This is a genomic window from Streptomyces sp. NPDC028907, assembly GCF_055564995.1.
On sequence record NZ_JBVHVE010000003.1, the window covers coordinates 506,201 to 561,329 of the forward strand.

At 72.4% G+C, this 55,129-nt stretch carries 54 protein-coding genes and 4 pseudogenes (1 of these 58 only partly in view); 26 read left to right on the plus strand and 32 right to left on the minus strand.

Going from position 1 to position 55,129, the window contains the following annotated elements:
* Positions 1-16: 16 nt before the first annotated feature.
* The 6 genes from ACZ4UU_RS11395 to ACZ4UU_RS11420 form a co-directional block, all read right to left on the minus strand.
* Entirely contained in the window at positions 17-1,291 is a 1,275-nt protein-coding gene (locus ACZ4UU_RS11395) for a sensor histidine kinase (RefSeq protein ID WP_468038721.1), read from the minus strand.
* 159 nt (positions 1,292-1,450) lie between these two features.
* The gene (locus ACZ4UU_RS11400; protein ID WP_468038723.1) at positions 1,451-3,685 is read right to left on the minus strand and encodes an MMPL family transporter; all 2,235 of its coding nucleotides are present in this window, start codon (positions 3,683-3,685) and stop codon (positions 1,451-1,453) included.
* A gap of 217 nt (positions 3,686-3,902) precedes the next feature.
* The gene (locus ACZ4UU_RS11405; protein WP_468038725.1) at positions 3,903-4,418 is read right to left on the minus strand and encodes a signal peptide protein; all 516 of its coding nucleotides are present in this window, start codon (positions 4,416-4,418) and stop codon (positions 3,903-3,905) included.
* A gap of 113 nt (positions 4,419-4,531) precedes the next feature.
* Entirely contained in the window at positions 4,532-5,845 is a 1,314-nt protein-coding gene (locus tag ACZ4UU_RS11410; protein WP_468038727.1) for a vWA domain-containing protein, read from the minus strand.
* Positions 5,842-7,098 carry an AAA family ATPase gene (locus ACZ4UU_RS11415; RefSeq protein WP_468038729.1) on the minus strand — a complete coding sequence of 419 codons (1,257 nt, stop codon included), beginning with the start codon at positions 7,096-7,098 and terminating at the stop codon, positions 5,842-5,844. The genes ACZ4UU_RS11410 and ACZ4UU_RS11415 overlap by 4 nt, the downstream gene beginning before the upstream one ends.
* Positions 7,099-7,153: 55 nt before the next feature.
* Complete coding sequence (locus ACZ4UU_RS11420; RefSeq protein WP_468038730.1) at positions 7,154-8,578, minus strand: hypothetical protein; 1,425 nt, start codon at positions 8,576-8,578, stop codon at positions 7,154-7,156.
* A gap of 235 nt (positions 8,579-8,813) precedes the next feature.
* Here ACZ4UU_RS11420 and ACZ4UU_RS11425 point away from each other — a divergent pair, with 235 nt between their 5' ends.
* Complete coding sequence (locus ACZ4UU_RS11425; RefSeq protein WP_468038732.1) at positions 8,814-9,779, plus strand: expansin EXLX1 family cellulose-binding protein; 966 nt, start codon at positions 8,814-8,816, stop codon at positions 9,777-9,779.
* 31 nt (positions 9,780-9,810) lie between these two features.
* Here the strand turns inward: ACZ4UU_RS11425 and ACZ4UU_RS11430 are convergent, their stop codons facing one another.
* The 6 genes from ACZ4UU_RS11430 to ACZ4UU_RS11455 form a co-directional block, all read right to left on the minus strand.
* Positions 9,811-10,353 carry a GNAT family N-acetyltransferase gene (locus ACZ4UU_RS11430; protein WP_468038734.1) on the minus strand — a complete coding sequence of 181 codons (543 nt, stop codon included), beginning with the start codon at positions 10,351-10,353 and terminating at the stop codon, positions 9,811-9,813.
* Between the two features lie 63 nt (positions 10,354-10,416).
* Complete coding sequence (locus ACZ4UU_RS11435) at positions 10,417-10,791, minus strand: VOC family protein (protein ID WP_468038736.1); 375 nt, start codon at positions 10,789-10,791, stop codon at positions 10,417-10,419.
* Between the two features lie 125 nt (positions 10,792-10,916).
* Positions 10,917-11,426 carry a hypothetical protein gene (locus tag ACZ4UU_RS11440; RefSeq protein WP_468038738.1) on the minus strand — a complete coding sequence of 170 codons (510 nt, stop codon included), beginning with the start codon at positions 11,424-11,426 and terminating at the stop codon, positions 10,917-10,919.
* Positions 11,410-11,901, minus strand: a complete 492-nt coding sequence (locus ACZ4UU_RS11445; RefSeq protein WP_234766524.1) for an RNA polymerase sigma factor — start codon at positions 11,899-11,901, stop codon at positions 11,410-11,412. Before ACZ4UU_RS11445 ends, ACZ4UU_RS11440 begins: the two co-directional genes overlap by 17 nt.
* Before the next feature lie 45 nt (positions 11,902-11,946).
* On the minus strand, positions 11,947-12,564 hold the full coding sequence (locus ACZ4UU_RS11450; protein ID WP_468038740.1) for a class F sortase: 618 nt from the start codon (positions 12,562-12,564) through the stop codon (positions 11,947-11,949).
* Between the two features lie 56 nt (positions 12,565-12,620).
* Positions 12,621-13,025 carry a sortase-dependent protein gene (locus ACZ4UU_RS11455; protein ID WP_468038742.1) on the minus strand — a complete coding sequence of 135 codons (405 nt, stop codon included), beginning with the start codon at positions 13,023-13,025 and terminating at the stop codon, positions 12,621-12,623.
* Positions 13,026-13,193: 168 nt separating this feature from the next.
* Here ACZ4UU_RS11455 and ACZ4UU_RS11460 point away from each other — a divergent pair, with 168 nt between their 5' ends.
* The 6 genes from ACZ4UU_RS11460 (at position 13,194) to ACZ4UU_RS11485 (ending at position 16,608) form a co-directional block, all read left to right on the plus strand.
* Positions 13,194-13,658 carry a DUF6153 family protein gene (locus tag ACZ4UU_RS11460; RefSeq protein ID WP_468038744.1) on the plus strand — a complete coding sequence of 155 codons (465 nt, stop codon included), beginning with the start codon at positions 13,194-13,196 and terminating at the stop codon, positions 13,656-13,658.
* A gap of 88 nt (positions 13,659-13,746) precedes the next feature.
* Complete coding sequence (locus ACZ4UU_RS11465; RefSeq protein ID WP_468038746.1) at positions 13,747-14,361, plus strand: DUF305 domain-containing protein; 615 nt, start codon at positions 13,747-13,749, stop codon at positions 14,359-14,361.
* Positions 14,362-14,497: 136 nt separating this feature from the next.
* The gene (locus ACZ4UU_RS11470) at positions 14,498-15,310 is read left to right on the plus strand and encodes a class I SAM-dependent methyltransferase (protein ID WP_468038748.1); all 813 of its coding nucleotides are present in this window, start codon (positions 14,498-14,500) and stop codon (positions 15,308-15,310) included.
* A gap of 127 nt (positions 15,311-15,437) precedes the next feature.
* Positions 15,438-15,806, plus strand: a complete 369-nt coding sequence (locus ACZ4UU_RS11475; RefSeq protein WP_468038750.1) for a DUF6479 family protein — start codon at positions 15,438-15,440, stop codon at positions 15,804-15,806.
* Positions 15,807-15,892: 86 nt separating this feature from the next.
* Positions 15,893-16,081, plus strand: a complete 189-nt coding sequence (locus ACZ4UU_RS11480) for a hypothetical protein (RefSeq protein ID WP_468038752.1) — start codon at positions 15,893-15,895, stop codon at positions 16,079-16,081.
* A gap of 65 nt (positions 16,082-16,146) precedes the next feature.
* On the plus strand, positions 16,147-16,608 hold the full coding sequence (locus tag ACZ4UU_RS11485; protein ID WP_468038754.1) for an FxLYD domain-containing protein: 462 nt from the start codon (positions 16,147-16,149) through the stop codon (positions 16,606-16,608).
* A gap of 10 nt (positions 16,609-16,618) precedes the next feature.
* On the opposite strand, the gene ACZ4UU_RS11490 is transcribed toward ACZ4UU_RS11485, so the two are convergent.
* On the minus strand, positions 16,619-17,230 hold the full coding sequence (locus tag ACZ4UU_RS11490; RefSeq protein ID WP_468038756.1) for a DinB family protein: 612 nt from the start codon (positions 17,228-17,230) through the stop codon (positions 16,619-16,621).
* Between the two features lie 64 nt (positions 17,231-17,294).
* Positions 17,295-18,200 (minus strand): GbsR/MarR family transcriptional regulator, encoded by a 906-nt coding sequence (locus ACZ4UU_RS11495; RefSeq protein WP_468038758.1) that lies wholly within the window; start codon positions 18,198-18,200, stop codon positions 17,295-17,297.
* A gap of 205 nt (positions 18,201-18,405) precedes the next feature.
* Here ACZ4UU_RS11495 and ACZ4UU_RS11500 point away from each other — a divergent pair, with 205 nt between their 5' ends.
* Together ACZ4UU_RS11500 and ACZ4UU_RS11505 are read left to right on the plus strand one after the other, a co-directional pair.
* Positions 18,406-18,654: a hypothetical protein gene (locus ACZ4UU_RS11500; protein ID WP_468038760.1), complete on the plus strand. Its 249-nt coding sequence runs from the start codon at positions 18,406-18,408 to the stop codon at positions 18,652-18,654.
* Positions 18,651-20,027: a serine hydrolase gene (locus ACZ4UU_RS11505; protein ID WP_468038762.1), complete on the plus strand. Its 1,377-nt coding sequence runs from the start codon at positions 18,651-18,653 to the stop codon at positions 20,025-20,027. The genes ACZ4UU_RS11500 and ACZ4UU_RS11505 overlap by 4 nt, the downstream gene beginning before the upstream one ends.
* Positions 20,028-20,036: 9 nt before the next feature.
* Here the strand turns inward: ACZ4UU_RS11505 and ACZ4UU_RS11510 are convergent, their stop codons facing one another.
* Together ACZ4UU_RS11510 and ACZ4UU_RS11515 are read right to left on the minus strand one after the other, a co-directional pair.
* Positions 20,037-20,807, minus strand: a complete 771-nt coding sequence (locus ACZ4UU_RS11510; RefSeq protein WP_468038764.1) for a carboxypeptidase regulatory-like domain-containing protein — start codon at positions 20,805-20,807, stop codon at positions 20,037-20,039.
* Between the two features lie 200 nt (positions 20,808-21,007).
* Positions 21,008-22,657: a glycoside hydrolase family 13 protein gene (locus ACZ4UU_RS11515; protein ID WP_468038766.1), complete on the minus strand. Its 1,650-nt coding sequence runs from the start codon at positions 22,655-22,657 to the stop codon at positions 21,008-21,010.
* Between the two features lie 259 nt (positions 22,658-22,916).
* Between ACZ4UU_RS11515 and ACZ4UU_RS11520 the strand changes: the two genes are divergently transcribed.
* Entirely contained in the window at positions 22,917-23,855 is a 939-nt protein-coding gene (locus tag ACZ4UU_RS11520; protein WP_468038768.1) for an LAETG motif-containing sortase-dependent surface protein, read from the plus strand.
* Positions 23,856-23,917: 62 nt separating this feature from the next.
* Here the strand turns inward: ACZ4UU_RS11520 and ACZ4UU_RS11525 are convergent, their stop codons facing one another.
* From ACZ4UU_RS11525 to ACZ4UU_RS11535, 3 genes are all read right to left on the minus strand, one after another.
* Positions 23,918-24,892 (minus strand): nucleoside hydrolase, encoded by a 975-nt coding sequence (locus tag ACZ4UU_RS11525; RefSeq protein ID WP_468038770.1) that lies wholly within the window; start codon positions 24,890-24,892, stop codon positions 23,918-23,920.
* Between the two features lie 113 nt (positions 24,893-25,005).
* Positions 25,006-26,244, minus strand: a complete 1,239-nt coding sequence (thrS, locus tag ACZ4UU_RS11530; protein ID WP_468038772.1) for a threonine--tRNA ligase — start codon at positions 26,242-26,244, stop codon at positions 25,006-25,008.
* 224 nt (positions 26,245-26,468) lie between these two features.
* Entirely contained in the window at positions 26,469-26,924 is a 456-nt protein-coding gene (locus ACZ4UU_RS11535) for an ATP-binding protein (protein ID WP_468038774.1), read from the minus strand.
* 138 nt (positions 26,925-27,062) lie between these two features.
* On the opposite strand from ACZ4UU_RS11535, the gene ACZ4UU_RS11540 reads away from it, so the two are divergent.
* From ACZ4UU_RS11540 to ACZ4UU_RS11565, 6 genes are all read left to right on the plus strand, one after another.
* Positions 27,063-27,884 carry a helix-turn-helix domain-containing protein gene (locus ACZ4UU_RS11540; protein WP_468038776.1) on the plus strand — a complete coding sequence of 274 codons (822 nt, stop codon included), beginning with the start codon at positions 27,063-27,065 and terminating at the stop codon, positions 27,882-27,884.
* Entirely contained in the window at positions 27,881-28,132 is a 252-nt protein-coding gene (locus ACZ4UU_RS11545) for a DUF397 domain-containing protein (RefSeq protein ID WP_468038778.1), read from the plus strand. Before ACZ4UU_RS11540 ends, ACZ4UU_RS11545 begins: the two co-directional genes overlap by 4 nt.
* Positions 28,133-28,433: 301 nt before the next feature.
* A complete protein-coding gene (locus ACZ4UU_RS11550; protein ID WP_468038780.1) occupies positions 28,434-29,450 on the plus strand; it encodes a hypothetical protein in 1,017 nt (338 codons plus the stop codon).
* A gap of 175 nt (positions 29,451-29,625) precedes the next feature.
* On the plus strand, positions 29,626-30,234 hold the full coding sequence (locus ACZ4UU_RS11555; protein ID WP_468038782.1) for a Uma2 family endonuclease: 609 nt from the start codon (positions 29,626-29,628) through the stop codon (positions 30,232-30,234).
* Between the two features lie 134 nt (positions 30,235-30,368).
* The gene (locus ACZ4UU_RS11560; RefSeq protein ID WP_468038784.1) at positions 30,369-31,166 is read left to right on the plus strand and encodes a hypothetical protein; all 798 of its coding nucleotides are present in this window, start codon (positions 30,369-30,371) and stop codon (positions 31,164-31,166) included.
* Positions 31,167-31,297: 131 nt separating this feature from the next.
* Positions 31,298-32,110 carry a MerR family transcriptional regulator gene (locus ACZ4UU_RS11565; protein WP_468039201.1) on the plus strand — a complete coding sequence of 271 codons (813 nt, stop codon included), beginning with the start codon at positions 31,298-31,300 and terminating at the stop codon, positions 32,108-32,110.
* 54 nt (positions 32,111-32,164) lie between these two features.
* On the opposite strand, the gene ACZ4UU_RS11570 is transcribed toward ACZ4UU_RS11565, so the two are convergent.
* From ACZ4UU_RS11570 to ACZ4UU_RS11590, 5 genes are all read right to left on the minus strand, one after another.
* The gene (locus ACZ4UU_RS11570) at positions 32,165-32,440 is read right to left on the minus strand and encodes a ribosomal protein L7/L12 (RefSeq protein ID WP_468038786.1); all 276 of its coding nucleotides are present in this window, start codon (positions 32,438-32,440) and stop codon (positions 32,165-32,167) included.
* Between the two features lie 31 nt (positions 32,441-32,471).
* Positions 32,472-33,215 carry a GAF and ANTAR domain-containing protein gene (locus ACZ4UU_RS11575; protein ID WP_468038788.1) on the minus strand — a complete coding sequence of 248 codons (744 nt, stop codon included), beginning with the start codon at positions 33,213-33,215 and terminating at the stop codon, positions 32,472-32,474.
* Between the two features lie 167 nt (positions 33,216-33,382).
* On the minus strand, positions 33,383-34,156 hold the full coding sequence (locus ACZ4UU_RS11580; protein ID WP_468038789.1) for a TIGR03943 family putative permease subunit: 774 nt from the start codon (positions 34,154-34,156) through the stop codon (positions 33,383-33,385).
* The gene (locus tag ACZ4UU_RS11585; protein WP_468038791.1) at positions 34,153-35,157 is read right to left on the minus strand and encodes a permease; all 1,005 of its coding nucleotides are present in this window, start codon (positions 35,155-35,157) and stop codon (positions 34,153-34,155) included. Before ACZ4UU_RS11585 ends, ACZ4UU_RS11580 begins: the two co-directional genes overlap by 4 nt.
* Before the next feature lie 139 nt (positions 35,158-35,296).
* Positions 35,297-36,697 carry a tetratricopeptide repeat protein gene (locus ACZ4UU_RS11590; protein ID WP_468038793.1) on the minus strand — a complete coding sequence of 467 codons (1,401 nt, stop codon included), beginning with the start codon at positions 36,695-36,697 and terminating at the stop codon, positions 35,297-35,299.
* A gap of 99 nt (positions 36,698-36,796) precedes the next feature.
* Between ACZ4UU_RS11590 and ACZ4UU_RS11595 the strand changes: the two genes are divergently transcribed.
* Entirely contained in the window at positions 36,797-36,967 is a 171-nt protein-coding gene (locus ACZ4UU_RS11595) for a hypothetical protein (RefSeq protein ID WP_468038795.1), read from the plus strand.
* A 71-nt stretch (positions 36,968-37,038) separates the two neighbouring features.
* On the opposite strand, the gene ACZ4UU_RS11600 is transcribed toward ACZ4UU_RS11595, so the two are convergent.
* Positions 37,039-37,641, minus strand: a complete 603-nt coding sequence (locus tag ACZ4UU_RS11600) for a tellurite resistance TerB family protein (RefSeq protein ID WP_468038797.1) — start codon at positions 37,639-37,641, stop codon at positions 37,039-37,041.
* 197 nt (positions 37,642-37,838) lie between these two features.
* The gene (locus ACZ4UU_RS11605; RefSeq protein ID WP_468038799.1) at positions 37,839-41,618 is read right to left on the minus strand and encodes an nSTAND1 domain-containing NTPase; all 3,780 of its coding nucleotides are present in this window, start codon (positions 41,616-41,618) and stop codon (positions 37,839-37,841) included.
* Between the two features lie 316 nt (positions 41,619-41,934).
* On the opposite strand from ACZ4UU_RS11605, the gene ACZ4UU_RS11610 reads away from it, so the two are divergent.
* Complete coding sequence (locus tag ACZ4UU_RS11610; RefSeq protein WP_468038801.1) at positions 41,935-42,759, plus strand: NPP1 family protein; 825 nt, start codon at positions 41,935-41,937, stop codon at positions 42,757-42,759.
* 101 nt (positions 42,760-42,860) lie between these two features.
* Here ACZ4UU_RS11610 and ACZ4UU_RS11615 read toward each other — a convergent pair.
* From ACZ4UU_RS11615 to ACZ4UU_RS11625, 3 genes and pseudogenes are all read right to left on the minus strand, one after another.
* Positions 42,861-43,406, minus strand: a pseudogene (locus ACZ4UU_RS11615) (hypothetical protein); the annotation flags it as partial.
* A gap of 1,005 nt (positions 43,407-44,411) precedes the next feature.
* Positions 44,412-45,089: pseudogene (locus ACZ4UU_RS11620) on the minus strand (hypothetical protein); the annotation flags it as partial.
* 69 nt (positions 45,090-45,158) lie between these two features.
* The gene (locus ACZ4UU_RS11625) at positions 45,159-46,355 is read right to left on the minus strand and encodes a PP2C family protein-serine/threonine phosphatase (RefSeq protein WP_468038803.1); all 1,197 of its coding nucleotides are present in this window, start codon (positions 46,353-46,355) and stop codon (positions 45,159-45,161) included.
* 109 nt (positions 46,356-46,464) lie between these two features.
* Here ACZ4UU_RS11625 and ACZ4UU_RS11630 point away from each other — a divergent pair, with 109 nt between their 5' ends.
* Both ACZ4UU_RS11630 and ACZ4UU_RS11635 read left to right on the plus strand, forming a co-directional pair.
* Positions 46,465-46,929 (plus strand): hypothetical protein, encoded by a 465-nt coding sequence (locus ACZ4UU_RS11630; RefSeq protein ID WP_468038805.1) that lies wholly within the window; start codon positions 46,465-46,467, stop codon positions 46,927-46,929.
* 228 nt (positions 46,930-47,157) lie between these two features.
* Positions 47,158-48,084: a hypothetical protein gene (locus ACZ4UU_RS11635; RefSeq protein WP_468039203.1), complete on the plus strand. Its 927-nt coding sequence runs from the start codon at positions 47,158-47,160 to the stop codon at positions 48,082-48,084.
* Here the strand turns inward: ACZ4UU_RS11635 and ACZ4UU_RS11640 are convergent.
* Positions 47,987-49,321, minus strand: coding sequence for an aminotransferase-like domain-containing protein (locus ACZ4UU_RS11640; protein ID WP_468039205.1), 1,335 nt, complete (start codon positions 49,319-49,321; stop codon positions 47,987-47,989). The genes ACZ4UU_RS11635 and ACZ4UU_RS11640 overlap by 98 nt on opposite strands.
* Positions 49,322-49,436: 115 nt before the next feature.
* On the opposite strand from ACZ4UU_RS11640, the gene ACZ4UU_RS11645 reads away from it, so the two are divergent.
* The 3 genes and pseudogenes from ACZ4UU_RS11645 to ACZ4UU_RS11655 all read left to right on the plus strand — a co-directional run.
* Positions 49,437-50,243, plus strand: coding sequence for an alpha/beta fold hydrolase (locus tag ACZ4UU_RS11645; protein ID WP_468038807.1), 807 nt, complete (start codon positions 49,437-49,439; stop codon positions 50,241-50,243).
* A 151-nt stretch (positions 50,244-50,394) separates the two neighbouring features.
* Positions 50,395-50,802 carry an NUDIX hydrolase gene (locus ACZ4UU_RS11650; protein ID WP_468038809.1) on the plus strand — a complete coding sequence of 136 codons (408 nt, stop codon included), beginning with the start codon at positions 50,395-50,397 and terminating at the stop codon, positions 50,800-50,802.
* A 128-nt stretch (positions 50,803-50,930) separates the two neighbouring features.
* Positions 50,931-51,310 (plus strand): annotated as a pseudogene (locus ACZ4UU_RS11655) (transposase); the annotation flags it as partial.
* 179 nt (positions 51,311-51,489) lie between these two features.
* On the opposite strand, the gene ACZ4UU_RS11660 reads toward ACZ4UU_RS11655, so the two are convergent.
* Together ACZ4UU_RS11660 and ACZ4UU_RS11665 are read right to left on the minus strand one after the other, a co-directional pair.
* Positions 51,490-51,708, minus strand: coding sequence for a helix-turn-helix domain-containing protein (locus tag ACZ4UU_RS11660; protein WP_468038810.1), 219 nt, complete (start codon positions 51,706-51,708; stop codon positions 51,490-51,492).
* Positions 51,708-52,199 carry a DUF2975 domain-containing protein gene (locus tag ACZ4UU_RS11665; RefSeq protein ID WP_468039207.1) on the minus strand — a complete coding sequence of 164 codons (492 nt, stop codon included), beginning with the start codon at positions 52,197-52,199 and terminating at the stop codon, positions 51,708-51,710. The genes ACZ4UU_RS11660 and ACZ4UU_RS11665 overlap by 1 nt, the downstream gene beginning before the upstream one ends.
* A gap of 147 nt (positions 52,200-52,346) precedes the next feature.
* Here ACZ4UU_RS11665 and ACZ4UU_RS11670 point away from each other — a divergent pair, with 147 nt between their 5' ends.
* The 3 genes and pseudogenes from ACZ4UU_RS11670 to ACZ4UU_RS11680 all read left to right on the plus strand — a co-directional run.
* Positions 52,347-52,874 carry a hypothetical protein gene (locus ACZ4UU_RS11670; protein WP_468038811.1) on the plus strand — a complete coding sequence of 176 codons (528 nt, stop codon included), beginning with the start codon at positions 52,347-52,349 and terminating at the stop codon, positions 52,872-52,874.
* A gap of 11 nt (positions 52,875-52,885) precedes the next feature.
* Positions 52,886-53,294, plus strand: a pseudogene (locus ACZ4UU_RS11675) (endonuclease/exonuclease/phosphatase family protein); the annotation flags it as partial.
* Between the two features lie 41 nt (positions 53,295-53,335).
* Positions 53,336-55,129: the 5' portion of an FUSC family protein gene (locus ACZ4UU_RS11680; protein WP_468038812.1), read on the plus strand. Its footprint extends 162 nt past the window's final position; 1,794 of the gene's 1,956 nt are visible here — the first part of the coding sequence; the start codon lies at positions 53,336-53,338; its stop codon lies beyond the right edge, outside the window.

The following is a 55,129-nucleotide window of genomic DNA, read 5'->3' on the forward strand; positions in this document are numbered from 1 at the left end:
GAACCTCGTTGGACGCCTACTCAGAGCCGCCGCCCCCGTCAGCCACGTACGGCTGGAGCGGCAACGCGGTCGTGACCTCGAAGCCGCCCTCCGGGCGGTGCCCCGCGCACAGGTCGCCGCCGATGGAGCGGGCGCGCTCGCGCATGCCCATGACGCCGAAGCCCCGGCTCCGCGCGGTGTCGGGCTCAGCAGGCGCGGGGGCCCCGGCGGACCCGGAGGCCCCGGAGGCGACCGGACCATCGTTGCTGACGGTGATCGTCAGCCGGGACCCGGAGTACTCGAACCGGACGTGCGCGGCCTGGGCGGAGGCGTGCTTGGTCACGTTGGTGAGCGCCTCCTGGACGATGCGGTAGGCGGTCAGGTCGACGCCGGGGGACAGGTGCTGGGGTTCGCCGTCCGTGGTGACCGTGACCTTGAGCCCGGCCGAGGCGCACGCCGAGACCAGTTCGGGCAGCCGGGCCAGCCCCGGTGACGGCTCCAGGGGGGCGGAGTCCGGGTCGCCGTTCTGGCGCAGCAGCCCCAGCGTGGCCTTCAGTTCGCGCAGCGCGGACGACGTGGTGCCGGTGAGGTCGGTGAGGATCGCCTTGGTCTGCTCGGGGCTGGTCAGCGCGAGGTGCGCGGCCGTGCCGGCCTGGGCGTTGGCCAGCGCCATGTGGTGGGCGACGACGTCGTGCAGCTCGCGGGCGATCCGCATCCGCTCCTCGGTGACCCGCAGCCGGGCCTCCTCCTCCCGGGTGCGCTCGGCGTGCTCGGCACGGGCCTGCACCGCGGCCAGGTAGGCGCGGCGCAGCCGGGTCATGTTGCCGGCGGCCAGGGGCAGCAGCAGCCAGAACAGCGGGCCCAGCGTCCTGAGCAGCAGCGAGATGTGGTCCATGGAGTCGGAGAACGCCGCCGCGACGATCACCGCCACCAGGGTGGTGATGCCGTAGGCCCGGGTGGTCCTGCGGTCGGTGAGGGTGGCCAGCCAGTAGAGCGCCGCCATGACGGGGGCCAGCAGCAGGGGGGTCAGGAGATATCCGAGTCCGACCACGGTCGCTGCGCAGAGCCCGGAGACGACGACTGCGACGCGCGGGTGGGTGCGGTGCTTCAGCAGGGAGAGGCAGGACAGGCCCAAAAGGGCGGTGGCGGTCCGGTCCTGGTCCGGCGGTTCGGCGCCGGGCAGGGTGAGCATGCTGCCGAGGGTCGCGCAGCCCATCAGCGCCATGACCAGCACCGCGTCGATGGCGAAGGTGTGGCGGTCCGAGAACTCCTCGATGCGGTCCGCGTAGCGCCGCTCCGGGCTGGTGGTCATGGTGCTCTCCGGTCGGTGGACTCGGTCCATGGTGGACGCCTGCGGTACGAACGGCCGCCGGGACCGCCCGTGTCCTTGGTCACGGGCGGTCCCTGTGGGGGGAGGCGCGCGGGCCGCGCACGCGGCTGCCGGTCCCTGCGAAGGGTCACGCCGGTCGGATCAGGTGCGCGCCACGTCCAGGTCGGCCGCCCTGGCCGGGTCCGCCCCGGCCGCCGTGTCCGCCCACTCCTGCGGCTCGGAGCGTCGGCTGAGCGCCTCCCCCTCCACGTCCACCCGGGGCAGGACCCGGTCCAGCCACTTCGGCAGCCACCAGGCCTTGTCGCCGAGCAGGGCGAGCACGGCCGGCACTATCGCCATCCGTACGACGAAGGCGTCGAGGAGTACGGCGGTGGCGAGCCCGAAGCCGATCATCTTGATCATGGAGTCGCTCTCGCCGATGAACCCGGCGAAGACCGCGATCATGATCAGCGCGGCGGCCACGACGACGCGGGCGCTGTGCCGGAAGCCGGAGGTGACCGCCTGCCGGGCCGACTCTCCGTGGACGTACGCCTCCCGCATCCGGGAGACCAGGAAGACCTCGTAGTCCATGGCGAGTCCGAAGACGATGCCCACCAGGAAGATCGGCATCAGGCTCATGATCGGCCCGGTCTGCTCCACGCCCAGCAGTTCGGCGCCGTGCCCCTGCTGGAACACCACGACCACGGCGCCGAGGGCCGCCAGCACCGACAGCAGGAAGCCGAGGGCCGCCTTCAGGGGGACGAGCAGCGACCGGAAGACCACGAGCAGCAGCACGATCGCCAGCCCGACCACGACGATCAGATACGGCACCAGCGCGGCCTGCACCTTGTCGGAGATGTCGATGTTCAGCGCGGTCGTTCCGGTGACCTCGAAGGTCGCCCCGGTCTCGGCCTCGACGCCGGCCCGCTCGCCCCGGATGGTGGTGACCAGGTCCTTGGTCTTCTCGTCGGTGGGCGCGGTGGACGGCACGACGGAGAACACGGCGGTGTCACCGGTCTCGTTGAAGCGGGCCGGGGAGACGGACACGACGCCCTTCGTGCCGCCGATCTCCTCGGAGATCGCGGTGACGGCGCCCTTGGCGTCGTCGTCGCCCCTGGCGTCCACGACGACGGTGAGCGGCCCGTTGAAGCCCGGCCCGAAGGCCTCGGCCAGCGCGTCGTAGGCCCGCCGCTCGGTGGTGGAGGTCGCCTTGGCCTCGTCGCCTGGCATGCCCAGCTGAAGGTCGGTCATCGGCACGGCGAGCGCCCCGAGGCCGACGACGCCGAGCAGCAGCACGGGCAGGGGGCGCCGCAGCACGAACCGCGCCCAGCGGGTGCCGCCGTTGTCGGCGGCCTCCTCTGCCACCCGGCCGCTCTTGCGGGCCCGCCTGGACAGCACGGCGTTCGGCCAGAAGCCGAGGAAGGCCGGAACGAGCGTCAGCGCGATGAGTACGGCGACGACGACCGCGCCCGCCGCGGCCAGCCCCATCTTGGTGAGCATCGGAATGCCGACGACCGAGAGCCCGGCCAGCGCGATGACGACGGTGAGCCCGGCGAAGACGACCGCGGAACCGGCCGTGCCGACCGCCATCCCGGTCGCCTCCTGCGGCGTACGGCCCTTGGCACGCTCCTCCCGGTAGCGGGAGACGACGAACAGGGCGTAGTCGATGCCGACCGCGAGGCCCAGCATCATGGCGAGCGTGCCGGTCGTGGTGGACAGGCCGAGGGCGGAGGACAGGGCCAGGATGCCGGCCATGCTGACGCCGACGCCGATGATCGCGGTCAGCAGCGGCAGCCCGGCGGCGGCGAGGGACCCGAAGGTGACGAGGAGGACGACTGCGGCGATGGCGACGCCGATGACCTCGGCCGCCCCGCCCGGACCGCCACCGCTCTCCATGGCGCTCCCGCCGGACTCGACGGTCAGCCCGGAGTCACGGGCCTGCGCGAGGGTCTTGGTCAGATGCGTCTTGCTGGCGTCGGTGAGGTCGCTCGCGCCGACCTTGTAGGTGACGGTCGAGTACGCGGTCGTACCGTCCTCGCTGACGGCCCGTGCCTGGAACGGGTCGACGGCCGCGGCGACCTGCGACCCCTGGCCGAGCTCGGCCACGGCCTCCTCGACGGCCTTCTTGTTCTCGGCGGCGGTCACCTTCTCACCGCCCGGCGCGACGAACACGACCCGCGCGGTCGCGCCGTCGGCGCTCGCGCCCGGGAAGCGCTCCTCCATCAGGTCGAACGCCTTCTGCGACTCGATGCCCGGCATCGAGAACTCCTCGTCGGCCGCGCCCGGGGCCTTCAGCGCCCCCAGTCCGACGGCGGCCAGCACGGCCGCCCAGACCAGGGCGACGTACCAGCGTCGCCGGAAGGCCAGACGGCCCACTCGATACAGGAAATCAGCCACGGCAGAGGGTCTCCACATCTGGGACTCGAACGTGTGCCCAGACTCTCGGGAGCGGGTGTGCCGTGTCGTCGTGCGGCTGCCGACAATCGCCGGTACTCAGAACGCAGTACGGGCGGGGCGCGGGGTCCACCCAAGGGACCAGGTGCGGCGGGCGTCGGTCGTACGCCGCCCGCTCGCCGCCTGGTCCCTCGCGCGCCGGTGGCGGCCCGGCCGGGGGTCAGCCGTAGAGGGCGACCCTCGGGTGCACGGTGCCCTCGGCCTCGGGGTCGAGGGCGGTGATCCGGTAGACCTCGGTGAGGGTGTCGCCCGCGTGCAGCGTGCGCTGGGCGGTGACGAGGTCGGTGTACAAGGTGCCGGTCTGGGTGCCGAGTTGCACGGTCTCCCAGCAGCCGGTCGCGCCGCGCCGCTCGACGCGGACGTCGGCCGGCTTCAGGAACGGCCCGCCGTCCGGCGACTCCACGAGGAGCTGCGGCGCGACCGTGCGGTCCGCCGACGAGTCGTTGCGGTAGGTGACGGTGACCTCGTGGCTCGCGTCGTCGGCGACGAGGGCGCTGGTGGGCAGTTCGACGAACTCGGTGGGTATGGCGGGCGTCTGTCCGGGCAGAGCCGTGGACGTCGCCGCGGTGGTCTGCGGGGTGGTGGCCGCCACGGCCGGTCCTGCCGCGGCGACGCCCATGAGTGCCGCCATGAGGGCCAGGGCGGCGACCCTGGGACGGCTGATCTTCAACGACACGTTCGCTGATCCTTCGGATTCGCTCGGGTGACTGGTGTTCCCCCCGCCCATGGCTGCCGCCAGGGACGTGACCAAGGTTACGCAAGCCCTTTCTGCCGCCCGTCGTCGGCGTCCTATCCGATGTCGACCACCCTTGCCCACGCGGGCGGTCGGTCCGGCACGTACTCGGGATCGTCCTCGTCGTACGGCCGGTACGTGTGCTGCCGCGGGAACAGCCCCACCACCGTGCGGCAGGGCGGCCGTTCGCCCGGCCACGGGGTCTGACCGTCCGTCAGGACCACGACGACATCGGGCCGGGGCCGTGCCCGCAGCGCCCTGGCGAAGCCCGCGCGCAGATCCGTACCCCCGCCTCCGACCAGCGGAATCCCCTCCGCCCGGCACACCCGGTGCACGCCCCCGGCCGCCGCGTCGCACGGCACCACGCTGACCAGGTCACGGCGTCCGCCGACGGCCCGGGAGATCGCGGCGACCTCCAGGAGCGCGCTGCCCAGTTCGGCGTCGCTGACCGAGCCGGAGGTGTCGATGACGACACAGACGCGAGGCGGACGGCGGCGCAGGCTCGGCAGGACGGCGCCGGGCACCGAGGCGGCGCGACGCGAGGGGCGGCCGTACGTGTAGTCCTCGCCCGCACCGGGTCCGGAGGCGGCCGACCGCACGGCCGCGCCCAGCAACTCCCGCCAGGGCTGCGGCGGATGGAACGCCTCCTCCGCCCACCGCTGCCATCCCTGCGAGGTGCTGCCCGGGCGCCCGGTGATGCCCTGCGCGACCCGGAAGCGGACCGCGTCGCGTTCCTGCGCGCTGAGCCCGTGCGCGCCGTCCGCCCCCAGGTCCCACTCCCGTTCCAGCCCGTCGGCGCCGCTGCCGCAGTCCAGCCAGGCCAGGTCCTGGGTCCGCGGCCCCAGCCGGAACTGGCGCAGATAGTCCTCCATGAGCTCGCCCTCGGGCAGCAGCAGCGTCGCCGGCTCGACGGCCCCCTCGGGCCGGGCCAGCCCGTCCCCGTACACGTCGTCGTTGATCTCGCAGTCGGCGGCGATGTTCATCCGCAGCCGCTCCCCCGGCCCGCTCAGCCCACGCTCCCGCGCCACCCGGTCGCCGCGCCCGTGATGGTCGCGCAGCAGATGCGACACCTCGTGCACCCACACCCCGGCCAGCTCCTCCACCGGCATCCGCGCCACGAACGCCGGCGACACATAGCACCGCCAATGCCGGTCCACCGCCATCGTCGGCACCCGCCGCGACTCGACGACGTGCAGCGCGAACAGGGCGGTCGCCAGGTAGGGGCGGGCCCGGGCGGCGTGCAGCCGGGCGGCGAAGAGCTTGTCGCGGTTCAGGGGGGCGGGAGTGTCCCGGGCCGCCCCCGACTCCGGAGCCCGGGACGTGTCCCGCAGGGACGTCTCCCGCACCGCCCCCACCTCCTCCCCTCTCATCGCCGCCCCGCCTTCGCCGCCGTGGCCGTCCGGGCCGCCGCCTGGTCCGCCCGCCGGGACAGGGAGACCACACCGGCGAGCCGCTCGATGGACGCCGGTACGTCCCAGTCCTCCTGGCGCAGGGAGGCGAGGGTGGTCGCGGGGACGACTGCCAAGTCCGGCGCCCCGGTCTCCACCGCCCGCACCAGCAGCGCCCACGCCGCGTCCCAACGGGCCCGGTCCGGACGGGCCCGCACCGCCTCCACCACACCGTCCAGCGCGGCCTGCCGCAGATCCCCCCGCTCGGGCAGTTCGGCAGCCGCCGGATCGGCGAGCAGCAGCTCCGGATCCGGCAGGTCCATCCGGTCCACGCTCGCCAGCAGCTCCAGCCCCGGCCCGTCGCCCACCGTGCCGCGCACCAGCAGGGAGAGCACCTCCCGGGAGGCCCCGGCCGCGGTGGCGAACGCGACCAGACACTGCGTCATCTCCCAACTCCGCGGCGAGGGCCACGGCCCGCCCCGCCGCGTCTCACTGCTGGGCAACCGGTGCACCAGCCCGGGGCGCCCCGAGAGCAGCCCGCCGACGGCACGACGAGCGAACTCGACCGCGCCCGCCAGCTTCTCCGGATCGAGGCGCGGCAGCGTCGCCCGGGGCCAGGTCCCGCCGAGTCCCCGTACGACGACCTCGTGGTCGTGCGTCCACTGAAGGTGCACGAACCGGTTGGCCAGCGGCGCGCTCAGCTCCCAGCCGTCGGCCGCCGACGAGCGCGGATTGGCGGCGGCCACGATCCGCACCCCCGGCGGCAGCCGCAACGCGCCGATCCTCCGTTCGAGCACGAGCCGCAGCAGCGCGGCCTGCACGGCCGGCGGCGCGGTCGACAACTCGTCCAGGAACAGCAGCCCCCGCCCGGCCTTCACCAGCCGTACGGCCCAGTCCGGCGGAGCCATGGGCACGCCCTGTTCCGCCGGGTCGTCCCCGACGACGGGCAGCCCGGAGAAGTCGGACGGCTCGTGCACGCTCGCGATCACGGTGGTGAGCGGAAGCTCCAGGGCCGCGGCGAGCTGGGTGAGCGCCGCGGTCTTGCCGATCCCCGGCTCACCCCACAGCAGCACGGGCAGATCGGCGGCCACGGCCAGGGTGAGGGCCTCCAGCTGTTCGTCGGGCCGGGGTTCGGTGGTGGTGTCGCGGAGGAGGGCCAACAGGTCGGCGGCTACGTCGAGTTGGGTGACGGAGGAATGGGACGAGGGGGAGGAGGACAGGGTGCGTGTGGGCATATGGGTCACCTTTGGGGGTTGTGAAGGGAAAGAAGGGGTGGCGCGTGGACGCGAGTCAGGGCCGGGTCGCGTGCCGGGCGTGTGTGCGCTGAAGACGGGGCGGCCGCCCGCGCTCGTCGTACCCGACCCGCGCCGGTCCGGGACCGATCAGTCCCGCCCTGAACAGCCCGTACGTGATGCGCCGCCGCGCGGCCGCCTCCAACTCCTCCAGCAGCGCACCCTCCCGCAGCGTCGCCGCTGGGCCCAGCAGCCCCTCGACGACAGCCAGCGCTCCGGCGATGTCGCCGTGGTCGAGCCGTTCGCGCACGTCGGGCAGGCACTCCGGGTGCCGGTGCGCCTCGTCGATGGCCTGGAGGCAGGGCAGGGGCGTGCCGGTCAGGGCGGTGAGCAGTTCCTCGCGCCGGATCTCGGCGGGGTCGTGGTCCAGGGGAACCAGTACGCCGTCGACCAGACCGATCCGATGCCGGGCACCACGGCAGTCCACGGAACGCGGCCGTCCTGGTGGCCCGGTCGGCCCGGGCGCCGGGGGCGGGGCCAGGTCCCAGTCCGGTACGAGTGCGGAGGCGACCAGCGGGTGGAGCCGGCCGGCGTCGATCACCCCGGCCCGCAGCAACGCCAGGTCGGGCAGGACCCAGGTCGCGGCGTCGGGCAGCACCGGCAGCGCGGACGTACGCCCCTTGGCGGCGGCCGCGACCCGCGGTGCTCCCTCGTCCGCGAGTCCCTCCAGCACCAGTCGGCGCCGACCGCCCAACCGCACGAGCACGGGCCCGGCCGGCCGCCCCTCGGCGCGCAGCAGCATCCGCGCCTCGTCGGCCCACCGGTCGACGGCACAGCGGCGCCCGTCCGACGGCACGTCCCCCAGCAGCCCCGGATCCAGCCCGTCGCCGGCCCGGACCCGCAGCTCACCGGCCCTGCGGGCATCCCACAGGTGCCGGTGCAGATCGAGCCGGAACCTGCGACTGGGACGAGGGTGGGGATGCGGATGCGGGTCGTGGGGGCGTGGCCGCGGGGACGAGCCCCGGGACCGGCCCCCGTCCCACAGGGCGAGGCTGATCCGCTGCCCGGCGTCGGCCCACGCCGGCGCGGTGCGCACCACGAGGTGCACCGCGCGTCCGGAGTCCCGAGCCCCGCCGCCGTACCGGGCGAGAGCGAGGGTCAGCCCCGGCCGCAGCAGGCCGTCGGGGGCGATCCTCGGCATGTGCCAGCGCAGCAGGTCGGGGGCGAGATGGCGTAGGTCGTCCCGGACCCGGGCGGCGAGGTCCCGGCCGTGATCACGCGCTACGGCACGCAGGTTGAGATCGACGTCGACACCGGCGGCGGCGCACGCTCCCGCCCAGTCACCCGCCAGCCGACGGGCGGTGGCGGTCTCGATCATGGGGGCCGGCACGGCGAACTCGCGCACGCGCGGCCAGAAGGAAAGCTCGTAAGGCCCGCGGGAGCGGGCGGGCCGGGAATCCCCGTTCGCGATCCGAGTGCCCATCAGCACTCACCTTGCGCGGACGGGACCCCCAATCTGGCAACAGAATGAGTCGTCATCGCGGGCGAGCGTAACGCCGCGCGCGCCGGGACGCGAGGGATTTTCCGTTCCGGGGGCAGCGACGCCCCGAACCCGGCAGCCTTTCGGCGTCCCCGGCACCTGTCGGCCTCCCCCGGCAACCTTTCGGCCCCCGGCGACCACTGACACACGGACGACTCCCTCCCGTAAGGACTCCCCCGTGGCATCCCCTTCTCACCGCCGGTCCCCCAGCAAGTGGCGCGGCGCCCTCGTCCCCGCGGTGGTCGTGGCGGCCGTCGCCCTCGCCGCGTCGCTCCTCATGGCGCTGCGCCCCGACGGCACGTCCACGGCCGGTCACACCGCGACCGCGACCACCGCCGACAGCCGGTCGGCACCCCCGCGGACCACACCGAGCCCGAGACCGACCCCGAAGCCGAAACCGTCCAAGGCGTCCCCGACCGCCGGCGCCAAGAGGACCACCCCACCGCCCCGCACACCCGCCACCGCGGCGGCGGGCTCGGCGGCCAAGTCCACCACCCCGCAGCGCGCTTCGGGCTCGGCGCCCCTGGCCGGCCGTGTCCGCCCCGGCACCGGCTACGAAGGAGTCGCCACCTTCTACGACATCGGCAACGGCGACGGCGCCTGTCTGTACGGTCCCACCGACGACGTCATGACGGCGGCGATGAACCACACCGACTACGAGACGTCAAAGGCCTGCGGGGCGCATGTCCTGGTCCGCGCGGCGAACGGCGCCTCGGTCACCGTCCGCATCACCAACGAGTGCCCCCTGCCCTGCGCGCCCGGCCAACTCGACCTCAGCCCCCAGGCGTTCGCCAAGCTCGCGGCGCCCTCGGCCGGTCGCATACCGGTCACCTGGAGCCTGCTGAGCCCCGACACGTCCGACAGGATCGCGATCCGCTACAAGACCGGCTCCAGCGTCCACTGGTGCGGCATCCAGGCGCTGGACCACCGCAACCCGCTGGCCCGGCTGGAGGTCCGCGACGCGGGCGGCGCCTGGCGCCAACTGCAGCGCACCGCCTACAACTACTTCCTCTCCGAGCAGGGGAGCGGGTGCGGGGGCGCGATCAGGATCACGGACATCTACGGGGAGACGCTGACGGTGGAGGGGATCGCGATACGCCCGGACGCCGTGCAACCGACACGGGTCCAGTTCGCGGCGCACTGACCGTCAGCGGGTGCCTGGGGCCTGTCCGGCCCTAGCAGTGCTTCCCCTCCCGGTAGTCCCGCGCGAGCAGCCCGAGCAGCACCTCGTCCAGGAACTCGCCCATCACCCAGGCCGAGGAGCGCAGGACGCCCTCGCGGACGAAGCCGTTGCGCTCGGCGGAGCGCAGCATCGCGGTGTTGTCCGCCAGCGTCTCGATCTGGAGCCGCTGGAGGCCGCGCACGACGAACCCGTAGTGGCACAGCACCGCGACGACGTCGGTGCCGTAGCCCTTGCCGCGCGAGGACGGCAGCAGGCCCAGCCCGATGTGCGCGCACCGGTTGTGCAGGTCGATGCCCCAGAGCGTCGCCGTGCCGACCAGGGTGCCGCCGGCCAGTTCCACCACGGAGAAGGGGACGGACGCCTCCTTGGTGTCGTCCACGACGAGCCGCGGATCCTTGAAGCCGGGCGTGATCGGCCGCCACGGTCCGCCTTCGGCGCGCGAGGCGTTGACCACGTCGTCGTAGAGCTCGGCCCGCAGGACCGGTATGTCGTCCTCGTGCCGGGCCCTCAGCCCGACCTTCTCGCCCTTCAGCATGCGGGCTTCCTATCCGACCGGGCCGAGCCGCGGCAAACGAATAGTCGGGGCACCCGGCCGAACTCAGTGGAGGCAGAAGCAGAACGGATGGCCGGCCGGGTCCGCGTAGACCCGCCAGTTGGCCCCCGGACGGATCTGGTCCGTGCGCTCCAGCACGGTCGCGCCGAGGGCGAGCGCCCGCTTCTCCTCCGCGTCGAGGTCGTCCACGTCGAAGTCCAGGTGGAGTTGTTGCGGCCGCTCCTGGCCGGGCCACTCGGGCGGCCGGTAGCCCGCCGCCCGCTGAAAGGCCAGCGGCGTCCCCTCGAACCCGTGCACCTCGACCCATTCGGGCGCCTCGGGGTCCGCGACCACCCGGCCGCCGAGCAGCTCCGCGTAGAACTCGGCGAGCCGCAGCGGATCGGCACAGTCCAGCGCGACCGCCTGCAACTTTCGAATCACTTCCGACACCTCTCGCTCTTCGCCCGCTTCCGCGCCACGGCAGCCGACCTCGATCCGCGGCCCGCCCCCACCGTAGTGGTGTACGGCAGCAGCCCCACAGGAGTTGTCGCCGGAGCACGTCGACGCTACGGCCGGGTCGCGCCCGTCTCGCTCGGCGTGACACCCCTCGTCGGCGTCACCGACGGCGCGGCGGTCGGCACCGCCGGGCTGCTCGGGGTACGGGACGCGGCGGTACCGGGGGTCTGCGTGGGTTCGGAGGTGGTGGCCCGCGGCGGAACGGTCGGTGTGGGCGAGGCGGTTCGGGGCGGTGAGGCGGAGGGACTCGGGACCGCCGACGGGGAGGGGGGCGTCGTACGGTCGGTCACCGGGGGCGGGGCGAGCGGGGGCGCGGGGGTCGGGGGGCCGTCGGACGTGCCCAGGTTGAGCGGCAGGGCCACCAGGAGGGCCACGGCGCAGGTCGCGCCCGCGCCGATCGCCGCACGCGCCAGGCGTCGGCGGGCCGCCCTGCGGCGGATCGTGCCGTAGCTGCCAGGGGGCGGGGCGAGGTAGTCCGAGGAGGGGGCGAGGATCACCGCGAGGGGGTCGTCGGGGGCGAGCTCCGGGTCGTCCGCCCCGTCGTCAAAGCGTGTGGTCAAGGCTTCTCCTCAGGTGGACGCGGAGCAGTTCGCGGGCCGCGTGGAGGTCGGCCTTGACGGTTCCTTCCTTACGTCCGGTCAGCACGGACACCTCCCGGATCGGCATGTCAGCGTAGTAGTGGAGGAGGATCGGGGTACGGAGGCGTTCGGGCAGGGACTGGACCAGCAGGCGTACGGACGGGTCCGCCTGCTCGGTGTGGGAGTTGATCGCCGCCTCCGTCGTGGCCCGGCGCACGGCCCGCCGTTCGCGCTCCAGCTTGCGCCAGTGGTCCCGGACCAGGTTGGCCGCCGTGACGTAGAGGAATCCGCGCGGCTCCTCCACCCGGCTCCAGCGGGCCCAGAGCCGGGTGAACGCCTCGGAGGCGATCTCGTGGGCCGTCTCGTCGTCGTCGACGAGACGGCGGCACCAGCCGGCCAGGCGCGGGTAGAGGGCGGCGAACAGCTCGGACGCCGCCTTGTCTCGGGACCGTTTCAACGCTCTCCAACGCTCTCCATGGTCATGTGGACGGATACCGGACGCTCACGAGGACGTGGCGCTCAGCTTCGCGAACACGATCACGTTGTCCCGGTACTCCTCGCCCTCCCGCGGCCCCCCGCACGTGATGAGCCGCAGCTCCGGTCGGTCCACGTCCCCGTAGACGTCGTCCGCCGGAAAGTCGGCCTTGGCCACCGTCCGTACGGCGCTGACCGTGAACTCCGCCGAGCTGCCGTCCTTCCTGCCCGCCACGATCCGGTCACCCCGGCGCAGCCGGCCCAAATCGCGGAAGACCCCGTCCCCGTACGCGCCCACCGTGACATGTCCGAGGATCACCGACGGGCCGACCTGACCCGGCGCCGGCGAGTGCCGGTACCAGCCCGCCCGGTCGTCGGCCGTGATCGGCGGCACCTCGACCGTGCCGTCCCGCGCCAGGCCCAGCCGGATGACCGGCGTGTCGACCCCGATCGCCGGGATCCGCAACCGTACGGGGGCGGAACGGCCGAGCGCACGCGCCGAGTTCGCCGACGGCGCGGGCGTGCGGTCCGCACCGGCCCCGTTCGCGTCGTCCGCGTCGTCCGCGTCTCTCCGTCGCCGCGAACTCGCGGTCGCGCCCTGCTGCTCCGCTCCCTGGCCGGCGCAGCCCACCAGCAGCGACGCCATCGCCGCCGTGGTGAACGCCCGCCTGGACAGGGGTCGCGGGCCCGTCGCCGGCGGCGTCACGCGCCGGTCGCCCGCCGACGCCGTACGACGAAGGCCGTCGCGCCCCCGGCGACCAGCACCGCCGCCGCGCCCGCGCCGAACAGCCCGGCCCGCTCGTTCCCCGAGCCCGAAGTGCCCGCCGCCTCGCCGGTGTCGGGCGCTCCGGACGGGACGACGGAGACCTGGCCGCCTCCGGGCGCCCGGGTCGGCTCGGCCGAGGGCACCGAGGTCTCCGACGGGACGGCGGTCGGGGGACGGGTCGGCTCCGCGCTGGGCGTCGGGACGGCCGTCTCGGAGGGGACCGTGGCGGTCGGGCTGGGGACCGGGGTCGGCGAGGTGCCGCTGTGGGCGACCGCGGGCGCGGCGGTCGCGAACAGGGCTGTGCAGGTCAGGGCCAGGGCGCTGAGGACGGTTCGGCGCATCGATTCGCTCTCTTTCGTCGGTCCGCGCGGTACTGCCTACCGGACGGGCTGGGTGACGGGTCGAGCGGAGAGACGACGCGGGGGTGGGGCGGGTTGTAAAGAGATGGCAAAGTCGTCCGGAGACCGGGGCGGTGAACCGGACCCGCACGGCCTCCGTACGATGAGGGCGTGACAGCCCGCGCACAGCAACACCGTGCGCCGCGGCTCCCGATGACGGGACCGTGGCGCATGCTTCTGCTGCTCGGGCTGCTGGCCGGAGTGTTCGGGATGCACGCGCTCGCGCCCGGCGACGCGGTCGCGGCCGGCTCGCACGCCACTCATGCCGCACCGCATCACGCGTCCCCCACGCCCGCGCCCTCCCCCGCCGCCGACACCGCCATGGGTGGCCATACGGCGGCCATGACCGACGAAACGGTCTGCCACGGCTCCGCCCCGGGCGGCGGGCATGCCCAGCACGCCGACCCCACCTGCGCCTCCAGTGCGGTCGGCGCGGGCCCCGTGCTGCCCGCCCTCGCACCCGATCCGGGCGGCGCCGCGGTCGTCGGCGACCTCGACCGCCGTTCCGTGACCGCCGCGACCGAGGGCGGGCGCGCGCCTCCCTCACTGGCCGAACTTCAGATCCTGCGGACCTAGGACAAGGCCGAGCCGTCCGTCCCCGCCACCTGCGGGCGTACGGCACTCAGCCATGTCCGTACCTCACGTATGCGCAGGAGTCCTCAGCATGACCCGTACCTGTACCCGTACCCGTAGCCGTATCCGTACTTTGCCCCGTCGCGCCGCCCTGGCCGCGACGGCCGTCACCGCCGCCCTCGTCCTCTCCGCATGCGGCGGTGACGAGTCCCCGGCCGCCGCTCCCGAGCAGCACAACGCCCAGGACGTCTCCTTCGCGCAGGGCATGATCCCCCACCACCAGCAGGCCCTCCAGATGGCGGAGCTGGCCGCCGGCCGTGCCTCCTCGGACCAGGTCAAGGACCTCGCCGCACGTATCGAGAAGGCCCAGGACCCGGAGATCAGGAAGATGACCGGGTGGCTGAGGACGTGGGGCGAGGACGTGCCGTCGGCCGCGCCCGGCATGGACCACTCCGGTCACTCCGGTATGGCCGGGATGATGGACCAGGAGGACATGGACAAGCTGTCCAAGGCCTCCGGCAAGGCCTTCGACACCCTCTTCCTGACCCTCATGGTCGAGCACCACGAAGGCGCGGTGGAGATGGCCGAGGACGAGGAGGCGAAGGGCCGGTACCGCCCCGCGACCGAGCTGGCCGACGACGTCGTCAGCGCCCAGACCGCCGAGATCGAGGAGATGAACAAGCTGCTCGGCGAGAACGGGAGCTGACGCGACGCTGAGCGTTCGCGTCAGACCCGACCGGCGCTGATACGACGCCCCGGGACCCGCCCGGCCACGATCACGACACAGGCCGGGCGGGCTGCGGAGGTTTCGGACACCGGCCGCACGGAGGATCGTTACGGACATGGCAGACCAGCGGTTCGACGTGTGGGCCTCGGGGGCCGCCTACGAGCGGTACATGGGCCGGTGGAGCCGGGTCGTCGCGCGGGAGTTCCTCACGTGGCTGGCCCGTGCGGACGGGCTGCGCTGGCTGGACGTGGGGTGCGGCACGGGGGTGCTGCCGACGGCGGTGGCGGCGCGGCACCGGCCCCGGGAGGTGGTGGGGTGCGACCGCTCCGAGGGGTTCGTGAACGCTGCCGCACGGGCGACGGCCCCGGCTTCCGGTACCGGTTCGCCGCGCTACCTCGTGGCGGACGCCCTCGCACTGCCGGTCCGCGACGGCACCTTCGACGTGGCGGTCAGCGGCCTGACCCTGAACTTCCTGCCCGAACCACCCGCCGCCGTAAGCGAGTTGACCCGCTCCGTCCGCCCCGGCGGCCTGGTCGCGGCGTACGTCTGGGACTACGGCGACGGCATGGCTCTCCTCACCCACTTCTGGGCCGCCGCCGCCGAGACCGACCCGGCCGCCGCCGCGCTGGACGAGGGCCGCCGCTTCCGGGGCTGCCGTCCCGAGCCGCTCCACAGCCTGTGGACGGACGCGGGACTCGCCGACGTGTCCACGACCTCCATCGAGGTGCCCACGGTCTTCGCCGACTTCGCCGACCTGTGGGACCCGTTCCTGTCCGGCCAGGGCCCCGCCCCGGGCTACGTCGCCTCCCTCGCACCCGCCGCACGCGACCGACTGCGCGAAGGCCTGCGCGCGCGGATCCCCGTCGCGCCGGACGGCTCCGTCCCGCTCACGGCACGGGCCTGGGCGGTGCGGGGAGAGCGTCCGTGAGGGCGCCGGGTGTCCGGGGAGTCCGGGAAGTCCGGGGAACGCGCGTAGACCCGTGAGAACAAGCGGGGTGGGCGATTCCGGCCGTCCCTGCGGGAGCTTATTCGTCCCTTTCGGTGATAATTGGGGCATGAGTACAGCGACGTTTGTTCTAGCGGCCACGTCGAGTGAGGTACTCAACGTGATCGCCGCCTTCGCGGGTGGCCTGTTCATCGCCGGCGCACTGGTCTGGGCCGTGCAGCTCGGCATGCGGGTCCGTGATCGAGAGCTGCCCCGGCCCACGCCCGACGAGCAGCCGCATCTGCCCGACACCGGCCCGGTCCACGAGGAGCGCGAGCTCAGGGAGCCGGACGAAGTACCGCACGCGCAGGGCAGGGAACGGCTCCTGCCGCACGAGCTGCACCACGCGGGGAGCAGGCGCAGCGAGGACCAGCACCGCAAGCGCTGGCTGCCCGGAAAGAGCGGCTCCTTCGGCGGGGGCGGCCTGGGGCACGGCTGAGCGCCCCACCCCAAAAACCGGGGCGACGGGAGCAGCTGTCCGATGCCATCCTGCCCGGGCCGTGAACGGATCGGGCAGGGGGCGGATTGAGCAGACGACGCTATGTGGCCAGGGGTGTCCCCGGTGGCTACCGCATCTGGGACAACCACGGTCGCCGTTTCTGGGGCGACCTCTACGAACTGTGCCCCGACGACCTGCTGGCCGAGCTGAACGGCCACAAGGACCCGGTGCGGATCGGCGATCTGCTGAGACGGTACCGCGCGATGAAGCGTTAGCGCCGCCGCCTCTGTGACTCTTCACCCGGGGGGAGCCGGACCGGAACGAACCCGCTGGAGGCGCCATGCCCCGTCACCTGAGGCGGTGGACGACCACCGCGACGCTCGCGACGACCGCCACCGTGATCGCCGCCCTCACGCTGACCTCCTGCTCCGACGACGACACGCCCTCCTCGGTGGCCAGCAAGGCGGCGTCCGCCTTCGCCTCGGCGACCGCGGAGGCCGGCCGCCAGTTGGACGACATCAAGGGCGGGGTCGACGCCAAGGACGCGGTGCGGCTGGGCGATCCGACGACCGACTCGGGCGGCCGTACGGCCGTCGAGGTCACGGTCGAGAACACGACCGACTCGACGAAGTCGTTCGCCGTACAGGTCAACTTCCGCGACGAGAACGGTGACCTGCTGGACGCCAACGTGGTGACCGTGTCGGACGTGGCGGCGGGCGGGACGGGAACGGGCACGGTGCGCAGCACGCATGACCTGAGCGGGGACGTGAAGGCCGAGGTGGCCAGGGCGCTGCGCTACTGATCAGCGCCCGTCAGCCCGTTCGGCCCGGGTCGGCCTCCCGTGCCGCGCTCTCCAGTCGGCGTCGGTGGTTCTCCCACCAGGCCCGGTCGCCCTGCGGCAGGTCCTCCTTGCCCTTGCCGTACCCCACGCTTCCGTCGATGAGTTCGCGCACGATGTCGGCGTGTCCCGCGTGCCGCTGGCTGTCGGCGATCACGCGCACCATGAGGTGGTGCAGCGTCACCTCGCGCCGCTCCTGCGGCCACCACGGGACGTGCCCGGTGGCGTCGAGCGGCAGCGCGTCGATGGTGCCGTCGGCGTGCTTCCAGGCCCTGCGGTACAGGCCGATGATGTCCTCGCGCGACTCGTCCGGGGTGGCCCACATCTCCGCGTTGGGTTCGGCGTCCTCGGTGTACCACCAGGGCGGTGGCGGCTCCTCGGTGAAGAAGGGCCGTCCGAAGGCGTCGCCGAAGTACCCCAGCTCCACTCCGGCGACATGCTTGACCAGCCCCAGCAGGTTGGTGCCGGTGGGCGTCAAGGGGCGGCGGACGTCGTACTCCGAGAGCCCGTCGAGCTTCCACACGAGGGCGTCCCGGGCGTCCTGGAGATAACGGAGGAGATCCGCTTTCGGGTCCGTTGCCATCATGCGGGGCAGTCTCGCACCGAGCACTGACAGCGAGACCGTGCTGGGCCGGCGGGATTCGCGCGACTCACTTGAGTGCTTCGCGTTGCGCCGGGCTGAGTCGATCGGGTCTCGTGGTGAGGGTGTACGTCCCGGGTTCGCCGGCCTGCAGGGCGAGGGGATCGGCGATGGCCGGTTGACGTCGGAGCGCGTCCAGAGCGGCGTTCGTGCGCTCCCGGGGCCAGTCGAGCGCAGTGGCCAGCGTGCCCAGGGTGAGCGGTCGACCCGCGTGCGCGAGGGCGGCGACGACGGTCAGCGCGTCGTACACCACCGTTTCGTCGAGGGTGCTGTCGCGCATCTGCGTGCTCAGCTGTGCGAAGAACCGGCCCATCTTGCCGAGCCGGCCTCCGGCGGTCGTGTCGGCGCCGAAGATCTCGAGGCCTCGCTGCGCGGCGGTCGCGATTTCTCCGTGTGCACCGGTGTCCGCCTGCCACGCCCGGAGCCAGACGTCGTCATCGATGAGGTACCGGTCGCGCCGCCCACCGACATCTGGCCGGCGCACCACCAACTCCATGGTCTCGAGGGAGCCGATGGACTTGGACACCGACGCCGGGCTGACCCGCAGCCGGTGCACCAGGTCGGCTGCCGTCAGGCCGCCGACGTCAGCGGTGAGCAGACAGACGAACACCCGGGCGGTCATCCGGGGCAGGCCGGTCGCGGCCAGCAGTCTCGCGAAATCGTCCACGAAGCCGCGCTCGATGTCGGTGCGCTCTGCGTCGATCGCCGGCTCGGCCGGCCGAGCCGGCCTGCGCCTGCGGGCACGGTGGCCGGCGGCCCGCTGCGCGTGGTCGGCCACGTATTCGCCCTGTGCGCCGTTGCGCGCGACCTCGCGGCTGATCGTGGACGTCTGCCGGCCGAGCCGTCGGCCGATCTCGGCGTAGCCGAGTCCGTCGACCAGCCATTCCGCGATCCTCCTGCGATCGTCGTGGGTCAACCTGCCACCCGGCACCGGCGCACCTTCTCCCCTTGCATTCATCAACAGTACATTGCAACGACCCCACCAGACTGTTGCATTCACTCGCAATGCTGATGCAATTATTCGCCTGACCTGCCATTTTGTCGAGCCATTACGTTGACCACTCCTGAAAAGCAACGTAGCTTTTCAGGATCCTGAAAGAGTAGGAGCAGCGATGCACGTAATGGCCGTGTCCACCGTCTCGGACGAGAACAAGTTCTGGAGTCACCTGAAGAAGGCACACACGACGCTCCCCAAAGGCGCCGAGTGGAAGCTGGCGGTCGCGAGCAAGGACGGTCTCAAGGCGGTGAACGTCATCAAACACGACTCCATCGCCGCCGTTCGGGACTTACTCGAGGCGCACGCCGGTCCCTACGCCACGACGGAGTACTTCGAAGCGGACGCCGCGAACGCGGTCGGTCTCCCGCGATGACGATCGACGTGCGGCGGATCCGGGAACGGGTCGTCGGACTCCTCTCGGAGTACGGAATCCCGAGTGCCGCGATCGGCGTGCTGCAGGACGGGGAGGTCACCGAGTTCGCGACGGGTGTCAAGAACGTGGAGACGCGGGAGCCCGTGACCGTGGACACCGTGTACCAGTGCGGCTCGATGACCAAGACCTGGACCGCCCTGGCCTTCATGCAGCTCGTCGACGAGGGAAGGGTCGGCCTGGACGAACCGGTGTGCGCCTACCTGCCCGGTTTCACGGTGGCCGATCCCGGTACAAGCGCCAAGGTCACCCCTCGCCACCTGCTGTGCCACACCAACGGCATCGAGGAGGCGTACGGCGATCCCGGCGAGGACGACGACGTCTACGCGCGCATGGTCGAGAACATCGCCGACGCGCCCCAGGTCTTCCCGCTGGGCCAGACCCACGGTTACAGCGCGGCGCTCGGTTACGCGATTCTCGCGCGAATCCTGGAGGTGCACGACGGCAAACGCTGGGACGATGTCATGCGCGATCGCCTCTTCGACCCCATGGGCCTGACCAGCACGAACAGCTCGCGCGAACAGGTGGACGAATCCCGGGCCGCGACCGGGCACCTGCTCCGCTCCCTGGACGAGGGCCCTGTCGTCACACCGATCGACTACCTGCCGCGGGCCTTCGGCCCGGGCGGCAACGTGACCTCGACGACCCGGGAGGTACTCGCCATGGCGCACATCCTCCTCAACGAAGGCACGGCGCCGAACGGACGGCGCATCGTCTCAGCCGAAAGTGTCCGGGAGATGACGGGTTCACGGGTGCCTGTTCCGGATCCCTATATGTTCGGGCCTGAATGGGCGCTGGGTCTCATCGTGTGCGACTGGTACGGCGAAACCGTCTACGCGACCGACGGCAGCACGGTCGGCCACAATGCCCGGCTCCGGCTCCTGCCGGACTCGAACACCGCCGTCGCGATGCTGACGAACGGCGGCCCACGGGAGAGCTTCTACCACCGGGTGTTCAACGAGATCCTGACCGAACTCGGCACGGTCACCGTCCCGGACCTGCCCGCACCGGACCCGGCACTGAGCCTCGACCTGTCCCGGTACGAAGGCGTCTACGAGCGCCCCGGCGCCCGGTACGAAGTGTCGAGCGAAGGCGGACGCCTGTACCTGACTCTGACCCTCGACCCGATGCAGGCGGAGTTCCTCCAGAAACCGGACCGCATCGGATACGAGCTGCTCCAGGTGAGCGAGACGCACTTCCTGATGCCGCCGTCGGACTCCTCGGAGGACACCCAGACCGTCGCGATCTACGACTTCACGAACGGCAAGGCCCGATACCTCCACACCAACTGCCGGGTGCACCCACGCCGGGTGTAGCTCGTGGGATCAATCGTCCCGCCCGTGCGTCGAGCCCGTCACCAGGATGTCGATCTGTTCGCTCGCCGCGCTCACGCCGTTGAGCGTGGCCGTCGCCTGGAGGCGGCCCGTGCCCGGGGGGAGGGCGTGGCTGGGGAGGCACCACCAGACGCCGTTGGGGGCGGTGGTCGTCGCACAGATCTCCTCTTCGTGGGCGTCGCGGACCGTGACCTGGGCGCCGGGATAGGCCGTGCCCACCATCTTGGGCCGCTCGCCGATCGGCACGCCCGAGTGGGGGCGGGACAGGGTCGGCGCGGGCAGGCCGACCGTCACGGTGCAGGTGCCCTTCTGCCGTACGGTGCCGTGCGCGTCGCGCAGGACCAGGGCGCAGTCCGGGAGCCGGGTGCCGGGCTCGGCGTCCGCGGGGACCGACAGCACGAAGGGGTACCTGCGGTCCTTCCAGGCCGCCGGTGCCGACTCCTCCGGCTCCGTGGCCGCGGCGGGCGCCCCTTCGAAGGTGTACGCCGCCGTGCTCCCGCCCAGCGACACCGACCCCCGGTAGCCGAGCCCGGTGAACGGCGTCCCGGTCACGGTCGTCGTCGACGGTGCCGTCAGGGTCAGGACCGAGCCCGCGCCCAGGGGTGTCCCCGCGTAGCCGCCGACCTCGACGATGCCCTCCCGTCCGGGTTCGATGGTCGCGGCCGCCCACAGGTCGTCACCGCCGTAGGCCGTCCCCGGCGTGATCACCACGCCCGCGACGGCCAGCGAACCGAGGATCGTCGTCTTCCAGGACCTGCTCATCGTCGGCGGAGCTCCTCACACAGGTCGGCGGCACCCCTGCCCGCGATTCTCGCGGCCTCCCCGGCGAACGGCGCGCTCAGCTCGGCCGTACGGGCCCACGCCGCCCTGTGCACCACCCGTCCGGGCGTCGGCAGTCAGCCCGCTGCCGGCAGACCCCGGGTGACCCGGAAGCCGTGACCGCGGCAGTCCTGCGACAGGGCCTACGTCAGCCAGACCGTCGTGTCCGGGCCCAGCAGGCCGCCCGCCTCCAGCGGCGCGCTGGCGAGCAGCACCTCACCGGGCGGCAACTCCACCGCCGTACCGGACAGGTTGGCCACGCACCGCCAGCCCTCCGAGCGGGCGAAGTGCAGGACGCCGGGCGGGGTGTCCGGCGCCCAGTCCAGTTCCTCCCCCTCCAGCAGCTTGCGGCGCAGTCGCAGGGCCCTGCGGTAGAGCTCCAGGGTCGAACCCTCCACGCCGTCCTGGGCCTGCACCGCGTACGCCGCGAAACCCTCCGGCTGCGGCAGCCAGGACCCGCCCGCGCCGAACCCGTACGACGGCCCCGTCGTGGTCCACGGCAGCGGCACCCGGCAGCCGTCACGGCCCTTGCGGACGCGCCCCGTCTGTTCCCAGATCGGGTCCTGGAGGACCTCGAAGGGAAGGTCGGCGACCTCGGGCAGGCCGAGTTCCTCGCCCTGGTAGACGTACGACGAACCGGGCAGCGCCAGCATGAGGAGGGTCGCGGCGCGGGCGCGGCGCAGGCCGGCCGCCTCGTCGACGGCCGGTGCGTGGCCGCCGGACAGCAGCCAGGCGTTGTCGTCCGTGCCGGGCGGGAGCATCAGCCGGGAGGCGTGGCGTACGACGTCGTGGTTGGACAGCACCCAGGTCGCGGAGGCACCCGCCGCGCGGGCCGTGGCGAGCGAGTCGGCGATGACCTGCCTCAGCTCCTCGGCGTCCCAACCCGCTTGCAGGTACTCGAAGTTGAAGGCCTGGCCCAGTTCGTCGGGGCGGGCGTACAGGGCACGGCGGGCGGCCGGGGTCACCCAGGCCTCGGCGACGGCCATGCGGGGCGGGCGGTAGGCGTCGAGGATCTTGCGCCAGTCGCGGTAGATCTCGTGGACCTCGTCGCGGTCGTAGAAGGGGTGAGTGCCGGGCGGGAAGTCCGGGAGCGCCTCCTCGCGGCTGAGCTCCGGCGCGCCGAGGTCCCGTAGCGGCTCGCCGAGGTCCTTGGCGAGGGCGTGCGCGACATCGACGCGGAAGCCGTCCACGCCGCGGTCGGACCAGAACCGCAGGGTGGTGCGGAAGTCGGCGCGGACCTCGTCGTTCTCCCAGTTCAGGTCGGGTTGCTGGGGTGTGAACAGATGCAGGTACCACTCGCCGTCGGGAACCCGGCGCCAGGCGCTGCCGCCGAAGACGGACTGCCAGTCGGTGGGCGGGAGTTCGCCGTGCGCGCCGCGGCCGGGGCGGAAGACGTAGCGGTCGCGGGCGGCGGAGCCGGGGCCGGAGCGCAGCGCCTCCTGGAACCAGACGTGCTGGTGGGAGGTGTGGTTGGGGACCAGGTCGACGATCACCTTCAGGCCGAGCCGGTGGGCCTCGGCGACCAGGGCGTCGAAGTCGTCGAGCGTGCCCAGGCGCGGGTCGACACCGCGGTAGTCGGCCACGTCGTAGCCACCGTCGGCCAGTTCGGAGGGGTAGAAGGGGCTGAGCCACAGGGCGTCCACGCCGAGGGCGGCGAGGTGGTTGAGGCGCTGGGCGACACCCTTCAGGTCACCGAGCCCGTCGCCGTCGCCGTCGGCGAAGCTGCGGGGATAGACCTGGTAGATGACGGCCTGGCGCCACCAGTCGGGGCGGGTGGAGGAGAGGTCGGACACACGGGCTCCTCATGGCTCGGTACGGGCGACAGTGAGAACTCTGTCCACTTGGCCGGAAAAGCGAACCTCATGCCGAGCGGAGGAGATCATTCCTGGCGTGACGCAATTGTGATTGCCTCTTGAACTTCCGTTGTGTTGTCGCAGGTTGACAGCGTTCTGCGGCCGCCCGACGATGTGCTCACGCTGTGGCGCATGTGACCGATGTGACCAATGAGCCCAGCGAACCTTCTTCGACCACTCACCCCACGATGGGATACGCATGTCCATAGCGAGACGTGTCATCGCGCGACGCCTGTTGGGGACGGGCGCCGCGTCGCTCGCCCTCTGCGCGGCCACCGTCGCCTCCGCCTCCGGCGCCTGGGCCCATGGCGGGCCGGGCGGCGACGGCTGGAAGTCCGGTGGCACCTACCGGCCCGGTACCGGCGCCGGCACGGAGACGGCCACCGATCGCTGCCAGTTCTCGCTCGACGGCTCGAACTTCTACGACTCCGTCAAGGTCGACGACCAGAACCTGAAGGTCACGGACGACGGCAAGGTCCACATCAAGGTCCGCGCCGCCGCCGACGCCACGACCTGCACCGCCTCACTCGCCTCCTACCTCGCCCACGGCGCGACCTTCGCGACCTCCGGCGAGCAGGTCTTCGTCGACTTCGACACGGTCACGGTCAAGCCCGGCCAGACCGACTCCCTCGACATCGCCGTTCCGGACGCGGGCTGCTTCGCGCAGATCGACCTGTACCGGGGCGCGGTGAAGTTCGACGGCAAGCTCGACGCGGGTGACGGCTTCGAGCACGGTGACGTGCCCAAGGGCCCGGACCGCCCGGTCATCAAGGACAAGCTGATCGCGGCCTGGAACGGCGGCACGAAGGACTGCACGAGCGAGCCCCCGGCCACGGAGGAGCCTCCGACCACGCCGCCCGCCGAGCCTTCGGAGCCCGCGACCGAGGAGCCGTCGCCCCCCGCGGAGGAGACGACCCCGCCGGCCTCGCAGACCCCGTCCACCGAGACCCCGACCCCGGAGGCCTCCGAGTCGACGACGCCCCCGGCGCCGAAGCCCAACGGCGGCGACGACAACCTCGCCGAGACCGGCGGCAGCAGCGCCACCGGCCCGATCGCCCTCGGCGCTGTGGTGCTGGTGGCGGGCGGCGCGGCGTTCGTCGTGATGTCGAAGCGGCGGCGCGGTACGGCGCGTTCCTGATCAACGGCACCTGAAGGGGCCCGGGGTGTGATCACCCCGGGCCCCTGATGCGTGAGAGTGAGTCAGACGCGTTCCACCGTCGTCAGATACAGCTTCACGAACCGGTCGACGTCCACGTCCAGGGCCACGTCGACCAACTGCTGCTCACGCAGGCCCTCATGGATCTCGGACTCGCCGGGGCGGGGCCGCCGGTCGACGATGGTCTGGCCCCGTGTCGGCCCCGGGGCGAGGGAGACCTCGACGGGGAGGAGGCGGGTGGTGATGCCCGCCGGGTCCACGACCGTGCAGACCGCGCCCGCGTCGCCGATGCCGCCCGCCTCGGAGTCGGCGCCGACGTCCGGAGTGGCCGGACGGTGCGACAGCAGGTCACCGGCGAGACGAGTACCCGGTTCCGTGCTCGCCCGCAGCCGCCGTACGTCCGCCCCGGGAATCACGACCCGCTGGAAGACGTCCAGGCCGTACATGGTGATCGGCACCCCCGCCGTCAGCGCGATGGCGGCGGCCTCCGGGTCGTGCCACACGTTGAACTCCGCGACCGGCGTGGCGTTTCCGGTGGCCACCGCGCCGCCCATGAAGACGATCCGCTCGATGTTGCGGGTCACCTCGGGGTGCGTGCGCAGCAGCAGGGCGATGTTGGTCAGGGGCGCGGTCGGGATGAGGGTGACCGGGCGCGGGGACGCCAGGATCTCGCGGCGCAGCAGCGTCACCGCGTCCACGTCGGCCGGGGCGCGGGTGGGGGCGGGCAGGCCGATGTCGCCCATGCCGTCCTCGCCGTGCACATGCCGTGCCGAGCGCGCGGGCTCGATCAGCGGGCGTGCGGCGCCCCGGGCGACAGGGATGTCCGGGGCACCGGCCAGCTCCAGGACGGTCAGGGTGTTGCGTACGACGCCGTCCACGTCCGTGTTGCCCGCCACACAGGTGACGGCGCGCAGGTCGAGCCCCGGATGGCGTACGGCGAACAGCAACGCCAGGGCGTCGTCGACACCGGTGTCGCAGTCGATGACCACCGGGATGGGCTGCCCTTCGGCGTTCGTCACGGCAGGTCTCCTCGCACGGGTGCGGTGGCGGGTCTACGAAGCCGACCTTACGGTGTCGTACAGGTGGAGTGCGTCGCCGTATGGCGTCGCCGTGCGGCAGCGTGCGCGCGGCGTCATGCGGCGTCTCCGTCCCACAGCGCGAGGCCCCGGGCCGCGACGCGGGCGGCGATCCGGTCCACCAGTTCGGCCCCCGGCACGACACCGGGCCTGCGCCCGTCCCGCAGCCGTACGGCCACGAGGCCGCCGTCCCCCTCGGCCTCCCGCTCCCCGATGACCGCCTGGTACGGCACGAGGCGCGCCGCGCGGACCCGGGCGCCCAGGGTGCCCTGCTCGGGCCCGGCGATTTCGGCGCGCAGCCCCATTCGGCGGGCCAGGTGCAGCAGTTTCCCGGCCGCCCCGTTCTGCGCCTGCGCCACCGGCAGGATCACCAACTGGACGGGCGCGAGCCACGCCGGGAACGCGCCGCCGTGCACCTCGACCAGATGGGCGACGGCTCGTTCGACGCTGCCGATGACGCTGCGGTGGACCATGACCGGGCGGTGCTTCGCCCCGTCCGGGCCGATGTAGTGCAGGTCGAAGCGTTCGGGCTGGTGGAAGTCGATCTGCACGGTGGACAGAGTGGCCTCGCGGCCGGCCGGGTCGGCGATCTGGACGTCGATCTTCGGACCGTAGAACGCGGCCTCGCCCTCGGCGGCCTCGTACGGGATGCCCGAGGCGTCGAGGGTCTGCCGCAGCAGGCCGGTGGCGCGACGCCACAACCCGGGGTCGGCGACGTACTTCCCACCGCCCTCCCCGGGCAGCGAGAGCCGGTGGCGTACGGCCCTGATCCCCAGATCGGCGTAAGCCCGGCCGATGAGTTCCAGGGCGGCACGGGCCTCGTCCACCGCCTGCTCCAGAGTGCAGAACACATGCGCGTCGTTGAGCTGGATGGCCCGCACCCGGGTGAGCCCGCCGAGGACGCCGGACAGCTCGGAGCGGTACATGCCGCCCAACTCGGCGATACGGAGTGGCAGTTCCCGGTAGCTGCGGGCCCGGGAACGGTAGATCAGGGCGTGGTGGGGGCAGAGGCTCGGGCGCAGCACGACCTGCTCCGCGCCGAGCTCCATCGGCGGGAACATGTCGTCGCTGTAGTGCTCCCAGTGCCCGGAGATCTCGTACAGCTCGCGCTTGCCGAGCACCGGTGAGTACACATGCCGGTACCCGGCCTCCCGCTCCGCCTCGCGGATGTACTCCTCCAGGGTGTGCCGTACGACCGCCCCGTCGGGCAGCCAGTACGGCAGGCCCGCGCCGATCAGGGGGTCGGTGTCGAAGAGATCGAGCTCGCGGCCGAGGCGGCGGTGGTCGTGGTGCATGGCTGCTCCTCCGGATAAAATGAAAGGACGAGCACCACACGCCGAAGCCCCGGGGCACTCGCCCCGGGGCTTCGTTCTTCGCTCAGCTGTCAGCGCGGCGCCGGGACGGGGTCCGGCGTCGTCGTGGGAGACGGGGTGGCGGCGCGCTGCATGGGGCGACGGTAACAGGGGGGTTGGTGGATCGCGGGGTGATTTTTGCGGTTCCCGTCGGGCGTACCAGTCGTTCAGAGAGTCTCGCAAGGTTCGCATTCGAGCTCGCACCAGACCGTCTTGCCGATGCCACCCTCGCGGGGTGCCGCTCCCCACTCGTCCGCCAGCGCGGCCACCAGGGTTAGCCCCCGGCCCGACTCCTCGTCCAAAGCGGCCGGACAGGGTTCAGGGAGGGTGTCGTTCGCGTCCGCCACCGAGATACGAAGGCGGTTCGCCTCCAGGATGCAGCGAGCCCAGATCTCGCGGCCCGGGGAGACCCTCGCGTGGCGGTACGCGTTCGTCATCAGCTCGCTGAGGAGCAGTACCGCCGTCTCCGTCACGTCGTCAGGGAGCTTCCACGACGTGGCCTGTTCGCGGAAGAGGGTTCGGGCCCGGCCGACGCTTCGGGCGTGACGGGGCAGGCGCCACTCGATGTCCTGCGGGACGGCGGTGGGGGCCGGTTGAGGTGTGGGGCCTCCGGGCATGGGCATACGCGCGCCTTGCTTTCTTGCGTGTGGTTCTCCGTCATTCGGTCAGCTCAGGCTGTTGGGCGGCGCGTAGCCTCGCGAGTAGCGGCGTGGGTACACAGCGTGCTTGTACACGGTGTGTTGGCGGGAGGGAGGCGGGGCGTGGCGGCTTCCGGGGAGTCTCAGCAGGTGCAACAGAACTGGCGGTACTGCGGCGGGCAGATCAAGTTGTGGCGGGAGGAGGCCTCGGTCAGTCGGCAGGCGCTGGCGGAGGAGGCCGGTTACGACTACGAGTACGTCAAGTCGATGGAGTGCGGGAGGCGTCGGCCGACGCTGCGGTTGTTGCAGGTCGCGGATCAGATGTGCGGGGCGCGGGGGAAGTTGTTGGCCGGGCAGGAGTTTCTGAAGCCCGAGCCGTTCCCGGCGCGGTCCCAGGAGTACATGGCGATCGAGGCTGAGGCGATCACTGTGCAGTGGTACGAGCCGATGCTGATTCCAGGGCTGTTGCAGACCGGGGAGTACGCGCAGGAGCTGATCGGCAACGACTGCCCGCCTCTTGACGGGGAGACAGTGGCCGAGCGAGTTGCTGCGAGGCTCAGACGTCAGGAGAAGCTGACCAGTAAGCCGCTCGCGCTGTTCAGCTTCGTGCTTCACGAGGCCGCGCTGCGTGCTGTGGTCGGTAGTGAAGGCGTGATGCGGCGACAGCTTGAGCGACTCCTGGATGTGGGGCAGCAACGCAATGTCTCCATCCAAGTGCTGCCCTTCAAGAGTGCTCCAGCGGCAGCGCTCAGCGGTCCCATCGTGTTGGTGGAGACGGCTGATCACGAGCAGTACGCATTCGCCGACGGCCAGGAGACGGGTGCGCTGTACGGCAGTGGAGACAAACTCAGCACCCTCACGCAACGGCATGGCATGATCCGCATGCAGGCGCTTAGCGTTGAGGAGTCTGCCCGGTTCATCAGGAAGTTGGCGGAGGAGCTATGAGCGCCGAACTCACGTGGTTCAAGTCGAGCTACAGCGATTCGTCGGGCAGCGCTTGCCTCGAAGTCGCCTACACCTGGCGCAAGTCCAGCTACAGCGATGATCAGGGCGGCGAATGCCTCGAAGTCGCCGCCTGCCCCCACACCATCCACGTCCGCGACTCGAAGCTCGGCGCTCGCAGCCCCAAGTTCAGTGTCACCGCCGACACATGGACCGCCTTCGTCACGTACGCGAACGACACCGCAGCCTGAGCCTCGGGCGTCGAACCCCGAAATTCGAGCCCCTTTTGCAAGGAATGGGGGGGAAGAACAGAACCCACCCTCCCGCCCTCCCCGTGCTGCGACGGGTGCCAACTCCCGCGTATACCAGCACACATGACTTTTCGTGACCGGCTTGCGACACGACGTCACGACCCTCTAGCGTTCGCGGCAACAAACAACCCCGGTCGGGTGTTAGCAGCACCCGCCGGGGTCTCACCCCAAGATCGGTAAGGACGATCTCGTGGCTTACGAAAACTCTAACGCTCCCCTGCCCGCACCCGCAGCTCATCCCATGGCCAAGCCCGGCTACGGCAAACGCTCCGCCCCGGACCAAGCGCCGCCCCGGGCCGACGACTTCGCCCACCTCCCGCCCCGTGAGGCGTACCTCGCCGGATTCCTCGACCGGCTCAGCGACAACGCGGCCATGGACGCCAAGACCATCGCCAAGGCACAGCCCCTCTACGGCCAGCAAGCCGTTCGCAGCGCACTCAACGAACTCAGCAGGCACGGCCACCTACGCCGAGTACGCCGACGTGCCCAGCCCGGTGAGACCGGCGCCGACAACGCCACCCGCTGGGTGTTCCACACCTACTGGTCGCGTACCGCACGTTCCAGCGAGTGGTGGGCCCGGTACCTCGCCGGTGACGTGCCGGCCGACACGCGGGCGGACTGCGCACCCGAGGGCGCCTCCGTCGACGTGGGCGACGAACGCGACGTACAGCCGCGGACCGCTCCCGACGACGTACCCCCGCAGGCCGAGACCGAGCCGCCCAACCCTCCTGCGCGCCCCCACCCCACCCCCGCTTACACCGCCCTCGCCCGGCTCGGCCTCCACGACCCCCGCCTGCCCCTCTCCGCCGCCGACTGCGAGGCCCTGCAAGCCCTCGCCGAGGAGTGGTTCGCCCGGGGCGCGACCCCGGCTCACCTGACGCGGAGCCTCGTCGCCGGGCTCCCCGAGCAGGTCCACTCGCCCCGCGCCTTCGTCCAGCGGCGCCTCCGCGACAAGATGCCGCCGGAGCGGCCCGCGGCGCCCACAGAACCCGCGTCGCCCGGACCCCGCCGCCTCATGGAGTGCACCGACTGCGGAGTACCGGGCCGCCCGGAAGCCCTGCCAGGGGGCCTGTGCCGGGGGTGCCGGGACAACGGGCACGGGGCCCGAGGGGGCGAGGGGAGGGCCGTAGCGCCCGTAAGGCACCTGTCTCCGCCCACCCGTCCCGCAGCAAACCCCGACACCGTGCGCGCCCTCGCGGAGCAGCTTCGGGGCGCCGTACGCACCTATCGGAGGAACCTGACCCATGTCCCGGCCTGAAGTGCGGCTTCCCGTGCCTCTCCCGCCCCGCCTGGCGCAGAACACAGCAGTTCGCGGTGCCTTGGCCTCCCGCTCCCGGGTCAGCGGCGCGGCTAGCATGGACCTCACCAGCAGACCGCCGGGTTCGCGTCGCGCGGGCCGGGCGTACGGTGATCGCTCCGAAGGGGACGGCGGCATGACCGAGCAGGCCATCTACCGGCACTTGCGCGAGCTGCGCGAGCACTTCACCCCGCCGCCCGGCTTCACGTACCCGGAGATCAGCGAAGGCACACTGGTCATGATGATGAGCCCACGCCCGCGTCACCAGGTCACGGCCTCCGACGTACGTGACCAACTGGTGTCGCAGCTGCCGAAGGGAATGGGTGCCTTCGAAGCCACCGACACCGACGACGACTCCCTCGGCAAGCTGCGGGTCCCGGACATCATCGTCACCGCCCGCGAGGCGATGCTGACCGATGATCCACTGGACCCGCGCGAGATCCTCCTGGCCATCGAGATCGTCTCGCCGTCCAACCCGAGCAACGACTACGAGACCAAGAGCCGCGACTACCCCGCGATGGGCATCCCGCACTACCTGATCCTCGACCCCCGTGACGGCACCTGGACCTACCAGTGGGCCATCGACACGTGTGGCGGAAGGCCGGGCTACGGCAACCGGCTCCACAAGCAGCCGTACGGAACCCCGCTGGCCGTCAGCACCGAGCTGGGCACCTGGAAACTCGACACGAGCGAGCTGCCGCTCTACACGCGTAAAGACATGATGCTGGGCCCGGACCCCAGCTGAACGCCCAGCCCCGGCGCGAATCCCCCCGTCACCCGGACGGCCCGGCGCGCTGGTGGTCGCCCCTGTGGGGTGGTGCCTTAAGAACACGTACCCGATCTTGAGCGCACGCCGACCCCAGCCCAGGAGGCCCCGCGATGCCCCGTCCCCCGGCCCGCGCCGCCCTCGCCGTGACCCTCTCCGCGACCGCCCTGCTGACCGCGTCCGCCTGCGACACCATCGCCGGCCTGGGCAGACCGGCGTCGGCCACCCGCGGTCATGCCGCCGCCTCCGCCTCCGCCGCCAACCCCACCGCCCCGGCGACCCCCGCGGCCGCCCCCACCCTCACCGAGGCACAGGCCCAGGCCGCGCTGATCAGCGGGGCGGACCTGGGCGAGCCCTGGGTCGCCACCGACGGCTTCGCGACCTGGCGGGAGTCCATGCTGAAGGCGAGCACCGAGTCGGCCGACGCGGAGTGCGGCAAGTTGCTCGACGCGCTGTACGCCGAGGAACTCCTCGGTCCCGACGCCACGACGCGCGCGTCGACCGGCCTGGACGACCTGTACGACGAGGCCCAGCTGCGCTACCAGGTCGTGGCCCACCGGCCCGACGCCGTGGACGGAACGCTGGCCTGGCTCGACAGCATGCCGCGCGAGTGCGCCGAGTTCACGGCGACCGCGGGCGGCGGAGAGATGACCGTCGAGGTCACCGGCGCCGAGATGCCGGAGGTCGGCGACGCCCGGCAGGGTCTGCGGCTCGTGCTGCGCGCCGTCTCCGAGTACGACGACGCCCCCGTCCTCACCCTCCATGTCGCCGTCGTCCGCGTGGGCGACGACGCCATCGTCCTCACCAACGGCGGCCTCGGCGAGGTACCGGCCGACGCCACCTGGGCGGCAGTCGAACTGGGCGCCCACCGCCTCACCGAGGTGCGGAAGCGGGGCCGGGCGGAGATCTGACCGAGCCCAGGGCCTGGACGCGTCTGTTTGCTTCGGGGCGCTTGGCCGTTGTCCGTCCAGACCCTGGTGCGCGGTATCACGAAGATGAGGTTGACTCTCACACTGTGTCAGCCAGTGGAATGGCCGATGTCATGTTCAGCATTGGAGCATTCGCCAAGTACGGCGGCGTATCGGTGCGCATGCTGCGCCACTACGACGCCGTGGGGTTGTTGCGCCCTGCCCACGTCGACCCGCACACCGGCTACCGGTTCTACGAAGCCGACCAACTGGCCCGGCTCAACCGTGTGATCGCGCTCAAGGAGCTTGGCCTCACCCTGGATCAGGTGCGCGCCATCCTCGACGGTGAACTGGCGGCGGGTGAGTTGCGCGGGATGCTGCGGTTGCGCCGGGCGGAGCTGGAGTCGGCCATGGCGGCCGACGCGGCGCGGATGGCGCAGGTCGAGGCGAGGCTTCGGATGATCGAGAGTGAGGGACAGATGTCGTCCGACGACGTGGTGATCAAACGGATCCCGGCGATGCGTGTGGCAGAGCTGACGGCCGTTGTGGAGAGCTTCGAGCCGCAACTCATCACCCCGGTGATCACCTCGCTCTACGAGGAGTTGTGGAGCCGGATGCAGGCCGCCGGGCTCGGGGCGAGCGGTGCGGCTGTCGCGTACTACGAGAACCCCGAGGGGCCGGTGACCGTGCACGCGTCCATCCCCGTCGACTCTGAGCCGGCCCTGGGGCACGGCTTCTCCGTGGTGGATCTACCGGAGGTGGAGGCCGCGACACTGGTGCACAAAGGGCCGGCAGAGCAGGTCATCCCCAGTGTGCAGGCGCTTGCCCGCTGGATCGACACCAATGGCTATACGTCGATGGGCCCCGCCCGTGAAGTCACTCTCTCGTGCCCGCACTGCGGCAACCACGCGGTGACCGAGTTGCAAGAGCCGGTCGCCCGCCGCTGAATCCCCTCGCGGCCCGGAGCCCGGGCCTGGGGTCCCGGGCGGTCTGACCGGGCCCTAACCCAGGCGGTCCACCGCGTCCTTGGCCTCCTTCAGGCCCGCCCCGGTGATCTCCCGGTACACCTTGATGGCCTGGATCTTCTTGTCGGTCCGCACGAGCGACAGGACCTCGCCCATCCGGGGGTCCTCGCCGTCCAGCCCCAAGTGGTCGAGAACAAGGTCGAGTTTGCGCTCGACGCGGGCAACTCGCTGATCCGCCTGGGAAATCCTGCTCTGGATGGTCATGATCCCCCAGAAGGCGGCGAGCACGAGAAAGAGAACCGCTATATCCATGGTCGGCGATCCTACGTGCCGCTAACCGCCGCTAGTCCACGTCGAACCGCAGCCGAAGCTCCACCACGTCCCGCGCCACGTCCACCGCCGTACGCGCCTGCGCGAACGCGTGGGCCCGCAGCCGTGCCAGCGCCTCGGCCGTGCCGACGCCGAGCTGGGCCATGATCATGCCGGTGGCCTGGTAGACCTGATCCTGGTCGGTGGCGAGGCCGCTCAGCCACCGTTCGTCCCCCGGGCCGCCCGCCTCCTCCATCCGCGGCAGCGCCATCAGCGCCACGGTCATCATCCCGGCCACCACCCGCGCCGTCCGCAGGTCCCGCTCGCTGAGGTCGCCGGGGGTGTCGCGATAGAGGTCGAGCGTGCCCACGCACACCGTGTCGTTGCCCAGCGGCATCGAGTACACCGCCCGTACCCCGACGGCCGTGGCCTGCTGGGCGAAGACCGGCCAGCGCAGAACGTCCTGCCCCGCCGTCAGATCGCAGGCCAGCACCGGGGCCCCGCTCTGAGCCGCGGACTGGCAGGGCCCGTCGCCCAGGGTGGCCTGGATCTCGGTCACATACGCGGCCTGGGCACTGCTCGCGCCCAGTTGTACGGGCATGCCGTCGCTGTGCAGCGACACGCTCGCGCCGGTCACGGGCAGCAGCTCCACGGCGACATCGCACAGCCGCGCAGGGATCTCGCCGGGTCCGACCCCGCGTACGCCATCGGCGATGGCGTCGGCGGCACCGGCCCGCTCTCGTCCCCGCTCGTCACGATGATCGTCTCTGGGCCGCACGGCAGCCTCCTCATCAACGAGAGCGGCCTGCTGGGTCCAGGTCAGGGGCAAGGGTGTCGGGGCCCTGGCCTGTGCCCTTCGGATGGCCTTCCACCGTCCACCCGGACGACGCCCGACTACCCGTGAGCCGCGCCTCAAAACCCCGGGCGACCACCACGCCGCCATCCCTAGCGGCGCGCCTCGTAAGGGTTCGCCGGCTGCGCGATCCGCCGTACCCCCGTGGCGTCCAGCACCGGCGGCCAGGCCTCGTCCGTGCCCAGCTTGCCCTTGGGATGCCAGGTGCCCGTGACGGTGACCCAGGCGTCGACGGGCGGTGCGTCGGCGTCCGCGTCGCGGATCTCGACCTTGCCGGTGGTGGCGTCGGCGGCGCAGCAGGCGACGAGGAGGCGGGTGACGTACCAGGTACCGTCGGCGTCGCGGGTGACGAAGCCGGTCAGCCGGACCGTACGTCCCGACAGCGACCGTCCGCTGTCGTAGATCGCCCGCGAACCGAACTCCGCCAGCGTGAGTTCCACCGGGTTCCCGGCCGGCAGCGCGGGGAAGTGCCCGACCCCCTGCGCGGCGCGTTCGGCGGCCTCGCGTTCGGCGCTGTAGGAACCGAGGGCGGGGGGCGGGAAGAGGAGGAGGGCCAGGGCGGGGAGGGTGAGGAGCCAGGCGATACGGGGGGTGTGGCCGTGGTCGTGGCCGTGTTGCTGTCCGTGGTCGTGGCTGTGACCTTGCTCGTCGTCCCGCCCGTTCTCGTCGTCGGCGTCCGTCCGCCGTTCCCGGCTCCGTACGACCGCCGCCACCACCCCCAGCCCGACCAGCAGGAACCCGGACACCACCAGATACGGCCGCAGCGCCGACTGCACATAGCGCAGGTACAGCTCGCTGAAGAGCGAGATCCGCAGGATCGCCGCGCCCGTCAGGAGCAGCAGTACCGCCGGTCCATAGCGCCTCACAGCAGCCACCACCCCACGAGCACGCTGCTCAGTACCGCGACGACCCAGGTCACGGACGAGAAGCGCAGGGCGAAGGACCGGCCGAACGTGCCCGCCTGGAGGGCGATCAGCTTCAAATCCACCATCGGGCCGACCACCATGAACGCCAGGCGGGCGGTCGGTGAGAAGCCGCTCAGGGAGGCGGCGACGAACGCGTCCGCCTCGCTGCACACGCACAGGACCACCGCGAGGAGGGCCAGGAGAAGTACCGACATCCAAGGGGAGCCGGTGAAGAGGTCCAGGACCGAGCGCGGGACCGCGATGTTGAAGGTCGCCGCGGCCGCGGCGCCGAGGACGAGGAAGCCGCCGGCGTGCAGGAAGTCGTGCTGGAGGCCCGCGGTGAAGGCGCGTAGGCCGGTGGCGGTCGGGTCGGCGTGCCGTTTGGGTGGGCGCAGCCACTCGTCGCGGCCGAAGCGGGCCCACAGCCAGCCCATCACCACGGCCGTGGCCAGTGAGGCGACGAGCCGGGCGAGGACCATCTCGGGCTGCCCGGGGAAGGCGACGGACGTGGCGACCAGGACGACCGGGTTGATGGCGGGGGCGGAGAGGAGGAAGGCGAGGGCGGCCGCGGGGGCGACGCCGCGCCGCATCAGGCTTCCGGCGACCGGCACGGACGCGCACTCGCACCCGGGCAGGACGACGCCGGCCGCTCCGGCGACGGGTACGGCGAGCGCCTGGTTGCGGGGCAGCAGGCGGCTGAAGACCTTTTCCGGTACGAAGGCCCCGATCGCCGCCGAGACGACGGTGCCGAGCAGCAGGAAGGGCACGCCCTGCACCGCGATGGCCGTGAAGACGGTCCACCAGGCGGCGACGGGCGGGGTGTAGAGGTCGAGCGCGAGCATCGGCCCGAGGACCGAGGCGACCGTGGCGATGGCGAGGAGTGCGGTGCCGCCGAGGACGGCGTACACGAGCGCGCGTACGGCGACGCGCAGCCCGTCGACCACGGTCCGCTGGTTCTGCACGCGCCTGTCCCCACCTGTCCGAACCCGTTCGAATGCCTCCGCGCAGGCTAACCGGTGGGAACTGTGCGCGGCCTTGGGTTTCCCGGAGAAGGGGCTGTGGGCTGGAGGAAGGCTGCCCCTGGGGCGCGGCCTCGCGCCCCTACAGCGGCGGCTGTGCGGGGGCCGGGCCCAGGGTCGTGGTGCCCGGGGCCGTGCGGTGGCCCAGCCCCGTGCGGTAGGCGTCCAGGGCCGCCTCCACCCGGCCGGTGCGGCGCAGGAGGTCGCCGAGCAGGCGGCACAGGTCGGCCAGGTCGCCCGCGGCGCCCGCGCGTTCCAGGAGGCTGAGGGCGCGGACGTAGTGCTCCTCGGCGGTCTCGGTGTCGCGGGTGTCCTCGGCGATGATGCCGAGGAGACGGTGGGCGGCGGCGGCGTGGAGGGCGCCGCGTTCGGGGCCGAGAGCCTGTCCGGGCGTCGCGGCGCAGGCGGGGGTTTGCGGACAGGCTCTCGGGTCGCTGAGGACCTCGTGGAGGAGGGCTGCGGCCTCGTCGGACTTGCCGCGCCGGTGCAGTACGTCGGCGAGTTCGACGGCGACCTGGCTGGTGTAGAGGGCGGCGCGCTTGGCGGTGAGCATGGCGCGGGCCTCGCGCAGTTCCGTCTCGGCGCTCGCGAGGTCGCCGTTCTGGGCGTGGACGTAGCCGCGCATCCAGTGGCAGTTGGCGAGTTCGGTACGGATCTGGAGCTGCCGGTAGAGCTCGGCGGCCTTGGCGAGGGAGGCGTCGGCCTCGGCGACGCGGCCCTCGGCGAGCAGGGTGCGGGCGACGGAGCGGTGCATCCGGGCGACCAGGGCCGGGTCGGCCGCCTGCGGGGCGAGCGCGAGGGCGTACTCGGCGGCCTGGGCGGCGCGGGCGTGGGCGCCCATGTCCATGTAGGGGCCGATGACGCTGGCGTAGAGCAGGAGCAGGGCGTCGGGGTCGTGCAGTCCGCCCCGGTTGAGTTCGTCGAGGGTGGACTCCAACAGATAGACGGCGTAACGGAGTTCACCGGCGAGGTAGTGGGAGACCGCTCTGCCGCGCAGGGCCGGGACGCGGGCGGGGAGCGGGGCGTCGGCTTCGGCGAGGACCTGCTCGGCCTGCTCGAAGTGGCGCCGGGCGGAGTCGAGTTCGCCTAGGTCGATGGCACACTCGCCGAGCCCGAGCAGCGCCGCCGCCCGCTGCTCGGCGAACCCGTGCCCTTCCGCCTCCGCGAGCAGCGCGGTGTACTGCTCGGCCGCCGCCTCGGCGTCGCCGGTGGCCAGGGCGCGGTGGGCCTCGGTCAGTCGCAGCCGCAGGTCGGTGACGAGGTGCGCGGGGCGGCCGGTGGCGAGTTCCTCGAAGGCGACCCCGAGCCGGCCGGCGATGTGCCGGAGTGCCTCGTCGGAGGCGCGGACGCGGCCCGCCTCCAGGGTGGAGATGTAGGCGGGGGTGTACGCAGGCTCCGCCAACTGCTTCTGCGTCAGCCCCCGGTCTGCCCGCAACTGCTGAACTCTTCGCCCGATGGTCCCCGGGTCGTCACGGTCCGGCATCGCCCAACTCCCCCTGTGCCTCTTGCCGTTCGCGTCCGACAGCGCCTAGGTTAAACGGCGTATTAAACGTGGTTAACACAACGCTGTTGCGAGGTCGCCGTGCAGGAACGCACCAGCACCACCGAGCGCTACACCCGAGGGTTCGCCGCGGCGGTGGTCGCCGTGGCGACGTTGATCCTGGCGGCGAACGCGGGGCCGACGCGCGCGGCGGTGCCGGATTCTGACCAGCGACCGGCTCAGCATGGCATCTCACAGCCGGAGCGTGGCTGAAAGTCGCACAAGCCGGCCCCGGCAGGACACTCAGCGTGTCCCCACCGGGGCCTGCGGACGCGACGGACGCGTCAGAGCTGGAACTCCACGGGGTTCAGGCCCAGGGCCACGCAGGCCTCTCGGAGGACCGCCTGCTCGGCCTGGGAGAAGTGGCCGTCGGCGCCGGCGATGACGATGCCGGTCTGGACGACCGCGCGGGCCTCGGTGGGCTTCTTCGCGGCCTTGGCGATCTCCTGCATGGCCTCGGTCTTCCCTTGCGGGAAGTTGCGGGTGAGCTGGTCCACATGCCGGTTGAAACGCTGACGCAGCTGGTCCGGCGGGAAGTTCTGCAGCACGTCGTTGCTGAGGATCATCGACTCCATCTGCTGGCGCTCGGCCGCGTCCACATGGCCGTCCGCCGCCGCGACCAGGGCGCACATCGCCATGCTGGCGTCCCGGTACGCGCCGCTCTTCAGCTCGGTCTTCAGGGAGCCGAGCTGGGTCTTCAGCAGACCCACCAGCTGGGCCTTGGAACCGCCCCGCGAGCTGCCGTGCGAACTTCCTTGCGAACCGCCGGCCGCCGCGCCGCCGTGGCTGCCGTGACCGCCATGGCCACCGGCCGCGCCGTGGCCGCCGCCCTGGACCTGCTGCTGGAGTTGCTTGGCCTGGTCCTTGAGCCGGTCGAACAGTGCCATTGACGTCACCTCGGTATTCGTCGGGTCATGCACGCTCACTCGATCAACGCCCGCCCGCGAGCAAAGGTTCCACAAAGGCGCGGAAGGCCGTGACGCGAGCGGAGGAGGTTGGCCCGCGCCACGGCCCGATCGAGGCTGACAGGTCGGAGAATTGATCAGTACCCCGTCTGATCAGGGAAATCAAACACCCGGGGCCGTCAGCCCGCGCACACCTTCCGGTACGGCGCGTCCGGCACGTACGTCCTCCACTGGGCCCGCGTCAGCCGGCCGCCGCCGTCCACCCGGTCGCAGACCCGCTCGGCCACCCGGCCCGGATCGACGACGTACCGCTGGAGCGGCACATGGATCCCGGCCACGTAGACCGTGCCGCTGTCCGCGCCGAACGCCACCGAGACGATCTCCTCACCGGCCGTCGGCAGCGGCCCGCCGAGCGGCTGCTGGGTGGCGACGTCCCACAGCTGGAGCGTTCCCGAGCTGCCGCCCACGGCGAGCGTGCGGCCGTCGGGGCTCAGCGCCAGCGCACTGACCCCCTCCGGGGTGTCGCCGAGCCGGGCCGGGAAGACGCTGCGCAGGACGCCGGCCTTGCGTTCCAGCCCGCCGTCCCACAGCGCGACCCGGCCGGTCCCGTCGCCCACCGCCAGCCGGGTGCCGTCCCCGCTGAAGGCGACGGCGCCGATCTGGTCGCCCTGGACCAGGTCCTTCCCGGCCACCGGACCCTTCGGGAGGCGGGCGACGCGGTTGTCGCCGACGAGCAGGCCGCCGTCGGGGCGTACGGCGAGGTGGCTGCTGGTCAGACCCGTGACCACGGAGGTGCGGCGGCGGCTCGCCGTGTCCCAGACCTCGTCGGCGAGATCGCCCACCGCGGGCGTACGCACGGCGTAGAGGGTGCGGCCGCCGGAGCCGAGGGCGAGGTTGATCAGCGGGCCGGTCGAGTCGGCGGTCGTCAGGTCCAGGGTGGCGCGGACCTTGGCGTGGCGTACGTCCCAGAGGGTGATCCGTTGCGCGGTGGCCTCCCGGCCCGGCGCCGAGACTCCGTACGCGAAGAACGCCCCGTCCGGGCTGAACGCCGTCAGCGCCAGGGTGTCCCCGGGAACCACCGGGGCCGTGCCGGGGAGGGCGACGGGGACGGGCGGCGCGGGCAGGGTGCGTACGGCGTGGTCGTCCCGGGTGTCGCGCAGCCGGAAGCGGTAGCCGGTGCCGGTGCTCCCCCAGCCTTCGGCCGGGGGGACCCCCGTCTCGCTTCGCTCGGCGGTGGCGAGGGTACGGCCGTCCGGGGCGAGCCGGACGCCGAACAGGCCGTCGTCTCTCCAGGCCGGCGTCACCGCCGCCGACACGTCGAGGGAGTGGACCGTACCGGCCTCCAGATAGCGCAGAACGGGGTGCCCGGGGTCCCAGGCGAGGCCGCCGTACACGTACTGGTTGTTCAGGGAGTGCCGGAAGACCGGGGCGTCGGGGGACGACAGCCGCCACACCTTGATCTCCGTGCTGTCGGCCACCGCCAGGAACCTCCCGTCCCCGCTGAAGGCGGTGTACCCGGCGTCCGGGACGGTCAGGTCGGCCAGCAGCTTCCCCGAGCCGGTGTCCCAGACGCGGATGCCCGCCGAGGAGACGGCTGCCAGCCGCTGTCCGGCGCCCATGACCAGCGAGAAGTCGTTGTCGGCGCAGACCTCCCCGTCGTGCGTCCACTCACCGGGCAGCCTCCGGTGACCGGTGACGTCCCACACCTCGGGTATCGCGCCCCGGCCGCCCGCGGGGCAGAGGGCGACCGTGCGGGCGTCGGGGGAGACGTCGGCGCGACTGGCCGCCCGCGCGCTCTCGAACAGGGGCTTTGCGTCGGTGCGGGAGAACACCCGCACCCGTTCGTCCTCGGTGCCGGTCACGAGGGTGGCGCGGTCGCCGACGGAGATGTCCGAGAACGCCGGCCACGGCCCGCCGCCGGTGGCCCAGCCGCCCGTCGCCGTGTCCCAGAGCCGGATGCCGTCCCGGCCGGACAGCGCGATCACCTGCGCGTCGGGGGAGGTCCCGACGACCTCGTCGCCGGCGACCGGCAGCCGGCCCGAACCGGTGCGGCGGTGCGTGGCCACGTCGTACGTCCGCCAGGTACGGCCCTCGACGCTCAGCAGGACGCGGCCGGTGGGGGTGAGGAACCGGCGGGGGCTGTCGCCGGGGGCGGGGTCGGAGAAGGTGTCCTGTTCGGGCTGGGCGAGGGCGCCGAGCAGGGCCCGGCGGGACTCGGGGAGCGGGGAGACGCGCCAGGCGGCGACGCCCAGCAGCATGGCGGCCCGCGGGTCGGTGGTGCGCAGCGAGTCGGCGACGGAGGCGATGCGGCGGGCGGCGGTGTCGGTGCGCTGCCGCTCGTTGTCCCGGTGCTGGCTCCACGCGGCCAGGCTCACCACCAGCGCCACCGCCAGCACGGCGGACAGGGCGGTGACCAGTGCCCGGGACCTGCGGGCGGTCCGCACGGCCGTCTGCCGCTCGGCCTCCCGGGCCTCCACCGCGGCGACGAGGAACGCCCGCTCCGACACGGTGAGCGTGCCGTCGTCGTCCCCGAACAGATCCTCGGCCCGGGCCAGCCTGCTGCCCCGGTACAGCCCGCCGGGGTCGCGGTCGTGCTCCAGCCAGGCGCGGGCGGCCTCGGTCAGCCGACGGTGGTGCCGCAGCCGTTCGCGGTCCTGCTCCAGCCAGCCGGACAGCCGGGGCCAGCAGGTGATCAGGGCCTCGTGGGCGAGCTGGACGCCGTCCTCGTCGGCGGTGAGCAGCCGGGCGCGGGCCAGCCGGTCGACCACCCGGGGCACCTCCGGGTCGGTCCACTCGGCCAGGTCGTCGCGGGTCAGCGGGCGGCGGGCGTCGGGGGTGCCCCGGCCCGGCTCGACCAGCCGCAGCAGCAGCCGGCGGGCGGTGCGCGCCTGGTCCTCGGTCAGCTGCTCGTACACCTCCTCCGCCGTCGCCGCGATGGCGCCGCGCACCCCGCCGGCCGCCTCGTAGGTGGCGAGAGTGAGCACCCGGCCCTTGCGGCGCCGCCAGGTCTCCAGCAGCGCGTGCGAGAGCATCGGCAGCCCGCCGGGCCGGCCGACGACCTCCTCGACGATCCGCGCGGTCAGCTCCCGCTCCACCAGCAGCCCGGCCGCCTGGGCCGGCTTGGTCACCGCGTCACGCAGTTCGTCGGCGGTCATCGGCCCGAGCAGCATCCCCGCCCGGGACAGCGCGTCGGCCAGGCCCCGGTGCTCGGAGCAGCGGGCGTAGAAATCGGCCCGTACGGTGATCAGGACGCGGACCCGGGTGTCGGGCTCCCGGGCGGCGAGCAGCAGGTCGATGAAGCGGGCCCGCTCCCCGGCGTCCCGGCACAGGGTGAAGACCTCCTCGAACTGGTCGACCACGACCCAGCTCTCCGGCTCGTCCTCGGCGGGCGCCAGCAGGTGTCCGTACGTCTGCGCGGGGCGCGGGCCGGGCGTGAGCACCCGCAGGACCCCGGGGCCGCCTCGGGCGGCGATCTCCTCGCGCAGGGCGGGGATCAGCCCGGCCCGCAGCAGCGAGGACTTGCCGCTGCCGGACGCCCCGAACAGCACCGCGAACCGGTGGTCGCACACCAGCCGGTGCAGTTCGTCCACCATCCGTTCCCGGCCGAAGAAGAGGTCCCGGTCGTCCGGCTCGAACCGGGCCAGGCCCCGGTACGGCGGCGGTGCGTCCACCGGCGCCTCGCGGACCGCCCCGGCGACCGCCGCCTCCGCCTCCTTCCAGCGGGGCTCCCACTGCGCGGGGTCACCGCCGCAGGCCCGGACGTATCCCCGGACGACGGCGAGCGACGGCAGCCGTTCGCCGGCCGCGGCCTGCGACAGCGTTGTCGCGGAGAACCCGGCCGCCTCGGCCATCCGCCGGTACGAGGGGGTGCCCGCTGCCTTGCGCACCTCGCGGAGCTCATGGGCGAGCCGGGCCACGGGACCGGACGCGGGGTCCAGGGGTCTCTCGGGACGACCCATGCGCACGTACCTCCGACGAAATAAATCACCACTGATCATGAAATTTTGATTGTCCTGACAAAGGAGATGCGGAAATCAAAGCTCCGGTTCCAGGACGCCCGCCGTGGTCGGCTGCCGCCGGACGGCCGTGAAAACGCGAGGTGAACGCCGTGCGACGCGTCAGAAGCGGGTGATGGCCGCCGGGAGAACAGTGCCGCGGAACGACCAGCGGAATTGATTGCCCTGATCGGAACGGGCTGTCGATCAACTCCGCGCTCTCCAGTCTCGATCTCGCCACGCCGGACTTCCGGCAGACCGAGCACTGGAGGAGACCCGAATGTCGCAGGCAGTCAAGAGCAAGCGGAGGTCCCGCCTCGGCAAGGCAGCGTTCGCCGCTGTCGGTGCCGCCGCGTTGACCGTCGGCCTGACCGGCAGCGCCAACGCCGCGGTACTGAACCCGATCAACATCGACAAGGTCTGGCAGAAGGCGCCGACGCAGGAGATGTTCCAGCCCCTCTTCGACTACGACTCCGACAGCTGCTTCCCCGCTGCCGCCGTCGAGTCGAACGGGAGACTGAACGGCGGTCTCCAGGACACGGGGTCGATCACCGGCGGCTGCCGCAACAACCACCTCGGCAAGGCCAACACCTACTCGCGGGCCAAGTGCGACAAGGGCTCCGGATGGTGCGGCATCATCTACACCCTGTACTTCGAGAAGGACCAGAACGCGGCCGGCAACATCGTCGGCGGGCACCGTCACGAGTGGGAGTCCGCCGTGGTCTGGTACCACGGCAATGACCAGTGGCCCAGCTACGTGTCCGTCTCCGCCCACGGCAACTACACGACCAAGCGGTTCAACGACGTGGAGCGTGAGGGCAAACGCTTCAAGGTCGTCTACCACAAGGACGGCGGCCTGACGCACTCCTTCCGCTTCGCCAAGGCGGGCGAGCGCGCGGAGGCTTGGGGGAACGGCGGCTGGGACCGTCCGGCCCTGGCCCCCTACGACATCCTGTGGAGCCGCTACAAGAGCGCGTACGACGCCCTTGAGGAATCCTCGTGGGGCAATGCCAACTTCCCCCTCCAGGACAAGTTCGACCACTTCCGGAAGGACCTGAACGAGGCCAAGCCGTCCGGCATCCAGTTCAACGCCTGGAGCAGGTGACCCAGGCCTGGCCACAGCCGCCCCCGGCGGGGACACTCCCCCCTGTCCCGCCGGGGGCTTCCCCACGCCCTGATCACACGGCTGACGTCCGCTCCGGGCGTTCAGGCCTGTGTCTGCAACTGCTGGAGCTGCCGCAGTACGTTCTCCAGCGCACCCCGCCGCCGTCCCGGCACTCGGCCCCGCAGTTCCGCGAGCGCGGGGCCGAGCTCACGGGCCGGGGCGGCGTCCTTGATCTGCCCCCACTGATGGTGAGCCCGGTCGACGGCCGCCTCCACCGCGGGCGCGTCCACCGCCTGTCCCGCGGACAGCCGCGCCGACGCCACCATCAGCCAGGCCCGGCAACTACGCACCGGATCCCCCGCCATCATCGCCAGATCGGCCCGCACCTCGATCCAGTGCAACGCCTCCTCGGACGCCGGCCCGTGCGCCCGCAGCGCGCTCTGCTCATAGTGCGCGGCCAACACCTCCGCCTCACCATGCCTCCCGGACTCGACGGCCGCGGCGATGGTGGCGTGGGGGTCGGGTGCCTGCGAGGGGGGTGGTGCGGGACTGTACGCGGGGGGCGGCGGCAACTCCCCCACGGCGCCACGCCCGGGAAGCGGCAGCACGAGGGTGACACTCGCATCGGAACTCGGCTCGGAGCTGGGCGCGGGGGCGGAAGCGGGACTCGGCTGAGGACTCCGCGCGGGCACCGGGGCGGGGAGCGGCTCAGGACTCTGCGCGTCGAAGCCCGGCTCGGAGCTGGGCGCGGGGGCGGAAGCGGGACTCGGCTGAGCGCTCCGCGCGGGCACCGGGGCGGGGATCGGTTGAGGACTCTGCGCGTCGAAGCCCGGCTCGGAGCTGGGCGTGGGGGCGGAAGTGGGACTCGGCTGAGGACTCTGCGCGGGCACCGGGGCGGGGCTCTGCCCGCCGCTCGGTACGGGGATCGGTTCGGGGCTCGGCGCCGAGGTCGACGGCGAGTGCTGCGGCGGGGGCGACGCGGGATCCGGCGCCGGGATCGGCTCGGAACCCCGGGCCGCACTCGGTGCAGCGACCTCGGTCCGGCTCAGCGGCGGGGGCGGCACCGAACCCGGAGCGGGAGTCGGCTCGGAACCCCGGGCAGGGCTCGGTGCAGCGACCTCGGTCGGGCTCGGCGTCGAACTCGGCGACGTGTCCTCCGCCGTGTGCGCCGACGAAGCCGGAGCGGGATTCTCCGCGGGAAGCGGCTGGGAAGCCTCCGCCGGACTCGGCTCAGCGCTCTGCGCGGGAGCCGGTGCGGGGACCGGCTCGTGGCTCTGCCCGACTCCCGGCACGGGGATCGACTCGGAGCCCTGCCCGGCGACCGGAACAGGGGCCGGGATCGGAGCAGGAGCCGAGGGCGACGGCGAGTGGTGCGGTGGGAGCGGTGGGGATGCCGGTGCGGGACTCGGTTCGGTGGTCTGTGTGGGGCTCGACGCCAGGACCGTAGCCGTGTGCGGGGCCGAACTCGACGGGCCGCTCGGGGCCGCACCCGGAGCGGGGCTCTCCGCGGGGAGCGGTAGGGAACCCGGCGCGACGGTCGGCGGCGGGCCCGTCGGGCCTGTCCGTGGCACGAGCGGGGGCTGCGCGGGGCCCGGAGGGGAGCCGTAGGCAGGGAGCGGGGCCGGGTTCTGGTTGGGGTTGGGCTCGAAGCCCCGTGGGGGAGCCGGGGGCAGGAGGCGGGGTGGGATCTGGGGTGGGGCGTAGGCCGTCAGCACTATGTCCGTGCCGACCCCGCCCTCGCGTGAGATCCGGGTCAGCGCCTGCTGGTGCAGCTGGTCGAGGGAGGGGCGGTAACCGCTGCGGAGGAGGGTCGCGACGGCCTTCATGTACGCCGGGCCCGCGACCGTACGGCGGCTCGGCGGTGGGGCGACACGGCCGTAGACCGCGTTGTTGCGCCCGGAGTCCAGGGGGTTGGCGCCCAGCCACTCCCAGGTCTCGGCGTCGGCGTGCAGGTCGAGGACGAGGGACGTGGAACCCGGTGCGCGCAGGCGCAGTTCCTCGCGGAACCAGTGCCAGGGGAAGCCGGTGTAGCGGATGGTCGAGGGCGTCGTCCGGGCCAGCGCGAGGTGGGGCAGGTGCTGGCGGCGGTCGAGGTGGAGCTGGCCGGTGACGAAGACGGTGAGCGGGGCCGGCGAGGCCGCCGCGGCGCGCAGGCGGGTGAGGACGGCCTGCGGTTCCAGCGGGTCGGCGAGTTCCACGACGTTCGCCGTGTCCGTGCCGGACAGCACCGTGGGCGGCACGGCGGCGAGAACAGGAAGCACGGAGGCGGCGTCCACCAGACAGCCCTTGCCCGCCGGGGCGGCGGCCAGCAGCAGCACGGTTCCGGGCATCGGTCCCTCCCCATCCCCCGTCGATCACTTAGGGCAGCACCGTAACCGCTGCGGCTGCAAAGCGGGATCTCAGGACTCTTTACGCCCGATTCCGTCCGTATTCCCCACACCAGTTCTCCTCCGACGTACCGCGAACACCGTCGTGTCGTCGGCCAGCCGCCCCCCGCAGTGCCTGAGCGTGCCGTCCCGCACGAAGTCGACCAGCCGCCGGGGCTGCGTGATCCCCGGGTCGGCGGCTACGGCCGCGGCGACCTCGGTGACGAGCGGGAAGAAGACGTCCTCACCGTCGCGGGCCTCGGTCACGCCGTCCGTGGTCAGCAGCAGGGTCTCGCCGGTCCGCAGGGCCACGCGGTGCACGGGTGGCGGGCCGTCGACGGGGTCGAGCTCGCCGAGGCCGAGGGGAAGACCGTGCCGGCCGGGCGGCAGGGACCGTACGCCGTCCGGGCCGACGACCAGCGGGCACTCGTGGCCGAGGACGAGGGCGTCCACCGCGTCCGGCTCGTCGTCGGGGAAGCCGATCAGTACGGCGGTGGCGAACCGGTCGCCGTCCTGGCCGCCGAGAGCCGTACGCATCCGGATCTGCCGCTGCATGCGCACCTCCAGACGCTGGGCGACCGTCGTCAGGTCCGGCTCGTGATAGCCCGCCTCCCGGAACGTGCCGAGCAGCGCGGCCGCCGCCTCCACCGCCGCGAGCCCCTTGCCCTGGACGTCGCCGAGGATGACACGGGTGCCGTACAGGCCGGTCTGGATGTCGTAGAAGTCGCCGCCGACCCTGGCCTCGCTGTCGGCGGCGAGATACACCTCCGCGTGGTCGAGGCCGCCCCAGCCCGGCGGCAGCGGGCGCAGCACGGTGCGGCGGATCGTCTCCGCGACGTCCTGGATGTGCAGCATGCGCTGCTCCTCGCGCACCCGGACCGCACAGGCCAGCGTGGCAAGGACACCGCCGATGCCGGCGAGGACGAGGTCGGGGGTGCCTGCCTGGTACTCGTGCGGCAGGGCGGCGTCCGCGGCGAGGTAGGTGGCGGGCGCGAGCACCGCGAACACCGCCGTCCCCCACACCCCGCAGATCGCGGCGGCGATACCGGGCACCAGCACGATCCAGGACAGGATCCGGAAGTCGCTGCTGGTCCTGTAGTCGACCGACACGATGGCGACGAGCAGCAGCAGCGGCGGCACCCAGGCGACACTGCGGCCACGTACGCGCAGCAGCTCCGGCCGGCGGGCGGCGCCCTGCGGGCCGGCTCCACCCTCGCTGACGGCCCTCATGGGCCTCAGACAAGCACGCCGGTCAGCGCGCCGCATCCGGGTGCCGACTTGCCACCCGCCCGCTTCAGGTGTGCCCTGGATGGCGGGGCGAGGAGAGAGGAGTGCTCTCATGGCTCATGCGGCACCCGCGCCCGGCGGCCGGACCGGGACGGCGCGAACGGCCACGGCCGGCACGAAGGGGCTGCCCGATGTGTTCAGTGCGCGGACGCACCGCGCGATGAGCTTGGTCGTACCGGTCGTCCTCGGACTCGTCTACGGCTACTGGGCCGCGGCGAACCGGCGCTCCGGCGGCGAGATCACCGGCTGGAACCTGCTCTTCGGCTTCGTCACCGCGGCCGCTTTCATGGTGTTGTACGTGGCCGTCCGCTCGATCGCCTCCCGTGCGATCCGCGAGGTGCACGCGATCCTGTGGGCCGCCTTCACGGGCGGTACGTTCGGGTTCCTGTACAGCCAGACCGACGCCTCGGTCCTCAGGTCCTCGCTGATGGGGCTCGCGATCGGCGCGGCCTGCTTCGTCGTGCTGTTCTACCGCTACTACACGCACGAGGACGCGCAGGGCCACCATCTCGCCTGACGGATGCGGATACGCGGATACGGGATGCACGGATCGACCCCGGCGACCGATGGCTGACTACCGATGGCGCCGGGGCCGGCCCGTTCCCCTTCATCCCTTCATCCACCCACGGCTCCCCTGACCCATGAGACACCCGTTCGGGTGAACGCTCCACCGGAGAGCGGAATCGTGCGGCCGTATGCAGGCACGAAGCTGGCGTCCGCGCCCCCGTGCCCCTTGCCTGAAAGGGTGCTCACCCGGCTGCGCAACGCCCTGTCGGCAGCGCTGATCGCGCTGGCGTGCCTCCTCGTGCCGTTCGGGGTGCTGGCGGCGTGGGTGACGTACGGGCTGGCGGACACCGGTCGCTATGTCACCGCGATGGCGCCGCTGGCCGCCGATCCGGCCGTGCAGGGCGCGGTCGCGGACACGGTCGGGGCCGGGATCATGCGGGAGATCGACGACCGGATGGAGGCGTCCCCGGCGTCACCCGCGTCGCCCGAGCCGGGTTCCGTGCGGCCGTTCGCGCGGGACGCGGTGCGCTCCTTCACCCGGACCGAGGCGTTCCGTACGGCGTGGGAGGCGGGCAACAGGGCGGTCCACGACGCCGTGCTGAGTGCCCTTCAGGACGGGCGCGAGCGCGCGGTGACGGTCGACCTCGCGCCGGTCACCGCGCAGATCAAGCGCCGGCTGACCGACGACCACGTGCCGCTGGCCCGCCACATCCCGGTCGAGCACACCGAGGTGGCGCTGCTCCCGGCCCATGAGGTGCACCGCCTCAGGAAGGGGTACGAGGTGCTCGAGGTCGCCGGCTTCTGGCTGCCCGTCTCGGCGGCGGTCCTCGCCGCGACCGGCATCGCCGTCGCCGCCTGCCGCCGTCGCGCGGTCACGGCCACCGCGCTGGGCACGGCCCTGGGCGGCGCGCTCCTGCTCCTCGCGGTGACGCTCGGCCGCCGCCTCACCCTGGCCGACCTCCCCGACCCGGCCCACCGCCCGGCCGCTGCCGCGATCTACGATGCCCTGACGGCCACCCTGCGCGGAGTCTCCTGGCTCCTGATCGCCCTCGGCCTCACGGCGGCCCTCATCTGCCGTCTGGCGCGGTTCCTCGCGCAACGCCGGCAAGCCTGCGCAACGCCCACCGCAGATCCGGCTCAGGAGCCGACCCGAGCCCGAGCCTGACCGCGTCCGGCGTGCGGTTCGGGTCGACGGTGAACGCCGGACCCGGTGTCACCGCGATGCCCTGCACGGCCGCCGCGGCCGTGAAGGTCTCGGCGCGCCACGGGGCGGGCAGCTCCCACCAGGCGTAATAGGCGCGGGGATCGGACCGTACGGTGAACCCCCGCAGCTCCTCCTGCACCACCCGCTGCCGACGCGCGGCGTCCGCCCTCTTTCCGCCCACCAGCCGCTCCACCGTCCCGTCCCCGATCCACCGCGTGGCCGCCGCCACCGCGAAGCGCCCCGCGCTCCACCCGCCGGACCGGACGGCCGCCGCCACCGCGTCGGCACGGTCCTCCGGTACGACGACGAAACCGACGGTGAGTCCGGGGGCGACGCGTTTGGAGAGGCCGTCGACGACGTGGGTGAGGCCGGGGGCGTGGGCGGCGAGCGGGTCGTCGTCCGTGAGGAAGGACCAGATGCGGTCCTCGACGATCGGGATGCGCAAGTCGAGGGCGGCATGGGCCAGTTGGTGTCTGCGTTCGGGGCTCGTCGTCACCGACGTCGGGTTGTGCAGGGTCGGCTGGAGGTACAGCGCGGACAGGGGAGCCGTGCGGTGGGCGGCGGCGACGGACCGCGGGAGCGGGCCCTCCTGGTCGGTGGCCAGCGGCACCAGGGTGATCGCGAGCCGGGCGGCGATCTCCTTGACCACGGGGTATGTCAGCGCCTCGACACCGACCCGGCCGCCGGGGCGGACCAGGGAGGCGAGGGTGGCGGCGACGGCCTGGCGGGCGTTGCCGGTGAAGAGGATCCGGTCGGGGGCGGGGTGCCAGCCGGGGGTGGTGAGCAGGGCGGCGGCGGCCTCCCGGGCCTCGGGCGTGCCGGTGGCCGCGGCCGGGCGCAGGGCCTCCGTCAGGACATCGGGGCGCAGCAGCGGGGCCAGGGCTGGGGCAAGAAGCTCCGACTGGCCCGGCGCGGACGGGTAGTTGAGCTCCAGATTGACCGGCGCCGTGGTCGCGGCCTCGACGAGCGCCCGCTCACCCGGCCCCGTCGGCGCCGCCCGCACGAACGTCCCGCGCCCGACCTCGCCGACGACCAGACCCCGCCGTACGAGTTCGGCGTACACCCGCCCCGCCGTGGATCCGGCGATCCCGCGCCGCCGCGCGAACACCCGCTGTGGAGGCAGCCGTTCACCCGGCTGGAGCCGTCCATGGGCGATGTCGTCGGCGATGCGGTCGGCGAGACGCCGATAGTCGTCCACGATCCGATTCACGAGCTGCTCCCCCAAGTACCGATCAAAGTGCGGATTCCCCGGATTGCACCGAGGGCAAAGATCTTATTGCACCGAGCAGTTGGGGCGATCTAGGGTCGTCCACATGAGCCCCTTCCTCGCATACGAGGACAAAGGCGCCGATGTCGCCGGCGCCTCCTCGCCCCCTCTCGTCCTCGTCCACGGCCACCCCTTCGACCGCACGATGTGGGCCCCGCAGATCGAGACGTTCTCCGCCACCCGCCGGGTCATCGCCCCCGACCTGCGCGGCTACGGCGCCTCCCCGGTGGTCCCGGGCGTCACCCCGCTCTCCGTCTTCGCCCAGGACATCGAGGCCCTGCTGGACGACCTGAAGGTGGCGACCTGCGTACTGGCGGGCCTGTCGATGGGCGGCCAGATCGTCATGGAGTGCTACGCCCGCTTCCCCGACCGCATCCGCGCCCTGGTCCTCGCGGACACGTTCCCGGCGGCGGAGACGGCCGACGGCAAGCGGGCGCGGGGCGCCATGGCGGACCGGCTGCTGCGCGAGGGCATGCGCGGTTACGCCGACGAGGTGCTGGAGAAGATGGTCGCGCCCTACGCCGCCCCCGAGGTCAAGACCCACGTCCACCGCATGATGACGGCGACCCCGCCCGAGGGCGCCGCGGCCGCCCTACGCGGCCGCGCCCAACGCCCCGACTACCGCGACCTGCTGACCCACGTCACCGTCCCCACCCTCGTCGTCGTGGGCGCCGACGACACCTACACCCCCGTCTCCGACGCGCAGGCGATGCACACCGCACTCCCCGACTCGACCCTCCGGGTGATCGAGGGGGCGGCGCACATGCCGAACCTGGAGCGGGTGGGGGAGTTCAACGGGGCGTTGGGGGAGTTTCTGGCGCGGGTGGACGACAGCCGATACGGAGAACGGTGACTCAGCCGCCCGTGAGCCAACCGACCAGATTCGTAGACGGCGAGGTTGTGGGGATCGCCTCCATTGGCCCGGTGATCGATTCGGGTGCTTGCGGTGCTGCTGGAAGCTTTCGGCCTGCTGTTGTGTTGGTGGGGGTGGGTAGGGTCCGGGGATGGGGAAGATCGAGGTCGTTCCGGAGAAGGTGGCCTGGGTTCTCGTGCGTGACGGGCGGGTGCTGGTGACGCGCAACCGCGGTGTGGATGTCTTCTACTTCCCGGGCGGAAAGCGGGAGCCGGGTGAGTCCGATGCCGAGACCTTGGCACGCGAGATCGCCGAGGAACTCCAGTCCCGGGTCGATACGGCGACGATGGCGCACGTCGGCACCTTCGAGACGCGGAGGGATCACGACGGACGCACCGAGTTCCGGATGATCTGTTACACCGCCGAGTACACCGGTCCGCTGGTTGCCTCAAGGGAGATCGCAGAGTCGGCCTGGTTCGGCTATGGCGATCGTGCGCGGGTCTCGGCAGTGGACCAGATGGTGCTTGACGTGCTCCATACCTCTGGCCAACTGCCCTGAGGATCAGGCTCACCGGGAAAGTGCCCCTGGACTGCAAGAATGAGGGTTTTCGCGGTCCTTGTCCCTGCCACCGCGAAGAGGCGTATCGGTCCTACCCGCGTGTCCGCGTCGAGGGCGGTGGCCGGACGGTGGTCTCGCAGGCGGGAGGCGCCCTGCTGGTGGAAACGGCCGTAAGACCGGGCTGGACGAGGCGATATCGACGGCTCTGGCGCCGTGGTGCGAGGCGGGGGCGATGTATGACCCAGGGAAGATCCTGCTGGATGCGGCCCTGGCGGTTGCGATCGGCGGGGACTGCCTGACCGATGTGGGCATGCTGCGGGCCGGGCCGGCCATGTTCGGTCCGGTGGCCCGCGACCTCACTGTCTGCCGCCCCATCAATGTCCTCGCCTCGGCCGGGCCGAAGGCTCTGGCGGCGATCCGCACCACCCGGGCCCATGTCCGCGAACACGTCCGAGGCGGCAGTGTGGAGCCGGTCGCCGCCCTGCTGCGGCCTGCCAACGCGGGCAGCGGTAGGGAGCCCCTTCGCATGCCGGGGCAGCTCTGTCGGGCGTCAGCCTCGGCGGTGCCGCTCATCCGCGGCAGCGAGAACCAGGTGCCGTATTGAACGTGGCCGGAGCTACACCACCTGACATAACGACACGCTGGGGGAGCTTCCGGCCCGCGTGGACGACAGCCGCAGGCGTGTCATCAGTCCGCGGCATCCCCGGCCTCCCAGCGCAGCAAGTCGCCCGGCTGGCAGTCGAGCACCTGGCAGAGCGCGGCGAGCGTCGTGAAGCGCACCGCCTTGGCGCGGCCGTTCTTGAGTACCGCCAGGTTGGCGGGCGTGATGCCCACTCGGTCGGCGAGCTCGCCCACGGACATCTTCCGCCTGGCCAGCATCACGTCGATGTCGACGGTGATCGGCATCAGATCACCACGTCCAACTCGGCCTGCATCTGTGCCGCTTCGACGTCGCGCGCGACGGCCTGGGCGAGCAGCATGCGCAGCACGAGCACGATGAGCGCGACCCCCAGGATGGCGACGCCGACCCCGCCCATGATGACCGTGACGCCCGGGTCCTCCCGCTGGCCCGGCGCATTGATGGCCGTGACCGCGAACCATACGAGGGCAGCCGCCACGATCGCGCCGATCACGCCGTCCACGTACCGGAAGGCGGTGTGGGAGAACACGGTTCCGCGTCGCACCATCGTCACCAGCCGCCATACGCAGACCAGGGCGACCTGAACCGACAACATCCCCAGGATCGTGATCACGCGCAGCGGGGTGAGCGGGAGCGATCCGTCCTCCGGGTCATTCCCGCTGACCAACGCCCATACCATCCCGGCCTGCACGAACACGGTGCCGACGGTCACCACCACGAGCACGGCGCGCAGCGCACCCACTGTCAGCTTTCCCACAACGCAACCTTCCATCGAGTCACGATGAGATTCTATCGAATATCGATAGATGAACAAGGGGTCGCCGCAGGCACTCCTCGCCGTCACCTGCAGCTGCCAGGCCCCGGGATACACTGCTCCGCTCCACCCTGACTGGAGGTCATCCGAGTGGTTCTCGCACGGGTACTTGCCGGTGCTCCATTGGCTCTGGTGATTCTCGCCCTGTCCGGCTGCGTCTCCCCCTGGAGTTGCACCGACACGACGGCGGAGCGCGGGGAGGCCGGTGTCAGGGTGCGGGTGGAGGACACATCTGGGCAGCTTCTCGGCGTCACCGCCGAGGTCGTCGACTGGCGCCTTGAGCCCCACCCGCAGGTGCCCTCCGAAGGTGACCGGGTCCACTTCCGCTACCGCTTCGACGGCGCCGACCACATGTCCGGCCCTGCGGTGGACGCCTGCGCGGTCGACAAGGAGCGTGTGGCGTTGGGGTGCCAGACGGTCTATTCGTCCGAGGCGACCGGGCCGGACGGTGACCTCACGGGCGACGGCTGGCTCGCCGTCGATCACCCTGAGCAGGTGGCCGGAGTGCTCTTGATCCCCAACGACCAGTCCTACGACAGACGAACCTGCGAGCAGGACATCAAGGACGGCGGCGGGCTGCATCCTCCGGAACCAGCCAGCATCGGGGACCGACTGTAAGCGGGCCACGCCGCTTCCCGCTCGACCCGGCCGACGGAGTCGACGGCACCATGGCCATGCCCGGCGCCGTCGCCGACGTACGCGGACATGCCGTACGGCTGCAGCTCGCGCACCCCATGCCCCCGCTGCCCGGGCACGTCGACCTGTGGCGGCGGGAGCTCGGGGAGCTGCGGGACTTCGCCCCAGGACCACGCCGCCTTCCGCCGCATCCTCGACGCCGGCCTGCGGGACGCCGCCCGGCTCACCGGCCACGACCGCACGCCCAGCCGGCCGGCCCGCACCACGCCCGCCTTCGGCACACAGATCGACCACGTCCTCCTGGCCACCGACTTCTCCGCCCACACCGCCCGCTTCCTCGACCTGGCCGACACCGACCACCGGGCCCTGCTCGTCGGCGTCACCCTTCACCAGTGCGGATGAGGTCGACGAGGCACTGGTGAAGGGTGCTCATAATGGGGCGCATGTCCCGCGAGTTCCCCATCGGCCTCACCCCTCCCGACTGGCTGGTGCGGAACCTCCGAGCCCAGCCGGCCCCCGTCAACCGGCCCGCCGTGGTCCGCGCCGCCATCGCCATCGCGCTGCCGCTGGCCATCGGGCTGGCCGTCGACCGCCCCTTCTACGGCGCCCTCGCCTCGATGGGCGCGCTCAACGGCGTCATCAGCGACACCGCCGCCGCCTACCGCGTCCGTATCCCCACCATCGCGATCCCCCAGCTCTTCGGCGCCGTCGGCATCACCCTCGGCGCCGCGGTGTACGGCCACGGCTGGGTCGCCGTCGCGGCCGTCACCGGCGTGGCGCTGGTCTCCGGGATGATCTCGACGATCGGCGCGGTCGCCTCCGCGGCGGGCCTGGTGCTGCTGCTGACCAGCGTGGTCGGCGCGGGCCTTCCGATGCCGGGCGCCTGGTGGCTGGCGCCGCTGCTGATGTCCGGCGGCGGCCTGCTGGTCCTGCTCCTCGCCCTGCTCGCCTGGCCGCTCAGATCAGGGGTGCCGGAGCGGGAGGCGGTCGCGGACACCTACCGCAAGGTCGCCGAGCTGCTGGCGGCCGGAGGAGAGAGCGGACCCGGCGACACTCTGGCCTACGACGACGCCCGGCACGCCGTCACCCAGTCCCTGAACCAGTCGTACGACATCATCCTCGCCCACCGCGCCCGCCACCACGGCCGCAGCCCCGAACTGACCCGTCTGCTGGCCCAGTTGAACGCCATCACCCCGGTCGTGGAGGCCGCCCCCGCCGCCCGCCTCAGCGGCCGCCCCCTCCCGCCCGAGGTCCCGGAGGCCGTACGGCACCTGGCTTCCGCCGTGGAGACCGGCTACACCGGCCCGATAGGCCTGAAGCTCCCCACCCCGACCACCGAGACGGCCCGCGCGGTCGACCACGCCCTGCGCCACGCCGCCGAGGTCGTCACCAGCCCGGACGTCGACCCCCGCGGCATCGACGACCGCCTCGGCCGCCCGGCCGCACTGGGCAACCGTGCCGCCCGCGCCCTGCGGGGCGTCACTCTCTCCGCCGCCTCCTGGCGCTACGGCCTGCGCCTCGCCCTGTGCATCGGACTGGCCCAGGTCCTCGTCTCGATCATCCAGGTCCCCCGTTCCTACTGGGTCGCCCTCACCATCACCTTCGTCCTCAAGCCCGACTTCGGCTCCGTCTTCTCCCGCGCCCTGCTGCGCCCCCTCGGTACGGTCGCCGGGCTCGTCATCGCGGCGGCGGTGCTCGCGGAGGTGCCGCGCGGCTGGTGGGACGTACCCGTACTGTTCCTGCTCGCGCCCCTGGTCCCCGCGCTCACCCCACGCGGCTACGGCTACCAGACGGCCGCCATCACCCCCGTGATCCTGCTCCTCTCCGACGTCCTCAACCGCCAGGGGACCGCCCTGCTGCTGCCCCGCCTGGTCGACTCCCTCATGGGCTGCGCCATCGCCCTGATCGCCGGCTATCTCCTCTGGCCGGAGAGCTGGCACACCCGCGTCGGCGACCGCCTCGCCGACGCCGTGGAGGACACGGCCCGCTATGTGGAGGGCGCCTTCGGTCCCGGCGCCGTCGACCCCCCGGCCCGCGCCCGCATGCGCCGCCGCCTCTACCGCAACCTCTCCGCCATCCGCACCGAATTCCAACGCGCCCTGACCGAACCCCCGCCCACCGGCCGCCGCGCGGCCGCCTGGTGGCCCCTGGTCGTCGCCGTCGAACGCATCGTCGACGCCACGACAGCGGCCCGGGTGAGGGTGAAACACGGCTCGGCCCCACCGTCAGCGGCCGAG

Coding starts and splice junctions, on each gene's coding strand:
- ACZ4UU_RS11625 (WP_468038803.1), bottom strand. CDS start 46,355: ATGAGGGCCGTCAGCGAGGGTGGAGCCGGCCCGCAGGGCGCCGCCCGC.
- ACZ4UU_RS11490 (WP_468038756.1), bottom strand. CDS start 17,230: ATGATGGCAACGGACCCGAAAGCGGATCTCCTCCGTTATCTCCAGGAC.
- ACZ4UU_RS11650 (WP_468038809.1), top strand. CDS start 50,395: ATGGGGAAGATCGAGGTCGTTCCGGAGAAGGTGGCCTGGGTTCTCGTG.
- ACZ4UU_RS11505 (WP_468038762.1), top strand. CDS start 18,651: ATGACGATCGACGTGCGGCGGATCCGGGAACGGGTCGTCGGACTCCTC.
- ACZ4UU_RS11395 (WP_468038721.1), bottom strand. CDS start 1,291: ATGACCACCAGCCCGGAGCGGCGCTACGCGGACCGCATCGAGGAGTTC.
- ACZ4UU_RS11455 (WP_468038742.1), bottom strand. CDS start 13,025: ATGCGCCGAACCGTCCTCAGCGCCCTGGCCCTGACCTGCACAGCCCTG.
- ACZ4UU_RS11470 (WP_468038748.1), top strand. CDS start 14,498: ATGGCAGACCAGCGGTTCGACGTGTGGGCCTCGGGGGCCGCCTACGAG.
- ACZ4UU_RS11520 (WP_468038768.1), top strand. CDS start 22,917: ATGTCCATAGCGAGACGTGTCATCGCGCGACGCCTGTTGGGGACGGGC.
- ACZ4UU_RS11430 (WP_468038734.1), bottom strand. CDS start 10,353: ATGCTGAAGGGCGAGAAGGTCGGGCTGAGGGCCCGGCACGAGGACGAC.
- thrS (WP_468038772.1), bottom strand. CDS start 26,244: ATGCACCACGACCACCGCCGCCTCGGCCGCGAGCTCGATCTCTTCGAC.
- ACZ4UU_RS11565 (WP_468039201.1), top strand. CDS start 31,298: ATGTTCAGCATTGGAGCATTCGCCAAGTACGGCGGCGTATCGGTGCGC.
- ACZ4UU_RS11550 (WP_468038780.1), top strand. CDS start 28,434: ATGGCCAAGCCCGGCTACGGCAAACGCTCCGCCCCGGACCAAGCGCCG.
- ACZ4UU_RS11570 (WP_468038786.1), bottom strand. CDS start 32,440: ATGGATATAGCGGTTCTCTTTCTCGTGCTCGCCGCCTTCTGGGGGATC.
- ACZ4UU_RS11535 (WP_468038774.1), bottom strand. CDS start 26,924: ATGCCCATGCCCGGAGGCCCCACACCTCAACCGGCCCCCACCGCCGTC.
- ACZ4UU_RS11475 (WP_468038750.1), top strand. CDS start 15,438: ATGAGTACAGCGACGTTTGTTCTAGCGGCCACGTCGAGTGAGGTACTC.
- ACZ4UU_RS11545 (WP_468038778.1), top strand. CDS start 27,881: ATGAGCGCCGAACTCACGTGGTTCAAGTCGAGCTACAGCGATTCGTCG.
- ACZ4UU_RS11420 (WP_468038730.1), bottom strand. CDS start 8,578: ATGGGCACTCGGATCGCGAACGGGGATTCCCGGCCCGCCCGCTCCCGC.
- ACZ4UU_RS11500 (WP_468038760.1), top strand. CDS start 18,406: ATGGCCGTGTCCACCGTCTCGGACGAGAACAAGTTCTGGAGTCACCTG.
- ACZ4UU_RS11410 (WP_468038727.1), bottom strand. CDS start 5,845: ATGAGAGGGGAGGAGGTGGGGGCGGTGCGGGAGACGTCCCTGCGGGAC.
- ACZ4UU_RS11590 (WP_468038793.1), bottom strand. CDS start 36,697: ATGCCGGACCGTGACGACCCGGGGACCATCGGGCGAAGAGTTCAGCAG.
- ACZ4UU_RS11555 (WP_468038782.1), top strand. CDS start 29,626: ATGACCGAGCAGGCCATCTACCGGCACTTGCGCGAGCTGCGCGAGCAC.
- ACZ4UU_RS11560 (WP_468038784.1), top strand. CDS start 30,369: ATGCCCCGTCCCCCGGCCCGCGCCGCCCTCGCCGTGACCCTCTCCGCG.
- ACZ4UU_RS11610 (WP_468038801.1), top strand. CDS start 41,935: ATGTCGCAGGCAGTCAAGAGCAAGCGGAGGTCCCGCCTCGGCAAGGCA.
- ACZ4UU_RS11465 (WP_468038746.1), top strand. CDS start 13,747: ATGACCCGTACCTGTACCCGTACCCGTAGCCGTATCCGTACTTTGCCC.
- ACZ4UU_RS11415 (WP_468038729.1), bottom strand. CDS start 7,098: ATGCCCACACGCACCCTGTCCTCCTCCCCCTCGTCCCATTCCTCCGTC.
- ACZ4UU_RS11510 (WP_468038764.1), bottom strand. CDS start 20,807: ATGAGCAGGTCCTGGAAGACGACGATCCTCGGTTCGCTGGCCGTCGCG.
- ACZ4UU_RS11485 (WP_468038754.1), top strand. CDS start 16,147: ATGCCCCGTCACCTGAGGCGGTGGACGACCACCGCGACGCTCGCGACG.
- ACZ4UU_RS11660 (WP_468038810.1), bottom strand. CDS start 51,708: ATGCCGATCACCGTCGACATCGACGTGATGCTGGCCAGGCGGAAGATG.
- ACZ4UU_RS11450 (WP_468038740.1), bottom strand. CDS start 12,564: ATGGCGTCGCTGCTGGTGGGCTGCGCCGGCCAGGGAGCGGAGCAGCAG.
- ACZ4UU_RS11600 (WP_468038797.1), bottom strand. CDS start 37,641: ATGGCACTGTTCGACCGGCTCAAGGACCAGGCCAAGCAACTCCAGCAG.
- ACZ4UU_RS11630 (WP_468038805.1), top strand. CDS start 46,465: ATGGCTCATGCGGCACCCGCGCCCGGCGGCCGGACCGGGACGGCGCGA.
- ACZ4UU_RS11605 (WP_468038799.1), bottom strand. CDS start 41,618: ATGGGTCGTCCCGAGAGACCCCTGGACCCCGCGTCCGGTCCCGTGGCC.
- ACZ4UU_RS11645 (WP_468038807.1), top strand. CDS start 49,437: ATGAGCCCCTTCCTCGCATACGAGGACAAAGGCGCCGATGTCGCCGGC.